At 32.9% G+C, this 57,671-nt stretch carries 43 protein-coding genes and 1 riboswitch (2 of these 44 cut by a window edge); of the genes, 16 read left to right on the forward strand and 27 right to left on the reverse strand.

Annotated elements, in window-relative coordinates; translation table 11 throughout:
* Nucleotides 1-252, forward strand: the 3' portion of a protein-coding gene (locus tag Q0739_RS07150; RefSeq protein ID WP_298238028.1) for a DUF3291 domain-containing protein. 81 nt of this gene lie to the left of the window's left edge; only the last 252 of its 333 coding nucleotides appear in the window; its start codon lies off the left edge, out of view; its stop codon occupies nt 250-252.
* On the opposite strand, the gene Q0739_RS07155 is transcribed toward Q0739_RS07150, so the two are convergent.
* The gene (locus tag Q0739_RS07155) at nt 249-3,164 is read right to left on the reverse strand and encodes an FAD-binding and (Fe-S)-binding domain-containing protein (RefSeq protein WP_298238029.1); all 2,916 of its coding nucleotides are present in this window, start codon (nt 3,162-3,164) and stop codon (nt 249-251) included. The genes Q0739_RS07150 and Q0739_RS07155 overlap by 4 nt on opposite strands.
* A 147-nt stretch (nt 3,165-3,311) precedes the next feature.
* Here Q0739_RS07155 and Q0739_RS07160 point away from each other — a divergent pair, with 147 nt between their 5' ends.
* Nucleotides 3,312-3,794, forward strand: coding sequence for a hypothetical protein (locus tag Q0739_RS07160; protein WP_298238030.1), 483 nt, complete (start codon nt 3,312-3,314; stop codon nt 3,792-3,794).
* Between the two features lie 66 nt (nt 3,795-3,860).
* Here Q0739_RS07160 and bshA read toward each other — a convergent pair whose 3' ends face one another.
* The 8 genes from bshA to Q0739_RS07200 all read right to left on the reverse strand — a co-directional run bounded on the left by bshA (nt 3,861) and on the right by Q0739_RS07200 (nt 14,236).
* A complete protein-coding gene (gene bshA, locus Q0739_RS07165) occupies nt 3,861-4,997 on the reverse strand; it encodes an N-acetyl-alpha-D-glucosaminyl L-malate synthase BshA (RefSeq protein WP_298238031.1) in 1,137 nt (378 codons plus the stop codon).
* A gap of 84 nt (nt 4,998-5,081) precedes the next feature.
* The gene (locus Q0739_RS07170; protein WP_298238032.1) at nt 5,082-8,000 is read right to left on the reverse strand and encodes a glycoside hydrolase family 3 N-terminal domain-containing protein; all 2,919 of its coding nucleotides are present in this window, start codon (nt 7,998-8,000) and stop codon (nt 5,082-5,084) included.
* A gap of 139 nt (nt 8,001-8,139) precedes the next feature.
* On the reverse strand, nt 8,140-9,363 hold the full coding sequence (gene serB / locus Q0739_RS07175; RefSeq protein WP_298238033.1) for a phosphoserine phosphatase SerB: 1,224 nt from the start codon (nt 9,361-9,363) through the stop codon (nt 8,140-8,142).
* Between the two features lie 94 nt (nt 9,364-9,457).
* Nucleotides 9,458-9,943: an ABC transporter ATPase gene (locus tag Q0739_RS07180; RefSeq protein WP_298238034.1), complete on the reverse strand. Its 486-nt coding sequence runs from the start codon at nt 9,941-9,943 to the stop codon at nt 9,458-9,460.
* 46 nt (nt 9,944-9,989) lie between these two features.
* Entirely contained in the window at nt 9,990-10,781 is a 792-nt protein-coding gene (locus tag Q0739_RS07185) for a (Fe-S)-binding protein (protein WP_298238035.1), read from the reverse strand.
* Nucleotides 10,782-10,791: 10 nt separating this feature from the next.
* On the reverse strand, nt 10,792-12,105 hold the full coding sequence (locus tag Q0739_RS07190; protein WP_298238036.1) for a (Fe-S)-binding protein: 1,314 nt from the start codon (nt 12,103-12,105) through the stop codon (nt 10,792-10,794).
* A gap of 5 nt (nt 12,106-12,110) precedes the next feature.
* Nucleotides 12,111-13,052 (reverse strand): MlaD family protein, encoded by a 942-nt coding sequence (locus Q0739_RS07195; protein WP_298238037.1) that lies wholly within the window; start codon nt 13,050-13,052, stop codon nt 12,111-12,113.
* 53 nt (nt 13,053-13,105) lie between these two features.
* Nucleotides 13,106-14,236, reverse strand: a complete 1,131-nt coding sequence (locus Q0739_RS07200; RefSeq protein WP_298238038.1) for an N-acetylmuramoyl-L-alanine amidase — start codon at nt 14,234-14,236, stop codon at nt 13,106-13,108.
* A gap of 277 nt (nt 14,237-14,513) precedes the next feature.
* Here Q0739_RS07200 and Q0739_RS07205 point away from each other — a divergent pair, with 277 nt between their 5' ends.
* From Q0739_RS07205 to Q0739_RS07215, 3 genes are all read left to right on the forward strand, one after another.
* On the forward strand, nt 14,514-17,144 hold the full coding sequence (locus Q0739_RS07205; protein ID WP_298238039.1) for a putative LPS assembly protein LptD: 2,631 nt from the start codon (nt 14,514-14,516) through the stop codon (nt 17,142-17,144).
* A gap of 10 nt (nt 17,145-17,154) precedes the next feature.
* Nucleotides 17,155-17,535: a RidA family protein gene (locus tag Q0739_RS07210; RefSeq protein ID WP_298238040.1), complete on the forward strand. Its 381-nt coding sequence runs from the start codon at nt 17,155-17,157 to the stop codon at nt 17,533-17,535.
* Between the two features lie 247 nt (nt 17,536-17,782).
* The gene (locus Q0739_RS07215; protein ID WP_298238041.1) at nt 17,783-18,823 is read left to right on the forward strand and encodes a GMP reductase; all 1,041 of its coding nucleotides are present in this window, start codon (nt 17,783-17,785) and stop codon (nt 18,821-18,823) included.
* A gap of 203 nt (nt 18,824-19,026) precedes the next feature.
* Here Q0739_RS07215 and Q0739_RS07220 read toward each other — a convergent pair whose 3' ends face one another.
* From Q0739_RS07220 to dnaK, 7 genes are all read right to left on the reverse strand, one after another.
* Entirely contained in the window at nt 19,027-20,469 is a 1,443-nt protein-coding gene (locus Q0739_RS07220) for a fasciclin domain-containing protein (protein WP_298238042.1), read from the reverse strand.
* Nucleotides 20,470-20,788: 319 nt separating this feature from the next.
* The gene (locus Q0739_RS07225; RefSeq protein WP_298238043.1) at nt 20,789-21,733 is read right to left on the reverse strand and encodes a hypothetical protein; all 945 of its coding nucleotides are present in this window, start codon (nt 21,731-21,733) and stop codon (nt 20,789-20,791) included.
* A 190-nt stretch (nt 21,734-21,923) separates the two neighbouring features.
* On the reverse strand, nt 21,924-23,687 hold the full coding sequence (locus Q0739_RS07230) for a serine hydrolase (protein ID WP_298238044.1): 1,764 nt from the start codon (nt 23,685-23,687) through the stop codon (nt 21,924-21,926).
* Nucleotides 23,688-23,950: 263 nt separating this feature from the next.
* Nucleotides 23,951-24,442 (reverse strand): PAS domain-containing protein, encoded by a 492-nt coding sequence (locus tag Q0739_RS07235; RefSeq protein ID WP_298238045.1) that lies wholly within the window; start codon nt 24,440-24,442, stop codon nt 23,951-23,953.
* Between the two features lie 104 nt (nt 24,443-24,546).
* Nucleotides 24,547-24,676, reverse strand: a riboswitch (cobalamin riboswitch).
* Nucleotides 24,677-24,944: 268 nt separating this feature from the next.
* Nucleotides 24,945-25,892, reverse strand: a complete 948-nt coding sequence (locus tag Q0739_RS07240; RefSeq protein WP_298238046.1) for a nitronate monooxygenase — start codon at nt 25,890-25,892, stop codon at nt 24,945-24,947.
* Between the two features lie 65 nt (nt 25,893-25,957).
* Nucleotides 25,958-27,187 carry a class I SAM-dependent rRNA methyltransferase gene (locus tag Q0739_RS07245; protein WP_298238047.1) on the reverse strand — a complete coding sequence of 410 codons (1,230 nt, stop codon included), beginning with the start codon at nt 27,185-27,187 and terminating at the stop codon, nt 25,958-25,960.
* A gap of 412 nt (nt 27,188-27,599) precedes the next feature.
* Nucleotides 27,600-29,507, reverse strand: a complete 1,908-nt coding sequence (dnaK, locus tag Q0739_RS07250) for a molecular chaperone DnaK (RefSeq protein WP_298238048.1) — start codon at nt 29,505-29,507, stop codon at nt 27,600-27,602.
* 245 nt (nt 29,508-29,752) lie between these two features.
* On the opposite strand from dnaK, the gene Q0739_RS07255 reads away from it, so the two are divergent.
* Nucleotides 29,753-31,174 (forward strand): L-serine ammonia-lyase, encoded by a 1,422-nt coding sequence (locus tag Q0739_RS07255; protein WP_298238049.1) that lies wholly within the window; start codon nt 29,753-29,755, stop codon nt 31,172-31,174.
* Here Q0739_RS07255 and Q0739_RS07260 read toward each other — a convergent pair whose 3' ends face one another.
* Nucleotides 31,175-31,636: a nuclear transport factor 2 family protein gene (locus Q0739_RS07260; RefSeq protein WP_298238050.1), complete on the reverse strand. Its 462-nt coding sequence runs from the start codon at nt 31,634-31,636 to the stop codon at nt 31,175-31,177.
* Between the two features lie 122 nt (nt 31,637-31,758).
* On the opposite strand from Q0739_RS07260, the gene panB reads away from it, so the two are divergent.
* Complete coding sequence (panB, locus tag Q0739_RS07265; protein ID WP_298238051.1) at nt 31,759-32,577, forward strand: 3-methyl-2-oxobutanoate hydroxymethyltransferase; 819 nt, start codon at nt 31,759-31,761, stop codon at nt 32,575-32,577.
* Between the two features lie 101 nt (nt 32,578-32,678).
* The gene (locus Q0739_RS07270; RefSeq protein WP_298238052.1) at nt 32,679-33,368 is read left to right on the forward strand and encodes an RluA family pseudouridine synthase; all 690 of its coding nucleotides are present in this window, start codon (nt 32,679-32,681) and stop codon (nt 33,366-33,368) included.
* A 31-nt stretch (nt 33,369-33,399) separates the two neighbouring features.
* Here Q0739_RS07270 and Q0739_RS07275 read toward each other — a convergent pair whose 3' ends face one another.
* From Q0739_RS07275 to Q0739_RS07295, 5 genes are all read right to left on the reverse strand, one after another.
* Nucleotides 33,400-34,212 (reverse strand): histidine kinase, encoded by an 813-nt coding sequence (locus Q0739_RS07275; protein ID WP_298238053.1) that lies wholly within the window; start codon nt 34,210-34,212, stop codon nt 33,400-33,402.
* Nucleotides 34,188-34,982: a hypothetical protein gene (locus Q0739_RS07280; protein ID WP_298238054.1), complete on the reverse strand. Its 795-nt coding sequence runs from the start codon at nt 34,980-34,982 to the stop codon at nt 34,188-34,190. Before Q0739_RS07280 ends, Q0739_RS07275 begins: the two co-directional genes overlap by 25 nt.
* Nucleotides 34,915-35,427 carry a hypothetical protein gene (locus tag Q0739_RS07285; RefSeq protein ID WP_298238055.1) on the reverse strand — a complete coding sequence of 171 codons (513 nt, stop codon included), beginning with the start codon at nt 35,425-35,427 and terminating at the stop codon, nt 34,915-34,917. Before Q0739_RS07285 ends, Q0739_RS07280 begins: the two co-directional genes overlap by 68 nt.
* A 93-nt stretch (nt 35,428-35,520) precedes the next feature.
* Complete coding sequence (locus tag Q0739_RS07290) at nt 35,521-36,147, reverse strand: type II CAAX endopeptidase family protein (RefSeq protein ID WP_298238056.1); 627 nt, start codon at nt 36,145-36,147, stop codon at nt 35,521-35,523.
* A 2-nt stretch (nt 36,148-36,149) separates the two neighbouring features.
* A complete protein-coding gene (locus Q0739_RS07295; RefSeq protein WP_298238057.1) occupies nt 36,150-36,608 on the reverse strand; it encodes an Lrp/AsnC family transcriptional regulator in 459 nt (152 codons plus the stop codon).
* Nucleotides 36,609-36,766: 158 nt separating this feature from the next.
* Between Q0739_RS07295 and Q0739_RS07300 the strand changes: the two genes are divergently transcribed.
* Nucleotides 36,767-37,993: an aminotransferase class I/II-fold pyridoxal phosphate-dependent enzyme gene (locus tag Q0739_RS07300; RefSeq protein WP_298238058.1), complete on the forward strand. Its 1,227-nt coding sequence runs from the start codon at nt 36,767-36,769 to the stop codon at nt 37,991-37,993.
* A gap of 7 nt (nt 37,994-38,000) precedes the next feature.
* On the opposite strand, the gene Q0739_RS07305 is transcribed toward Q0739_RS07300, so the two are convergent.
* Complete coding sequence (locus Q0739_RS07305) at nt 38,001-39,023, reverse strand: metal-dependent hydrolase (RefSeq protein WP_298238059.1); 1,023 nt, start codon at nt 39,021-39,023, stop codon at nt 38,001-38,003.
* 92 nt (nt 39,024-39,115) lie between these two features.
* Here Q0739_RS07305 and nhaC point away from each other — a divergent pair, with 92 nt between their 5' ends.
* Nucleotides 39,116-40,588 (forward strand): Na+/H+ antiporter NhaC, encoded by a 1,473-nt coding sequence (gene nhaC / locus Q0739_RS07310; RefSeq protein WP_298238060.1) that lies wholly within the window; start codon nt 39,116-39,118, stop codon nt 40,586-40,588.
* Nucleotides 40,589-40,692: 104 nt separating this feature from the next.
* On the forward strand, nt 40,693-41,331 hold the full coding sequence (locus Q0739_RS07315) for a peroxiredoxin (RefSeq protein ID WP_298238061.1): 639 nt from the start codon (nt 40,693-40,695) through the stop codon (nt 41,329-41,331).
* A gap of 164 nt (nt 41,332-41,495) precedes the next feature.
* Here Q0739_RS07315 and Q0739_RS07320 read toward each other — a convergent pair whose 3' ends face one another.
* Both Q0739_RS07320 and Q0739_RS07325 read right to left on the reverse strand, forming a co-directional pair.
* Nucleotides 41,496-42,116, reverse strand: a complete 621-nt coding sequence (locus tag Q0739_RS07320) for an L-threonylcarbamoyladenylate synthase (RefSeq protein ID WP_298238062.1) — start codon at nt 42,114-42,116, stop codon at nt 41,496-41,498.
* Nucleotides 42,116-44,449 carry a UvrD-helicase domain-containing protein gene (locus Q0739_RS07325; RefSeq protein WP_298238063.1) on the reverse strand — a complete coding sequence of 778 codons (2,334 nt, stop codon included), beginning with the start codon at nt 44,447-44,449 and terminating at the stop codon, nt 42,116-42,118. The genes Q0739_RS07320 and Q0739_RS07325 overlap by 1 nt, the downstream gene beginning before the upstream one ends.
* 151 nt (nt 44,450-44,600) lie before the next feature.
* Between Q0739_RS07325 and Q0739_RS07330 the strand changes: the two genes are divergently transcribed.
* From Q0739_RS07330 to Q0739_RS07340, 3 genes are read left to right on the forward strand one after another with little or no spacing between them, the layout of a single operon-like run.
* A complete protein-coding gene (locus tag Q0739_RS07330) occupies nt 44,601-45,872 on the forward strand; it encodes an amidohydrolase (RefSeq protein WP_298238064.1) in 1,272 nt (423 codons plus the stop codon).
* Nucleotide 45,873: 1 nt separating this feature from the next.
* Nucleotides 45,874-47,430, forward strand: coding sequence for an FMN-binding glutamate synthase family protein (locus Q0739_RS07335; RefSeq protein WP_298238065.1), 1,557 nt, complete (start codon nt 45,874-45,876; stop codon nt 47,428-47,430).
* Nucleotides 47,431-47,447: 17 nt separating this feature from the next.
* Nucleotides 47,448-47,969, forward strand: coding sequence for a hypothetical protein (locus Q0739_RS07340; protein WP_298238066.1), 522 nt, complete (start codon nt 47,448-47,450; stop codon nt 47,967-47,969).
* Here Q0739_RS07340 and Q0739_RS07345 read toward each other — a convergent pair.
* A complete protein-coding gene (locus Q0739_RS07345) occupies nt 47,966-48,877 on the reverse strand; it encodes a patatin-like phospholipase family protein (RefSeq protein WP_298238067.1) in 912 nt (303 codons plus the stop codon). The two genes, Q0739_RS07340 and Q0739_RS07345, sit on opposite strands and share 4 nt — an antisense overlap.
* A 241-nt stretch (nt 48,878-49,118) precedes the next feature.
* Between Q0739_RS07345 and Q0739_RS07350 the strand changes: the two genes are divergently transcribed.
* Both Q0739_RS07350 and Q0739_RS07355 read left to right on the forward strand, forming a co-directional pair.
* The gene (locus tag Q0739_RS07350) at nt 49,119-55,151 is read left to right on the forward strand and encodes a PKD domain-containing protein (protein ID WP_298238068.1); all 6,033 of its coding nucleotides are present in this window, start codon (nt 49,119-49,121) and stop codon (nt 55,149-55,151) included.
* A 4-nt stretch (nt 55,152-55,155) separates the two neighbouring features.
* Nucleotides 55,156-56,160, forward strand: coding sequence for a PorP/SprF family type IX secretion system membrane protein (locus tag Q0739_RS07355; protein ID WP_298238069.1), 1,005 nt, complete (start codon nt 55,156-55,158; stop codon nt 56,158-56,160).
* Between the two features lies 1 nt (nt 56,161).
* Here the strand turns inward: Q0739_RS07355 and Q0739_RS07360 are convergent, their stop codons facing one another.
* Nucleotides 56,162-57,671, reverse strand: the 3' portion of a protein-coding gene (locus Q0739_RS07360; RefSeq protein ID WP_298238070.1) for a M1 family metallopeptidase. It continues 527 nt past the right edge of the window; the window shows 1,510 of its 2,037 coding nt (coding positions 528-2,037); the start codon falls outside the window, past its right edge; its stop codon occupies nt 56,162-56,164.

Below are 57,671 nucleotides of genomic sequence, written 5' to 3' on the forward strand. Positions count from 1 at the left end.
AAACAATTGAAATTGACGAACTGCAGAAAACTAAAAAATACAGGTTTTTGGACAAAACATTATACCATGACACTTTGGAATAACTTAGAAGACATGAAAGCTTTTGCTAATAGTGGAGCACATTTAAACGCTATGAAAAGAAGTAAAGAAATTTCGAAAGAAATTAGAACAATTACTATTGATGCTACCGAGTTACCCAAATGGAATGAAGCTAAACAATTACTTAATAATGGTAAGGTTATAAGATTTTAAATTAAGGCCTCCTTTAAAATACTAATTGGGTGTTTTGCTATTCTCTGTGTGCCATCTTTTATTTGATGTCTACAACTAGTCCCGTTGGCGGAGATAATAAAATCATTTGAAGCTTTTCTAACAGCTGGAAATAAAGTCTGCTCTCCTATTTGCATACTTACTTCATAATGTTCCTTTTCGTAACCAAAACTTCCTGCCATACCACAACAACCACTTGGGATAATTGTTACTTTATAATTTTTAGGAAGATTTAAAACCGAAAAGCTTGATAGTTGATTACTCATTGCTTTTTGATGACAATGTCCATGGAATTTAATAATTTTTTCTTGTAGGGTAAACTGTTCTGAATTTATATTACCTAACTTAATTTCTTGTTGTATAAACTCTTCAATTAAAAATGTATGATTCGCTATACTTTCTGCAGAAGCTTTGTCGTCTGCTAATTTCAAATATTCATCTTTAAACGTTAATATAGCAGAAGGCTCAATACCAATTAATGGTGTTTCATTCGAGATCAAACTCTTTAACTCAGTTATATTAGTATTAGCCAATCTTTTTGCTTGCTCCAATAACCCTTTAGAAATATAAGAGCGTCCACTCTCTAACTGATGCATTGGAATTACTTTATAATTTAAAGCTTCTAACAAAACTATTGCATCAATGGCTATGTCTGATTCTAAATAATTTATGAATTCATCAACATATAGATATACTGTTTTAATTGGGGCTAAAAGGGTTTCTTTTCGTTTTCCTACATATTTAAATTTAAAAGATTTTGCAACCTTGGGCATACTTCTTTTCTGATGAATATTCAGAGCTTTTTTTACTAAAAAAGAAGTCACCGTATTTTGAAGCAAAAAATTATGGATTTTTGGTGTTTTAGAAAACAACTTGTTAAATTGAGTTAATTTGGCAAATATTTTGTCTTTAAACTCAACCCCATTTTCTTTTTGATATTGATACTGAAATTCAGCCTTTAAACTTGCAATATCTACACTACTTGGGCACTCACTAGCGCATGCTTTACAGCTTAAACATAAATCGAAAACATCCTTTAATTCATCATGATTAAACTTATTTACTTTATCTGAATTGGTTAAAAATTCTCGCAAAGCATTAGCGCGAGCACGTGTACTATCTTTTTCATTTCTTGTAGCTCGATAACTTGGACACATGGTTCCTCCAAATTCAGGTAATTTTCTACAGTCACCAGAACCATTGCATTTTTCAGCTTCTCTTAAAATTCCTTGTGATTTGGAAAAATCTAGAATCGTTTCAATTTTCGGTTCTACCCTATCGACTTGATAACGTAAAGATTCATCCATGGATAGGGCATCAACAATTTTTCCAGGGTTGAAAATATTATCAGCATCAAATGTGTTTTTTATACGTTTTAATATTTGATAATTTTCTTCACCAATCATAATTGTTATGAACTCCGAACGCACAATACCATCTCCATGTTCGCCACTCATAGAACCTTTATATTTTTTTACTAAATGCGCTATGTCTGTTGTTATTCTTCTAAACAAATCAACATCTTCAGCTTTTTTTAAATTTAAAATGGGTCTTAAATGAATTTCACCAGCACCAGCATGAGCATAATAAATAGCATCTTGCTTATACGACTTCATTAATGCTGTAAACTCAGAAATATAATTAGATAAATCTGGCAAAGCAACTGCTGTATCTTCTATACATGCAACACCTTTTTTATCGCCAATAATATTACCTAATAACCCTAAACCAGCACTACGTAAATCCATGGCTTTATTAATATCAGCTCCCATTAACTTTGGGTAGGCATAACTTAATGCAGATTTTTTTATGTCTTGCAAAAGATTTTCGGCAAGGGTTTCAACCGCTTCTAGCGTATCCGCTTTTACCTCGCACATCAAGATTGCCTTAGGATCTCCAACTATAAACTGGCGGTTTTCCTCTTGAGTTTTATTGTGTTTTGTACAGTCTAAAATGGTTTTATCCATCATCTCACAGGTGTACAAATTATGTTTCATCACTATTTCAACAGAACTCATGCAGCTTTCAATACTTTCAAAATGAACCGCTACCATAATAGATTTTGGTGGAGGTAACCTATCTAGCTTTAAAGTGATTTGGGTTGTAAAAGCCAGTGTTCCTTCGCTACCTGAAAGAAGTTTGCACATATTGAAAGGCTCTTGCGAATGGGATAATATATCAGAATTAATTAATTCATCAATTGCGTAACCAGTATTTCTTCTATGTATACTTGGTTTTGGAAAGTTTTCTATTATTTGCTTCTGATTTTTTTCAGAATTCAATTCATTATAAATAGTTTTATAAATAGTGCCCTCTAAAGAATTTTGATTCATTTTGTCTTTATAGGCTACAGAAGTTAATTCACCAAAAACAACTTCACTACCATCACTTAAAATGGTATGCATTTCTAACACTTTATCCCTTGTAACACCATATTGAATGGATGTTGTCCCAGAGGAATTATTACCAACCATACCCCCTATCATACATCTATTAGACGTAGATGTGTTTGGGCCAAAAAATAAACCATAGGGTTTTAGATAGTTATTCAATGCATCTCGTACAACACCTGGCTGTATTGTAACTGTTTGTTCGACCTCGTTTATTTCTATAATTTTTGTAAAATACTTTGATACATCAACTATAATACCTTTACCAACACATTGCCCCGCTAAAGAAGTGCCTGCAGTCCTTGGAATTAGTGATGTTTTATGGGTTTTGGCAAATTGAATAAGATGCTTTAAATCATCACTGTTTTTTGGATATGCCACAGCTAAAGGTAATATTCTATAAACTGACGCATCTGTAGCATATAACGATTTTATTAGATTATCATAAAATAACTCACCTGAAAGTATTTTACTTAATCCCTGTAAATGTGATGATAAGCTCATTTAAAAATTAAAATGTTGATAAATGTAAAAAGAAGTTAAATATAAATACATTTTTGGCGTTATTTTTGTAAATGTAATCTGAATTATAAAAAGTGACGTATTTATAGACTAAGTGTCTAAATTTAAAACAAACAAAAATTTAACTTTATGAAAAAATTATTTTTATTATCAATTGCATTAATTGGATTTTCATTTACTTCAAATGCTCAGGCTATAGCCGACAATGCATTAGGTTTACGTTTAGGAGATAGTGATGGTTTTGGAGCCGAAATCTCTTACCAACGTGCTTTAGGTGACAATAATCGATTAGAAATTGATTTAGGTTGGCGCGATGGCAAAAATTATGATGGTTTTAAAATTGCTGGTTTATACCAATGGGTATTTCCTTTAGATCAAGGTTTTAACTGGTATGTAGGAGCTGGTGGTGGATTAGGGTCTTATGACGTTAATGTTCCGAATGTAGGAAGTAATAGTGAAACCTTTTTCTTTGCCGCAGGTGATATTGGTATTGAGTACGATTTTGATATTCCGTTACTTATATCTTTAGATTTTAGACCTGAGATTGGTTTTGGAGATTTTAATGATGATTTAGATTTCGATATTGCTCTAGGGCTTAGATATCAATTCTAATTATAAAATGTATATTAAATAAAAAAAGCACCCAATGGGTGCTTTTTTTATTTAATATACTGCTTCTTATAGCACCAAACACTTTGTTAAGGTGTCTTCATAAATAGCTTCATATTGTGGTACAATAGCATGTAAGTCAAATTTTAGAGACTCACTTCTAGCGTTCTCTTTAAATGTTTTTAAGCGTGTATCATCGCTCAAAATGTGCAAAGCATTTGTAGTCATATCGTCAATATCTCCAACATCGCTTAAGTATCCAGAAACGCCTTGTTTATTTACTTCTGGAATACCCCCTGTATTACTTGAAATAACTGGAACTCCAGATGCCATGGCCTCTAAAGCGGCTAATCCAAAACTTTCAGTTTGAGATGGCAATAAAAACAAATCGCTAAAACAAAGAATTTTATCAATTTCATTGCTTCTTCCAAAAAAGATAACCTTATCTAAAATACCTAATTCTTGACATTGCAACTCTATGTTTTCCTTCTCTGGGCCTTCTCCAATAAACATGAGTTTAGCGGGGATTTCTTTTTGAATATTATAAAAGACACTTATAACATCTTGCACGCGTTTTACTGGCCGCAAATTACTAATATGCGTAATAATTTTTTCGCTATCATTCGCCATCATTCCACGCTGGCAGTCTGTAAAATTGTGATTATATTTTTCTAAATCGATAAAATTTGGAACAACATGGATCTCATTCTTTATATCGAATAAACGCAAGGTGTCTTCTTTTAAACTACTGGATACAGCGGTTACAGCATCGGATTTATTAATACTAAATGTTACCGCTGGTTTATAAAAAGGATGGCTCCCTACTAATGTAATATCTGTTCCGTGCAACGTGGTAACTATTGGCACATAAATACCTTCTTCCTGGAGCATTTTTTTTGCCATATATGCTGCATAGGCATGTGGAATAGCGTAGTGTACATGAAGAATTTCTATTTTATGTAATTTAACCATATCTACCAATTTACTTGATAGCGCTAATTCGTATGGTTGGTAATGAAATAGTGGGTACTCTGGCACATTAACTTCGTGATAATGCACATTATTACTTAGCAACTCTAGTCTTACTGGTTGATTATATGTGATAAAATGTATTTCATGACCACGTTTTGACAACTCTATTCCTAGTTCTGTAGCAACAACACCGCTTCCACCAAAAGTGGGATAACAAACAATTCCTATTTTCATTTAATACGTTTTAAGTGTCTTAAGTTAAAAATGTATAAAGTTTTTTTTTAACTTTTAATACTCTTAACTTAAAATTTAAGTACTTTATTCTTCTATCGCTTCGTAAATTAAGCGTTGTATTTCGGTTCTAATATTTTCTCTTAAAAGCAAGTTCTTTCCAGCCTTTGGATATGTTCTATTGGCTAGAAATACATAAACAATTTCTTCTTCGGGGTCTGCCCAAGCATAGGTTCCAGTAAATCCAGAATGTCCAAAACTTGTCATAGAAATACAACCACAAGTGGGACCAGTATCACCTAGCTGGGGTTTATCGAAACCAACACCTCTCCTATTGTCTTTTTCACAATAATAACAGGTATTAAATTTATTCATGGTTTCCGTTTTAAAATAACGTTTCCCTCCATAAAACCCTTTTTGCAAAAACATCTGCATAATTTTTGCTACATCATTTGCATTACTAAATACTCCAGCATGTCCACCTATTCCATCTTGCATAGCTGCCCCCATATCATGCACATAACCATGTACCTCTTGGTGTCTATAATAATCGTCAACTTCAGTTGGTATTATTTTTTTACTACTTATTTTATGGTATGGATTGTACATGGTATTATTTGCGCCTAACGACTCATAAAAATGGTTCTGTACTAATTCTTCTAACGTTCTGTCGTAATGATGCTCTATAAATTTCTTTAATATGTAATATGGGAAATCACTATATCTATATCTAAGTCTATCAAGAAGCTCGGACTCTTTAATGATTTCTTGAATAGAATCTTGATAATCTGACCTTAAGAATAAGTTTTTAGTAACTTCAATATTGAATCTATTACTTCGCTCATTTCTATAATAATCACTACTAGGTTTCTTTGTAATTGAATCTAACGTTCTATAATAAAAAGGCTCCCATGGTCGCAATCTCGCATAATGCGAAAGCATTTGTTTTACAGTAATATTCTCTTTATTTGAGCCTTTGTATTCAGGCAATAATTCGGATAATTTACTGTTTAATGACACAATTCCTTGTTCTTCTAATTCCATTAAAAGCGGCAATGTTGCTAATATTTTTGTTAAAGATGCCACATCATAAATGTCGTCGCTCGCAACTTTCTCTTTTCCTTTGTAGGTGTGTTTGCCAAAATTTTTATTATAAATAACTTTTCCCTTTCTAGCCACCAATAACTGGATTCCAGGTGTCATTTTTCTTTTTACAGCAACATTTGCAATAGAGTCTATTCGCTTTAATTTTTTCGAACTCATACCAACTTGTTCTGGTAACCCATAACTTAAACGGTTTATGGCATTGTTTTCAATACCATCGCCAATATTGAAAAATTGCCCTGCGGAAACAGGTAATTTACCTTTAGATGGAATAGCTCCAAATATAAGTTGCGCAGATTTTTTCTGAGCAATCTCACTATTTTGATAACTAACAATTACACTTTCAATATTTACTAAATTTTCTAAATCTATTAAGGCATAAGGCTTAACGAAAATATCCAAAACAACTTTGTGTGTTTCGGCTATTTTATCAATCCAAGTCAATTCTTCTTTAGTGAATTTATAACCTTCCCAAGGGCTTTCATTTGAACGATGCAAACCAATTACAACTGTATTATACGGTTGCAGTTTCTTAGTCAATTCAATGAAGTTGCTAGAATTTATTTGATGTACTTTGGCATACTTTTTTAGCTCATTAAAAAATACCGAACCACTATCGTTACCAAGTTTTACATAGGCTATAGATTTTGTTTCTAATTGACGGAATGGTACTAGTTCATTTTTGTTTTTTACAATGGTAATGGCATTTTCAATGAGATTTTCATAAAGTAAATCATCTTGATGTCTGTTTAAATCTTCTACTAAATTATAAAGTCCTATAGGTGCGTAATTGTTTAGCCCCACCTTGTACTTTGCTTGAAGAATTTTTTTAACTGAATGCTCTAAGCGAGAGGCCTTTATATCTCCTTTTTCAATAGCATTCATTATTTTTGAAACGCCAACACCTACATCTACAGACATTAGCATAACATCATTTCCTGCCTTAAAAGCAGCCAAATCTATTTCTCCAGTTTCACTAAAATCTGCAGCACCTTTCATTGTCAAGGCATCAGTAAATATAAGCCCTTGAAACCCAAGTTTTTCTTTTAAAATATCTGTAACTATATGCTTTGATAAAGATGAAGGATAGCCATCTCTTGACTCTAAACTAGGAACATTTAAATGCGCCACCATAACACTAGAAAGTCCTTCTTTAATCAATTGTTTATAAGGATAAAGCTCTATAGAATCGATACGCTTTTTATTAAAATTTATTGTTGGTAATGTATGATGCGAGTCTTGTTCGGTATCTCCATGTCCAGGGAAATGTTTAGCGTTAGCTAATACGCCAGCGCTTTGCATACCTTTCATGAATGCCGAAGCTTTTTCAGTAACATTATCTCTATCTTCTCCAAAGGATCGATTACCTATAATTGGATTCTTCGGATTTGTATTAATATCTACTACAGGAGCAAAATTGAAATGAACTCCTAATCTTTTACAATGTTCACCAATATGTTTTCCAGTTCTCTCAACAAGTTTATTGTCTTTTATAGCTCCTAAGGTCATATTCCAAGGGAAGGCATAGGTTGAGTCTAAACGCATGTTTAAACCCCATTCGGCATCCATTCCAATAAGCAATGGTATTTTGGAGAGATGCTGTACTTCATTATTTAATGTCGCTTGACGCACAGGGCCACCGTTTGAATAAATAATCCCTCCTATATGGTGTTCTCGAATTAATTTAATTAATGCGTTTTTAGATTTCACATCTTGATTAGACATAACTTGAACCATATAGAGCTGTCCTACTCTTTCTTTCATTGTCATTGATGCATAGACACTATCGACCCATTTATGCTGCGATTCTTTATCGCTTGTTAAAAGCGGATTAGAATTACTTTGACTAAAAACAGAAAGGAATGTCGTAAAAACGAAACTTAATAAAAAAAATGGGCGCATAAAATAAATTCATTATGTATTAGTATACTCCTGTAACACTAATAATCATGCCAAAATAATACTTTTCAAAAGAAGATAGAAAGACTTTAAGATAGTTTTATAAAGAAGCTTATAAACAATATTTTGATACTAATAAAGACTATTCAAGTAAATCGATATGTCTGTCATGATAACCTAATAAATATAATACCCCATCAAGCCCGATACTTGATATAGAACTTTGTGCATTATCTTTTACTGTTGGTTTTGCATGAAAAGCAATGCCTAAACCTGCTAAATTAAGCATTGGAAGATCATTAGCTCCATCGCCAACTGCTATAGTTTGGCTTATATCTATACCTTCCTTTTTTGCAATTTCTTGAAGATACTCTGCTTTTTTATTACCATCAACAATCTCACCAATGTAACCTCCTGTTAATACACCGTCTTTAATTTCTAATTGATTGGCGTACACATAATCCATACCTAGCTCTTTTTGTAAATAGTGTCCAAAATAAGTAAAACCACCAGATAGTATGGCTGTTTTAAATCCGTAACTTTTTAAAGTATCAATAAGTCGTCTAGCTCCTTTTGTTATAGGTAGATTAATTGCTACATTATGCAATACATCTTCACTAAGCCCTTTAAGGAGTTTCATTCGTCTTTTAAAACTTTCATTAAAATCTATTTCTCCTTGCATTGCCGACTCAGTAATTGCTTTTACCTCGTCACCAACACCAGCTAATTCAGCCAATTCATCAATAACCTCTGTTTGTATGAGTGTCGAGTCCATATCAAAACAAACTAAGCGTCTGTTTCTTCTAAAAATATTATCTTCTTGAAATGCAATATCAACATCTAAATCATGTGAAATTTGCATAAATTTTTCAGTAAACTCAGCTTTATTTTTAATTTTACCTCTTATAGATAATTGTATAGAAGCTCTAGGATATTCCTCCTCTTTAACAAGCGACAAACGTCCTGTAAGTCTTTTAATAGAATCAATATTCATATTTCTATCTGAAATTACTTTAGTAACCTCAGATATCTGCTCAGCAGCTAGCTTCTCTCCTAAAATAGTTATTATATAGCGATCTTTCCCTTGAAGTCCAACCCAATCTTCATAGTCTTCAAGCGAAATAGGTGTAAACTTAGCTTTGATACCTAATTCATAAGATTTAAAAAGCAAATCTTTTAATACGGCTGCAGATTTCTTACCCTTAGGGATTTCAAACAATATACCCAAAGATAAAGTGTCATGTATATTCGCTTGTCCAATATCCAAAACTTTTGCTCCATATTCGGCTAAAACACCTGTTAAATTTGAAGTTAATCCTGGTTTATCCTGTCCAGATATATTTAATAGGAAAATATCGTTCGCCATAATTGCACTTTTACTTTTTGCAAGGTGTAAAAATCATTATTCTATTTGAGATATGAAAATTTTTTTTGAGGATACTTTTAAAATTACAAGTTCCCTATTTAACGAATCTACTGTGCCAACTTTCGCTTGCTGGTACTTCCCAGTTTTCTTTAAATTCAGCAATATTATTCACTAAATTGTTAAAGACAATGGTTTTTTTAGAAATGGCTTTATCTTTTGCCATTTTTCTGAAATCTGTAAGCGATTTATACGCAATATAGTCTCCTTGTTTATAAGACACATTCATTTTATCCATTAAATCTACATTGTATTCTTTTTCTAATTGCTGAATAAAATGAACGGATGCATCAATAGAACAACCTGTTGCATTGTTCAGATTTTGATTCAACCCAATAATTATAAATCGCTTATATTCAATTGAATATCCTGATTGCAAATCGCTTCCATGAGCGGTCCAATTTTCAATAAATATATTTAGTTTCGATTTAATTTCTTCAAGTTCTTGTTCAGAAAATGAGCGATTGGCTTGATATATCCAAACGCGGGATTCATCGGGTAATGTATTGAAATCTACTAACATGATTTTGATTTACGAATTACGAGTAACGATTTTTAATTGCTGAATTTTATAAATCTTGAGCATTAGCAATAAGCTCTGCAATGTCCATAACAGCAACATCACTTTCTTTTTCTTTAGCTTTAACACCATCTGTCATCATGGTATTACAAAATGGGCAACCAGCAGCGATTATTTCAGGCTTTACATTTAAAGCTTGTTCTGTACGTTCTACATTAACGTCCTTATCTCCCTTTTCAGGCTCTTTAAACATTTGAGCACCACCAGCACCACAGCATAAGCCATTACGTCGGCAATTTTTCATTTCAACTAATTCAGCTTCTAATTTCTGAATTAACTCTCTTGGAGCTTCATAAACGTTATTTGCGCGTCCTAAATAACAAGGGTCGTGAAAAGTAATGCGTTTGCCTTTAAATTGACCTCCTTCAATTGATAAACGCCCTTCATCAAGTAGCGTTTTTAAAAATTGGGTGTGATGCATCACTTCATAATTACCTCCAAGTCCTGGATATTCGTTTTTTATAGTGTTAAAACAATGCGGACAAGCAGTAACTATTTTTTTTACTTCATAAGCATTAAGTACTTCAATATTAGTAACTGCCTGCATTTGGAATAAAAATTCATTACCCGATCGTTTTGCAGGATCACCTGTACAGCTTTCTTCTGTACCCAAAACAGCAAATTCTACCTGTGCTTTGTTTAATAATTTAACAAAAGCCTTGGTTATCTTTTTTGCTCTATCATCAAAACTACCTGCACATCCAACCCAAAATAAAACTTCTGGTTGTTTGCCTTGAGCCATAAATTCTGCCATGGTTGGCACTTTCAGTAATTCGCTCATTATATCGAGTTTATTCGTTTTTCCAATTTAATCTGTCCATTTGGTTATAAGGCCATGGTGCACCATTATTTTCAATATTGGTCATCATGTTATTTAATTCTGATGGAGCAGCGGATTGTTCCATAACTAAATAACGACGCATTTCTAAAATGATTGATAATGGGTCAATACTTACTGGGCATGCCTCAACACATGCATTACAAGATGTACAAGCCCACAGTTCTTCTCTTGAAATATAATTGTCTAATAATTGTTTTCCGTCTTCTTTAAATACACCTTTATTCGCATCAATATTCTTTCCTACTTCTTCCAAACGGTCTCTGGTGTCCATCATTATTTTTCGTGGCGATAATTTTTTCCCTGTTTGATTAGCTGGACACTCACTGGTACAACGTCCGCATTCTGTGCAGGTATAGGAATTAAGTAATTGTACCCAATTTAAATCTTGCACATCACTTGCTCCAAATTTAGCTGGAACCTCTTCTTCTACACCTTCTGCTGGTGCAGCGAATGGATCAACGTTTGGATCCATCATCATTTTAACCTCGTTGGTTACAGCTTCAAGATTATTAAATTGCCCCTTAGGTTTTAAACTTCCATAATAGGTGTTTGGAAACGCCAGCAGTATGTGCAAATGCTTAGAGAAATATAAATAATTTAAAAATATTAAAATACCTATAATGTGCAACCACCATGCACTTCTTTCAATTACATACAGACTTGTTTCCGAAACCCCATTAAAAAGCGCTACTAAATATTGACTGACAATATTTCCAGAATTCATGGCTTGAAAATGAACATCTGTAGCATTCATAACCAGAAATAGTGTCATTAGCACCATTTCAAAATATAAAATGAAGTTACCATCATTCTTTGGCCAACTGGTCATTTCGCTTTTCCAGAAACGTGCCAGTTTTATAATATTTCTTCTAATCCAAAAAATAGTTACCGATATGAATACTAAACATGCAAGAATTTCAAAGGCACCAATTAAAAAACCATATAAGGATACTGGTAATACTTTTAAACCGATTCTGTGTGTTCCAAAAAGGCCATCAATAATAATTTCTAAAACTTCAATATTAATTATTATAAAGCCCACATAAACAATAACGTGTAAAACCCCTGCAACAGGACGACGCACCATTTTACTTTGACCCAGCGCAATCATTGCCATGTTTTTCCAACGCTGCGGTTTGTTATCGCTAACATCGACATCTTGTCCTAACTTAATGTTTCGAATAAGTTTTTTTACGTTCCTTGCAAAATATCCAACTCCAAAAATTAGAACTATTGCAAAAAGTATATTAGGTAAATATCCCATAAACACTAGTTAGATTCTTCTTCGCTATATGGAATCTCTTTTTTAGAAAGAATTCTAAAATAGCGTTTTGGATGTAATTTAATATCGCGTAGCAGTTCTTCCATTTCTTTAGATACACCTTTTAAATTAGTGTACAAGGCATCATCTTTAAGTAACTTACCCATTGAGCCCTCACCTTTCTCTAAGTTTTTCAGAATTTTATCGAAATTTTGAAGTGATGATTCTAGGTTATTAATTGTTTTATCTAGGTTACTTTTAGAAATTGAATTTGTGATTTTAGACAAATTTGAAGTAAGCGCATTGGCATTGGTTAATACACTATCAATATTCGCTTGATTTCCTTTAATTACTTGATTTAAGGAAGTTGAAGTGCTTTTAAAAGATTGTATTGTTTCATTTAAACCTGAAATACTTGATTTTAGATTCGACTTTGTTTGTTCATCAAAAACATCATTTAAATTAACAAGAAGAGAATCTGCACCCACCATCATCTTTTCAATTTTTTCTTGCAATGGTGTTAGCCTCTGGTTTACAAGCTCGGTTAATCCTGCTTTTACAGAACCTTCTAGAGTTGAACCGCTAGTTGCATTTTCTGCTTTATCTAATGCTGGAATAATTGCAATAGCTTTTCCTCCAATAAGTCCAGCTTCGTATAATTCGGCTTTACTATTCTTTGAAAACTGAAAATCATTATCGACAAGAAGTTTAACTGATAATTTTCCTGAACCATCATTCTTAAAACTAATATCGATTACTTTACCAACTTTGTTTCCACTAATAGTAACAGGTGACGAAATTGTCAACCCTTCTACATTATCATAGCTAGTGTAGAAAGTACGAGATGAATCTAATAAATTTTGTCCTTTTAAATAATTGAATCCGAAAATGAAAAGGATAATTCCTGTAATTACAAGAATGGAGGTTTTAACTTCTTTTGATAACTTCAAAATAAAATATCTTTTAGATAGACAAATTTAAGATAAATTTAAAAAGAATGAATTTAATTCGCAGTTGTTTTTAAAGCCTCTGTTAAAGGTATTTTCTTTCCATTCTTAAATGCCACAATAAAACTGCTTGAATATCCTTTCTTTTTAGCCTTTTCTTCTAAAACTTTCGTTTCATCATAGCTAGAAGTTTCTCCGTAAAAATATTTATACAAACTACCTTCTTTAAGCCTCGATATCTCACCTAAGCCTTTGAAATTATACGGTTTTAAATCTAAGGCTTTAGAACTTGCTGCAATTTGAATTTTGAATTTTACTGAATCTTCTTTTTTTGCAATAACTTGAGTGCTTTCTCTTGGAGTATTATCAATATCTAAATGACTAAAACCTAAATTTAAGCTTTCTAAATATTTTACAGTCGCCTTAAATAAAGATTTGGTCATCACATCCTTACCCTTCTTAGAATTTAAAAAATCTTCTTCTTTCTTGTGCGTAAGAAAACCAAGTTCAACTAAAACACTCGGCATATAGGTATAGGCTAAAACATAAAATATATTTTGTTTAACCCCTCTGCTTCGTCTCTTTGCTGTTACTTGAAACTCTTTTTCTATATAACTGGCAAACCGAATACTCTGATCCAAATAATCTTCCTGTGCTAACGTAAGCCCTATAAGAGATTCTGGTGAATTAGGATTAAAATTTTTATATGTTGATTTATAATCATCCTCTAAAAAAATTACAGAGTTCTCTCGTTTAGCAACTTCAAGATTCTGTTTGTTCTTAGTTGTTCCAAGAACATACGTCTCAGATCCATAAGCTGTTCCTTTCTTACCTGGCTGTGCATTACAATGGATTGATATAAATAAATCTACATCTTTATCGTTTGCAACTTTCGCTCTTCCATTTAATGTTGGAAAAACATCTTTACTTCGAGTATAAACAATTTCTATATTAGACAAGTTCTGTTTTAGCATTTTTCCCAATGCCAATGAAACATCCAAGGCAATATCCTTCTCGGTAGTCTTGTATCTACCTGTCCCTGGTGTTCCTGAATCCCTACCACCATGACCAGGGTCTATCATGATAACAAAACTATCAGAATTAGTTTGCGCATTTCCATTTTGCGCTGTACAAAACGTTAATACTATTATAAAGAATACGAAAAGTAAACTAGTACTCGTTTTCATATGGTAAATGTTATTTTAATTCGTTTAATCTTTTTGTTATCTGTCAAATAATTTTTATTCTGGCATAATAACGACTAAAAAACTTAGTTTATTACCCAATCAAGTTGTCTATAGGTTTAATTTTAAATTTTTAATTAAAATAAATTAATCCTAGGAAAATATATGTAATTTTGGCTTTTCAAAAACCGAGCCATACTTTTACAAAAATACATTAAAAGCGTTGCACACAAACAAGTTTAAAATACTTTTTGCCTTAAGTTTTACCGTGTTTATTAACATGTTTGGCTTCACCCAAGATATCCCAAAAAGGCCAGATGCTATAAAACCTAATGTGGTTAAAGAGGATAGTTTAATAATATCTACAGATAGTATTCTTGATATAAAAGAAGTTACCGAAAGAAAACAAGATTCAACTATAAGTGATTCTATTAAACCAAAGAAAAGCCTTTTAGAATATATTGTTAAGTATAAAGCCAAAGATTATACATCCTTCAACAAAAAACAACAAAAATTATACTTATACAATGAAGCCGAAATAAATTATGGCGACATGAATATAAAAGCAGGTAGCATAACAATTGATTATAGTAAGAATGAAGTGTATGCAAAAGGTATTAAAGATTCTACTGGCTATACACAACCGCCTGTATTTAATCAAGCAGGTAATATTGTTGAACCCGATTCTATATTATTTAATACCGAAACCGAAAAGGCACTTATTTATAATTCTATTAGCGAACAAGGAGAAGGTACTGTAATTGCTAGTATTACTAAGCGTGAAAATGACTCGGTTTATTTCATTAAAAATGCCAAATATACCACTGCAAAAGATTTGGAAGATCCTGAGTATTATATAAAACTTAGAAAGGCAAAAATTGTACCTGGAAAAAAAATAGTAACAGGTTTGGCTAACTTATTTATTTATGATGTACCAACACCAATAGGATTGCCTTTTGGCTTTTTTCCGCAGAGTGAAAAGAAAACATCAGGGATTATTATCCCAAGTTTTGGAGAGCAAAATGATCGTGGTTATTTTCTGCAAAATGGTGGTTACTATTTCGCCATAAGTGATTACTTTGATTTAGCCGTATTTGGCGATTATTATACGAATGGAAGTTATGGGGTTAGAACAGAAAACACCTATGCTGTACGTTATAAATTTAAGGGGAATCTGTCGTTTAGATACGAAAACTTAATTACCAGCGAACGTGGTTTTCCAGATTATGCAAAAAATACCATTTATAATTTACGTTGGTCCCATAGTCAAGATAGTAAGGCGAGTCCAAATTCGCGTTTTTCTGCATCGGTTAATTTGGGTAGTAGTACGTATTATAGATCGTCATTAAATCAAATTAATACTGGTAATTTCTTGAATAATACTTTGGCTTCTTCAGTATCTTATTCGAAGACTTTTCAAGGAGAGCCTCAAGTAAACTTTAGTGTAACTGCAACTCATTCTCAGAATACACAATCTGAGCAAATAAATATGACCTTACCAACCTTTCAAGGAAGTGTGGGTAGAATTTTTCCTTTTGCCTCTAAATCTGGTAGTAATAAAGGAATCATTCAAAATATTAATTTGCAATACAATTTAAGAGGAGAAAATAGAATACAAACTTCAGATTCTCTCTTTTTCAAGAAAGAAATGTTTGATGACGCTAAAGCAGGTTTTCAACATACTATTCCTATTAGCACCAACTTCAAAATATTTAAACATTTTAGCTTGAGTGCAAGTACCAATTACAACGAAGTATGGACTTTTAAAACCATAGATAAAACTTACGACCAAGAAAAACAAGAAATTGTTACCGATACCATTAACGGTTTTGATGCATATAGAACTTATAATTTTAGCACCAGTTTAGGTACTACTGTTTATGGTATGTACACTTTTGAAAAAGAAGGTCAAGATAAAAAAATAAAGGCCATAAGGCATATTATGCGGCCTTCTATTAGTTATAATATAAATCCGGCTTTCGATAAATACTACGATACGGTTGAAGTTGTAAATGCCGATGGTGAAACAGAAAGTGAAGTTGAATTTACACGATTTGAACAAAGTATTTTTGGGAGACCTGGTAATAATTTCTCGAGTTCTATGGGTATTGCCCTTTCAAATAACCTAGAAGCCAAAGTACGAGACAAAGACAGTACAGCAACAGAACCAAAAAAAATTACGTTACTTAATAACTTAAACTTTTCTACGTCTTATAATTTTGCGGGTGATTCATTACAATGGAGCCCAGTTAGAATGACTGGAGGCACACAATTTTTTGATAACAAAATGAGTGTGAATTTTGGTGCAACTCTTGACCCATATGCCTTAGATAACAATAATAATCGCATAGATAAATTCAACATAGATAATGGCGGAAGTCTTTTTAGGCTAACAAGCGCTAATTTAACTATGAGTTATTCCTTGTCAAGCAAGGGCAGTAAAGATAAAGAGGGTGGTTCACAAAGAAATAATCGTCCTGAAGATGTACTTCCTAAAAATTTGGATTTTGCTAATGAGCAAATTAATGGTGAGGATGAAGATAAAGAAGATGAAACGCCTAGTGAATTATATAATTATAAGGTTCCTTGGAGCTTAAGACTAGCCTATGCTGTTAATTACAATAATTCTCGACGACAAAGCGAAATTTCATCCCATTCGCTTATGTTTTCTGGAGATGTAGAATTATCTCCAAAATGGTCTGTAGGTGCATCATCTGGTTATGATTTAAAAGATAATGGCTTTACCTATACACAACTTAGGTTTGAACGCGATTTATTGAGTTGGCGTATGAGTTTTAGTTGGGTTCCATTTAGCACAAGAAGTTCTTGGAATTTCTTTATAGGAATAAAATCAAGTATTTTAAAGGATTTGAAATACGAAAAACGAAGACAACCAGACCAACGACTTTAATATTTCTATCATGAAAAAAATTATCCATACTACAAAAGCTCCTGCACCTATTGGTCCTTATAACCAAGCAATTTTAGTTAATAATACCCTTTATACTTCTGGTCAAATAGCTATTAATCCTGAAACTGGAAATTTAATTCTAGATGATATTAAAACTGAAACAAAACAAGTCATGCTCAACTTAAAAGCAGTTTTAGAAGCTGCTAACATGACATTTAAGCATGTTATTAAATCCTCTATTTTTATAAGTGATATGGATAATTTCACCCTAATTAATGAGGTTTACGGAAGTTATTTTGATGATGCAAATGCACCCGCAAGAGAAACAGTTCAAGTAGCACGTTTACCAAAAGATGTAAATGTTGAAATTAGTGTGATTGCAATAGCTTAATTAATTGTCATTTCGACAGTGTGAGGAACGAGCGACGAGAAATCTCAAAAGAGATGAGATTCCTACTCATACTTCATATGGAATAGCATACTAGTTTTTGTTTAAAACTATTCTCGATACATCACGCTTAAGCGTGACACTCGAACTGACAAACACACCACTATTTTTATTATTTTCAACCACTTATTTTCTTTTTTTATAACTAAAAAGGCTAATTTTATAGGACAATAATTTAAGTACTTGAAAGATGCGCATAGAATATGATATTAAATTAGGTTTTAAAGATGTAATGATACGCCCTAAACGTTCCACATTAAAAAGTAGATCGCAGGTAAATTTGGTTCGAGAATTCAAATTTTTACATAGCTCAATCACTTGGAAAGGCATTCCAATTATGGCAGCAAACATGGATACCGTTGGTACTTTCAATATGGCTAAAGCACTATCTAAAAAAGGCTTGTTTACAGCTATTCATAAGCATTATTCCCTAGAAGATTGGAGTACATTTTTATCTACACAATCAAATGATATTTTAGATTATATAGCTGTTAGCACAGGAATTGGTAAAGACGATTCAAAAAAGCTAAAAGATATTTTTCAACTAAATCCAGATTTAAAATTTATATGTATAGATGTGGCTAATGGCTATTCTGAATATTTTGCTGAGTTTGTTAAACGTACACGCGACACCTATCCAGACAAAGTTATTATAGCTGGTAATGTGGTTACAGGAGAAATGGTTGAAGAACTTTTATTATCTGGAGCAGATATTGTAAAAGTAGGTATTGGTCCTGGGTCTGTTTGTACTACAAGAGTTAAAACAGGGGTTGGTTATCCGCAACTTTCTGCTATTATAGAATGTTCTGATGCTGCTCATGGTCTTGGCGGACAAATTATAAGCGATGGTGGCTGTTCTTCACCAGGAGATATCGCTAAAGCTTTTGGTGCCGGAGCCGATTTTGTGATGCTTGGAGGCATGCTTTCTGGACACGACGAAAGTGGTGGCGAGATAATTGAACATAACGGATTACCATACCGGAAATTTTACGGAATGAGTTCTGCTACCGCCATGGAAAAACATGTTGGTGGTGTTGCCGAATATAGAGCAAGCGAAGGGAAAACGGTTGAAGTCCCTTATAAAGGTGAAGTGGAATCTACCATCCAAGATATTTTAGGTGGATTAAGAAGTACGTGCACCTACGTTGGTGCTGCGAGATTAAAAGAACTTACTAAACGAACTACATTTATTCGCGTTGCCGAACAAGAGAACACAATTTACTCGAAATAATTGCTTGTTATTCCTACCTTTGAAAGAATAACATAATATTAATAGAATTGGTAGATTCTTGATTAACCATTTACCACAGATGTTCTAAAAACGAAAAAAGGGATATGACTTTTTGTAGAATGTCATACCCCTTTTAACTAACCAAATTAAACTAACTAATTCAAATATTTTTCTTTTTCATTTTACTATTAATCATGTATAATTTATGGTACTAAAACGGCATCTACGACGTGTATTACACCGTTTGTTGCTTGTATGTCTAATAGACTAGGAACTAAATTAGCTGTTCCCATACTTGATGTTGTAATTGATAATCCAGATAAGTCGAATGAACCACCAAGTGTTCCAACTGGTTCATTTGATAAATCACTAGAATATATGCGTCCTTCAGCAACATGGTATAATAAAATACTAGTTAAAAGTGCAATGTCTTCTTCTGTATCAAAATCATCTAAAGAACTATATCCATCTAAAGAATCTAACAGATTTAAGAATGCTTGATTTGTAGGAGCAAATACAGTTAACTGCTCGTAAGTGCCATCTCCCATTAACACCCCAGCTAATCCTGCTTTAGTTGCAGCCGCTAGCAATACTGAAAATTCTGGAGCAAAGCTACTAGCTAAATCTACCAAGTTCATTGTTGGTGGCGACAATACTTTATCTATAACATGTATTACACCATTGGTTGCTTGAACATTTGCAACAACTACATTAGCATCGTTAATCATTGGTCCCATATCAAGGCTTACATTTACGGCCGCACCATTTAAAGTTGGTACATAACCATTACTTAATTGATTACTAAAAACATAGCCATCTATTAAGTGATAGGTTAAAATACTTGCTACTGCTTCTGGAGCTAGACTATTAATAGTGTTTATTGCTTCCTCATCGCTTCCTGCAGCTAAAAATGTTTTAAACGCCATATTTGTTGGAGCGAAAACCGTTTCAGGAGAAACATCTAATAGAGCACCTGCTAAATTTGCTCTAATAGCTGCTGCTATTAAGATTGAAAAATTTGGACTATCTGTAAAACTAGATGCTAACTCTACTAAGTTAAGCGAGGGAATAGATAACACACTGTCTATGGCATGAATAACACCGTTTCTTGCTCTCAAATCGGCAATAACAACATTTGAGTTATTTACAAGAACACTACCATCTTCACCAGCAGTTACAATAACATCGGTACCTTGAATAGTGCCTACTGCTTGAGTACCTAGTGCTAAATCGCTACTGTAAACTTGCGCTCCAATAACATGATATGTTAGAATTTCTATAATACCTGGAAAGTTGGCTACATTTTTTTTGTTTAAACCTATCGCTTCAAAAGCTTTATCTGTTGGAGCAAAAACGGTCCATCTATTTCTAGACACCGTACTTGTTAATTTATTTTTGGCAAGTGCCACACTTAAAATTTCAAATGTTGGCTCATAGTCTGATGATTTGCTATTAGAACCCTTAGACACCGCACCAGCTTGATTATAAGAAGCTAATACTTCTATAATCGATGGTCCTTCTGCCTCAATTTGAATTACTTCTGCGTCTTCATTGCTACAAGAAAATGTAAATAATGCAAGTGCGAAAACTAGAATAGGTAACTTAAAAAGATTTGGGCGTCTGGTTTTAAATAACTGTGTTTTCATCTTATTTTGTTTAACGTTTATTAATTTTTATCAAACATAACCATTTTGTTTAATCTTTTTCTATTTTATTTAAACAAAAAGATGAAGTGTGTAAAAAAATCGTTCAATGGGAGTTTTGAACGATAAATTTTATATTAAATAAAACTTAAGTGTTGAGTGGAAAGCTTTATTTCGTTTAAAATAATTCCGCCAATTAGTGTTGTTTGTGGTTAACTGAGTCAATTAAATAAATCTAACACATACAAAACCGAGAAGAAAATCCTAGCGGATTTTCCTAAATAACCTATATCTAGCAATTAATAGGAATTGTAGTATATTTTTATTTACAGTTCCAATCCATTGTATATTCTTTATAAGGTTCATTTTCATATCGTCTTATTCCTCCGTGATGAGAGCAAGCTCCCTTTCCTAATGAATATGTCATTGTTCCATCCCAACATCTGGCTATTTTTCTATATCGTGTCTTCGCTGTTATATTTCTTAAATTATTACAGGCGTCTCGGTTTTCGTATTGTACTCCAAACCTGTAATATTTAATTGCTTGTTTTTTATTTTTAAGATTCTCGTATGAAACTCCTAAATTATTATAGTAAATACCATTTATAGTGTCTAATTCAATTGCCTTTTTGTAATATTCAATTGCTTTTCTTGTGTTTTGCTTATTTGAATAATAAATTCCAATTTCATTAAATATCAAAGGATTTGGAATGCTATCACAAAGTCTTTTATAACTTTCAATACTAGCGATTGTATCTCTTAATTTGAGATAATTATTGTGTGCATTTAAATGTGAATTTGTAAAGTTAGTACTGTCTATAGTCGTAAATAAACTTAAACTTTCTTTTAGTAATTCTTTAGAGTAAACCGTGTCTTTTCGTGAAAGATTCCATTCGTAAAGTTTAATAATTTTATTATACTTAATTGTATCATTTTTAATCAAATTTAGAGCTATTTTAAAATCATTTTTAAACTGAATTGTGTCTCCTTTACTTTTTTCAATTTTACCTTTTAAAATGAAATAGTCAGGGTTTTTCTTTAAGCTATCAATTTTAATGCTTTCAGTAACTAGACTAAGAGCCTTGTCGTAATTCTGTAATTCAAATTCAGTTTTAGCTTTAGTGAAATTCTCATTCGCCTCGTCTTGGAAAAATATTACCGAAATTAGTGCTATTAGAAACATTAAAGCAATGAAACCCAAAAATGAAAATAAACACCCTTTTAAAATAAGTTTTCCTGTTGATCTATTTTTAGTTTTCTTTTCCATCTAGGTTTCTATCAAATACGAACAACTTTAATAATATACGCCCATTTTAGTGGCTTTTATCAGCAGACAAACAAAGCTAGAATTTTCTTACCAAAAAGTCATTTATTTAGCTACAAAGTTATAAACAATTATAAACAAAAAACACCTCCATTAATTATGAAGGTGTTGTGTTATTATGCTTACTAATTGCCTATTCTATTAAACGTTTGCCTTTTATTTCGCGGCCTCCTTGAAAAAGAGTAACACTGTCAACTACTCCAGAATCATTTTTATTAAAGGTTAGTTGGGCTTGCACTACTTTTAAAAAAAACTCATTTTCGCTTTTAGGGAAAATATCAAAAACTGGTTGTCCTGTTGCTTGGGTTTTTAACTGGTTACCTTCTTTGGTAACTGTGAGTATAAAACCTGGCATAAGTTGATATTTACCTGTATAGGTTTCTAAAATGTTGTCTGCTACAACAACCTCCTTTACTAAGTCGCTAACATCGTCCCCTAATTTTTTTAAATAATCGATTCCGTTTTGGTTGTTTGGGTTTAACTCTACCGATTTTCTGTAATTGGTAATGGCTTCATCGTTTTTGCCTAAATTCATTAAAGCTTCGCCATAACTATCGTAGGCATTCGATGATTTTGGGAAGGCATCAATAATAAGTTTAAAAACCTGAGAAGCTTCAAATGTTTTATCCATTCCCATGAGTTCGTAACCCATAGCATTCATTTCGCCTTCATTCAAATCGTAGCCATCAGAGTTTTTAATAGTATTATAATATGCAATTCCAGCATTGATGCCTTTATCTTTTATAACATCTAAAAATTCATTAGCTACAGATTTTTTAGGAAAATCGTACGCCTTGTTATGTAATATGCCTCTTATAGATTGCGTTATTTGATTTAGCGGTGCTCCACCTGTATTATTTAGCAGTACCACCAACGATTTATCTTTTGGCGTACGTGATATATTGGTATTGAATCCGTTTATACCACCACCATGACCAATGGTGTATATACTATCGTTAGATTTTCCTAGTTTTGAATATCCAACGCCCCAACCATAAGCATAATAACTATTTCCAAAAGCTGGAACATAGGGTTTAAAATACATTTCCATGTATTCTTGTGAAAGTAATTTATTGGTATATAATGCTTGATCCCATAAATATAAATCTTCGGTAGTGGAATACATCGAGCCTGCCGCGTAAGGAATAGACATATCTAAATATTTTGAATTTCTATAATTCTTTCCGTTTTTTTCGTAGCCTGTTGCTCTGTTTTTTAAAATATCGCCATGGTTATCGTAACCTGTATTGTCCATGTTTATAGGTTTGAATATTTTCTCATGAAGTAATTCTTGGTAAGTTTTTCCAGAAAGTTTTTCAGCAATAACCCCTAAAAGAAAATAACCTGAATTACTATAACTGAATCTTTCGCCTGGAGCAAAATCTAAATCTTTGTCTTGGAATTTTTTTATAAATTCATCTGGAGTGTATGGCTTGATGCTTTCATCTTGCATAAACTTTGGGAACGATGTGTAATTAGGGATTCCAGATGTATGTGTTAATAAATGGTGTGTTGTTATTTTATCGCCACTTTCTTTTGGATAATTTGGAAGGTATTTGGTAATTGGTGCTTGTAAATCTATTTTACCTGCTTCTGCTAACTGTAAAATAAGCATTGCTGTAAATTGTTTTGTTATAGAGCCTAAGCGGTGTTTGGTATTTGGTGCGTTAGGAATGTCCCATTCCATATTCGCCATTCCGAAGCCTTTTTTGTAAATAACTTCTCCTTGATTTGCTACAAGAACAGAACCATTAAACTTACCATACTCGGTATATTTACTAATAAGTTCGTCTATTTTGTCTGCTTTGGTTTGCGAAAAAGCGACGCTGCATACTAATAACAACGATAGCATAATCATACCTTTTATTGAAGGAATAAAACTTGAAATTGATTTCATAAGATAATTTTTGATTGATTAATAGTTTAGATATCTAATGTATGACGATAAACTAGCACATTAAGTTACATAAAAAAATAACTTTATTAGCTTGAGCATTGATGAAATGACCTTATCTTATAATTGAAAGCACAATGTACAGCAAAACCAAAAAGTCTTTTATCTATGTTTTTTGGTTTCAATTAGCTCAACCTAATATTTAAATGAAATAGCAGATGAATATAGATTAAATAGTTGGCAAGCTATTATATATATTTTATAACTTATAACCCGTTGTGCATTCTAATTTTTCTTTCTAATGCCAATAAATGAAGAAGCTTATTGTTTCTATCTTTTAATGGATAAATATCTAAATTACAATTATAGGCATCACCATTCTTTTTATAATTGATAATTGATGCATTGAAAGGAACTCCTTTTTTTAGATTTTCTCTTATGGTTTCTACAGAGGATTGTGATGTATTCATTCCTTGTAAAAAGCTGGGATGTTTCCCTTTAGCATAATTAGCTGGATACCCTGTCATTTTACTAAAGCCCTTATTAACCCATTCTATTTGTTTTTGGTTATTAGTTAATATGGCAGCTTCAAAATCGGAATCGGTTATTAGTTCTTCAATATTAAAAACCCATCCATATTTCTTTTTGTAAGTATTTAAAATGTTAATTTCTATTTGCTTATTGAAATGCTTTGCTTGGTTTACTAAATACATTCCGTAGATGTCCCAACATTTTAAAGGCGCGTGCTTAATTTTCATAACTTCATTTTAAAGTGCAGTGTAAATGAAGCCAATTTGGTGTTTATAGTATACACCAATATATTATGAAAATATATCTTGACCTAGCTTCAAATCGCGAAAGCACATGGTTAATATGTAAAGGCAAGTATCTGGCTTGTAATTTGCATTACTTACAGTTGCGCGACAGCTTGTGATTTTAACACAATTCCTTTTTAGTTAGCGAAAAGCTAAACCTTTATAATAAGTTCAAAGATATAACTTAATAACTTTTATAGCAATACTATAAATCTTTTACATAGCGTTTCTCCATGGCTTATCCTAATATCTGGAGTTTCAAAAGTACTTAATTGCTCTTTTAGCATCTATCCTATGGTTGGAAACATATCTTTGTCTATTTGAGCAGAAGTTTCCCATAATTTAGAACGCATAAAGACCTTGGCATAATGTATAAATGATTCTTAAACCGTAACATGAATACAAGTTATAGGTTGGATTTTCATCCTTCAAAGTTGCGAGAAAATCACTGAACTAATTTTCTAATAATTTCTTTTACGGGGAGTATCTCATTGGTATGCTCTATACTTGGGCCTGCAACCCAAACCGTTTTATAGGTTACTTTGGTTGCTGCATTTTTTGTAGCGTTCATGCCTATTGAAAATCGAATCATTTTCACCCATTTTTTGAGCTTTTTATTTTTGTTTAAAATAGATTCTAGCCAAGTTTGTTTCGTTCCAATTTTTTGAACGTATGGTGTATTTATAACGGTACATGGCGTACCAGAGATACGTTCTGTCATTACTATATCTTTTGCGCCATAATCCACACAGGCTTGTTTATACTCTTGGGTTACATTAGCTTCTAAAGAGGCTATAAAAGGGCTTCCTACTGAAACACCTTCTGCTCCATAACTAAGCATTTCATCAATATCGGCTTTACAACCAACACCTCCTGCAGAAATTACTGGAATGTTGCAATTGGAACTCAACAGTTTAGTTAGCTCCTCTGGAGAGAGGTTACCTCTATGCCCACCAGCTTCATTGTTTACTGCTATTATGGCATCGGCATTTAAACCTTCTACTTTTTTGGCGAATTTTAAATCGGTAACATCACAGAATACTTTAATGCCAACCTTATGTGCTTGCCTTATGGTTTCTTCTGGACTTCCTAATGAAGTAATAATAAAATCACAACCTTCCTCACAGATTATCTCTAATTGACCTTTATATTTTACGTTCGATTTATTCACAATTAGATTAAACCCAAAAGACCCGCCTTTTGGTTTTGCCGCATTTAATTCTCGCAATGCTACACGAAGTTCATCTAAAGTTCTGTAATTCAAGGCTGGAATACAACCTGCGATACCCCCATGCATAGCTTCTTTAACCATAGAAACATTTGAAACTAAAAACATAGGAGCTTGAATTATTGGGTACTTAATTCCTAATAGTTTTGTTAGTGCAGTTTCCATAATTATAATTGATTTAAACAAATATAATAAATATTATGCATGCATAATAAATTACATGTTATTGATTAATCTAAAAATCGGTAATAACCACATTTAAGATATGCTCCCTCTGGAAAAGAAATAGGATGATCTGTATCATGCTGTGTTTTTAAGACAACTTTAAAGTGTCTATTTGACGAAGCCAATGTCTGATTATTAATCTCTAAAAATTCTTCAGACAAAACTCTTGACGAGCAGGACGCTAAAACTAACAAACCGTTTTTAGCAGTAAGTTGTTCCCCTAAATCAGCCAATTGAGCATATTTCTTTTTGGCTAAATCAATTTCTGAAGCTTGTTTTGCAAAACTTGGAGGATCTATCACAACCACATCAAACGTCATTTTGCTTTTAATAAGGTTTTTTAATTCAACGAAAGCATCACCCGAAATGGTTTTGTGCCTTCCAGAGTATCTATTCAACTTCCCGTTTTCTAAGGCTATTTCTAGAGCTTGTTTACTAATATCTAAACTCGTCACTTCTTTTGCGCCATTTGCTAATGCATGAACTGAAAATCCACCAGCATAAGAGAACACATCCAATACTGTTTTCCCTTTACTCCACTCGCCTACTTGTTTTCTGTTGGCACGATGATCTAAAAAATAACCTGTTTTATGACCTTTAATAACATTTGCTGAAAAGTTAACCCCATGTTCAACAAATTGTACAACTTCATTTTCAAGCGTTCCAAAAACCACTTCGCCATTTTTTAGTTGATGTGCTTTTGAAGTTTCTAAACTTCTACTTAATCGAATAACTACAGTTTCAACCCCTGAAGTTTGTTGCAAACTTGGAATAATAGATTCTAAATAAGGTAACCATATTTCAGAATAAATCTTTACGACTAAAACAGATGCATACACATCAGCTATCAATCCAGGGAATCCATCGTTCTCGCCAAATAATAATCGGTAACTATTTGTATTTGTTTTTAATAAAGGTTGTCTTTTATTAAATGCTACTTCTATTTTATTTTGAAAAAACGCTGCATTAATTTCTGCTTTATCATGACTACTATGAAGCATTTTAATTCGAATTGGGGATTTAGCATCGTACAAGCCCAAACCAATCACTCTATTTTTATTTTTACTAAAAATGATGGCTAAATCACCAGATTTAGCGTCGTTATTAATCTTAGTGATATTATTTGAAAACACCCATGGATGACCTTTTAAAACAAATTGCTCCCCTTTAGCATTGAGTTTTATGGCTAAACGCTTTGGTTTGTAGTTTGATTTGATTTTTGGAGAAAAGGACATTAAGTTAGATGTTATTTTTTTTACAAAGAAACGGTTTTATCTGTTCATTTTGTCTTGAAACAAAACGAACCAAAAATTCAAAACGATTTAATAGGAAATTGCTAAAGCACCATTCGCTAATACATTTATAGTATTAATTCTTTTCAGAGAATCAAATTCAATACTCAATTATAATATTCGACAAAATATATAGCTCATTATTTCTAAAAATCGTTGATTCCGACGCTGTCGGAACTTCAAGTAAATATTAAACATTTTCGGTTTTAAATAACAAAAAACGCAACCATTTCTGATTGCGTTTTTTTAAACTTCTAACTCCAGTCTTACAACTTCAAGCTTTTATTAAAGATCCTTCGACTACGCTCAGGATAAGTGACTCACAAAATTTTGTTCTACAAAATTGGTTCGCTACTTATTTTACTTCCTCAAAGTCAACATCTTCAACATCACTACCTTCAGCTTGTGCTTGCTCACCTGCACCAGCATCTGGTCCTGGTTGCGCACCACCTTGAGCTTCAGCCTGTGCTTTGTACATTTCTTCACTTGCTACTTTCCAAGCTTCGTTTATTTTATCTAAAGCTGGTGTAATAACTGCTAAGTCTTTAGACTCATAAGCTTTCTTCAACTCTTCTAAAGCTTCCTCGATTGGTTTTTTCTTATCATCAGATAATTTATCACCAAACTCTTCTAATTGTTTTTCCGTTTGGAAAATCATAGAATCTGCTTCATTTAATTTCTGAGCCTGTTCAGCTGCAGCTTTATCTGCTTCTGCATTTGCTTCAGCATCAGCTTTCATCTTTTGAATTTCTTCTTCAGTCAATCCAGAAGACGCCTCTATTCTAATATCTTGTTTCTTACCTGTTGCTTTATCTTCTGCCGATACTTTAATAATACCGTTGGCATCAATATCAAATGTTACTTCAATTTGCGGTGTACCACGTCTTGCTGGTGGAATACCATCTAAATGAAAACGTCCAATTGTTTTATTATCAGCAGCCATAGCACGCTCACCTTGTAAAACATGAATCTCAACTGAAGGTTGATTATCTGCCGCTGTAGAGAATACTTGCGATTTCTTAGTAGGAATCGTAGTATTCGCATCAATAAGCTTTGTAAATACATTACCCATAGTTTCAATACCAAGAGATAATGGTGTTACATCTAAAAGTAGTACATCTTTAACATCACCTGTTAATACACCACCTTGAATACCAGCACCTAGAGATACCACTTCATCAGGATTAACGCCTTTACTTGGTGTTTTTCCAAAGAATTTCTCAACCGCTGCCTGTACCGCAGGAATACGTGTAGAACCACCTACTAAAATCACTTCATCAATATCACTCTTACTTAAACCAGCTGCTTTTAATGCAGACTCACATGGCTCGATAGTACGTTTTACTAAATCGTCAATTAATTGCTCAAATTTAGAACGTGTTAAAGTACGTACCAAGTGTTTTGGTCCGCTAGCAGTAGCCGTAATATAAGGTAAGTTAATTTCTGTTTGTGCAGAAGATGATAACTCAATCTTAGCCTTTTCAGCAGCTTCTTTTAAACGTTGTAAAGACATAGGATCTTCTCTTAAATCCATAGACTCTTCAGCCTTAAACTCATCTGCTAACCAGTTAATGATTTTTTCATCAACATCATCACCACCTAAGTGTGTATCACCATCAGTAGAAAGCACTTCAAATACACCATCACCCAATTCAAGAATAGAAACATCATGTGTTCCACCACCAAAGTCAAAAACCACTATTTTCTGGTCTGTCCCTTTTTTGTCCATACCGTAAGCTAAGGCAGCAGCAGTTGGCTCATTAATAATACGCTCTACTTTTAAACCAGCAATCTCACCAGCTTCTTTAGTTGCTTGACGTTGGCTATCATTAAAATAAGCAGGCACAGTAATTACCGCTCTACTTACATCCGTACCTAAATAATCCTCAGCAGTTTTCTTCATTTTTTGAAGAATCATAGCCGATAATTCTTGAGGCGTATATAAACGTCCTTCAATATCAACTCTAGGTGTGTCATTATCACCTTTTACCACTTTATATGGTACACGTTCTGCCTCTTTTTTAGACTCAGAATATTTATTACCCATAAAACGTTTAATAGAATAAACCGTTTTAGTAGGGTTTGTTACCGCTTGTCTTTTAGCCGGATCACCAACTTTAATCTCTCCTCCTTCTACAAATGCAATCACCGATGGCGTAGTACGTTTACCTTCCGCGTTCGGGATTACAACAGGCTCGTTACCTTCCATCACAGAAACGCAAGAGTTGGTTGTTCCTAAATCGATTCCAATAATTTTACTCATAATATTTTTTTTATTGTGTTATAAATTTCCGCCTTCACGGAAACGTTGTGTTCATTTTTAATTTCGGAAAGTATAAGTCAATCTTTATGCCAACTCAAAATATATGACACAGTGTCAGATTTCATTCAATTTACAGTCTCAATCTCAATTTTTAATAAAAAAACAAGTCATAATCTTTTAATATAAGTAGCATTAGAAGAACAAAAAACAATTTATATTTGCCAAGCTATAACGTTTGCGTAATTATGGAATGTATCTCGGTTTTCGACATGCTAAAAATTGGTATTGGGCCTTCAAGTTCTCATACATTAGGTCCTTGGCGAGCAGCCGAACGGTGGATAGCTGAACTTAAAAACACTAACAAGTTTGACGCTGTAGAAAAAATAATAGTTAATCTTTATGGGTCTTTATCGTTAACAGGAAAAGGGCATGCAACCGATTTTGCTGTAATGCTTGGTTTAAGTGGTTTCAATCCTGAAACTATTCGAACTGACAATATAGTAGAAATTATTGAACAGATAAAAAACACCAAAATTTTAACCTTCAATAATGAAAAAGTATTAGAATTTAATCCTGACACAGATATCATTTTTAATAAAAAGTTTTTACCATTTCATTCGAACGGAATAACTTTTACTGCCGTTATTAAGGGAAAGAATTCAAAATCGACCTTCTATTCTATTGGCGGTGGTTTTGTTGTAAAAGAAGAACGAACAAACCATAAACGAAATTTTGAAATAAAATGCTCATTCCCATATCCTATTAACAAAGGCACTGAGCTTTTACAGTTTTGTAAAAACTTAAACCTTCCTATCTCTCAAGTTGTTTTAGAAAATGAAAAGTCTATTAGAGATGAACAAGAAATTGATTCGGAGCTAAAACGCATTTGGGATACTATGTTAGAATGTATGTACGTTGGAAGCCATACAGAAGGGAATCTTCCTGGAGGGTTAAATGTAAGGCGTCGCGCTTTTGATATACATAAAAGCCTGCAAGGTACATCTCCCTACTCCACTCCCGTAGAATGGATTTATGCTATTAGAAATACCGAAGTAAAGTTTAGACAAATACTTAAATGGGTAAGTTGTTTTGCTTTGGCAGTAAATGAGGTTAACGCATCGCTTGGTCGAGTAGTAACTGCTCCTACTAATGGAAGTGCAGGCGTTATTCCTTCGGTTCTTATGTATTATTTGGTGATTGAGAATCATGATGGTGATTTTGAAGACATCAAACGTTTTTTATTAGTGGCAGGAGAAATTGGTAGTATTTTTAAAAAAGGAGCTACTATTAGTGCTGCAATGGGTGGCTGTCAAGCTGAAATTGGTGTATCTTCTGCTATGGCTGCTGGAGCTTTAACCGAGCTATTGGGTGGCACGCCAGAGCAGGTTTTAATTGCTGCTGAAATTGCCATGGAACATCATTTAGGGTTGACTTGCGATCCTATAGGTGGCTTGGTACAAATACCATGTATAGAACGAAATGCCATGGGTGCTATTAAAGCCATTAATGCGGCAGAATTAGCTTTAGATACTAATCCTGAAAATGTAAAAGTACCATTAGATAAAGTTGTAAATACTATGTGGGAAACAGCCAAAGATATGCATTCTAAATATAAAGAAACCTCTAAAGGTGGTTTGGCAGTTGGTGTTAACTTAACAGATTGTTAATCAGTTTTTATTGCAAGTAGATTTTCTTCTAGTATCAATTAAATAGATGATTTTCCATTGATCTCCATCTTTAAATAATTGAAATGAGTTAACTCCACAATGGCTAAATTCATCATTAAACCAAAACTCATAAGGTGTCCAAGCATTTGCCATATTGCCATCTACTTGAATACTATAATCTAAAAGGCGTTCATCCCATTTCTGGTCATCGGGTCTATTAGCTATGTCGTTTATTAATTTTCCTAGTTCATTATTAACCAAAATATCTTTGCCTTCTTTGTTTCTATAAGCTGTTTGTATAATAACTTTATTCATCATAACAGATTTCATAAGAGTTGTATCTCCTTTATGAAATCCTTCAAAAAAAGTATCAACAGCTGCTTTTACTTTAATTTTTTCTTCCATTTGTGCTTCAATTGTAGACGTTATTATTAAAACTAAGAATACTATTACTCGTGTCATTACCAATGAATTTTGAACTAATTTAAATTATAGATTTCAATTCGGATAACACATAAAGAAAAGTTTAACACTATACTTTTTAATTTATTACTTTTACATGCTATCATTTTAAACAAATTTATATGTCTGTAGCTAAGAAAGAATATAAACGTATTACTGTAAAAACATTAGTTGATATGAAAGCTAATGGTGAAAAAATATCTATGCTTACAGCCTATGATTATACTATGGCCAAAATTGTAGATGGTGCTGGTATAGATGTTATTCTTGTTGGAGATTCTGCAAGTAATGTTATGGCAGGACATGAAACAACGTTGCCAATTACTTTAGACCAAATGATTTATCATGCCTCTTCAGTAATAAGAGCTATTGATAGATGTTTAGTTGTTGTAGATTTACCCTTTGGAAGCTACCAAAGCGATCCTAAAGAAGCACTTCGCTCTGCCATTAGAATTATGAAAGAAAGTGGTGCACACTCTGTAAAAGTTGAAGGAGGGCGAGAAATTAAAGAATCTATAAAGCGTATTTTAAACGCAGGTATTCCAGTTATGGGACATTTAGGTTTAACACCACAATCCATTTATAAATTTGGTACATATACCGTTCGAGCTAAAGAAGAGCAAGAAGCCAAAGACTTAATTGAAGATGCGAAAATGTTAGAGCGTATTGGGTGTTTCGCTATTGTTTTAGAAAAAATTCCTGCAGCATTAGCAAAACAAGTAGCAGAAAGTGTTAGTATTCCAATAATAGGTATAGGTGCTGGCCCTTATGTAGATGGTCAAGTTCTTGTTTTGCACGATATGCTAGGAATGACACACGAATTTAACCCACGATTTTTACGCAGATATCTTCATTTATATGAAGACATGACAAAAGCAATTTCTCAATACGTTGATGATGTAAAAACTCAAGATTTCCCGAATGAGAGTGAGCAATATTAAGTTTACAGTCGCAGTCACTATAGGCAGTCTACATCACTTTTAAAACTTTGCGCCTTAGCGCCCTTGCGCGATAAAAAAATTTACAAATAGTGGCACAAAAAATGCTTTCAAATAAAAATAACCTTCAGGTACTTTTTGAAGACAACCACATCATCATCATAAATAAACGTGCTGGGGATATTGTACAAGGTGATAAAACTGGCGACAAACCACTTAGCGATGTTGTAAAAGAATACATAAAAGAGAAATACAACAAACCAAGAAACGTTTATTTAGGAACCGTACATAGGCTAGACAGGCCTACCACAGGTCTTGTTATCTTTGCAAAAACAAGTAAAGCACTCCCGCGTTTAAACAAGTTATTTCTTTCTAAAGACATAAAAAAAACCTATTGGGCTATTGTAAAAAACGAGCCTCCAAAAACAGCAGGCACGCTTATTCATTGGCTAAAAAAGAATTCTAAAAACAACAAATCTAAAGCACATACAAAAGAGGTTTCTGAAAGCAAAAAAGCCATTCTTCATTATAAAACCATAAAAAAACTAGATAACTATTTTTTACTGGAAGTTAACTTAGAAACGGGAAGGCATCACCAAATACGAGTACAATTATCATCCATTGGTTGCCCAATTAAAGGCGATTTAAAGTACGGTTTTGATAGAAGCAACAAAGATGCTAGCATCAGTTTACATGCTAAGCATATTGAGTTTATACATCCTGTTAAAAAAGAAGCTATATCAATTAATGCACCTTTACCTAATGATGTTATTTGGAATGCTTGCTTGACTTAAATTAAATGTTAATTGAGTTAGTTTTAGTATTTTAATTTGAAAACTGATAGTCTAGTATCAATTGCACACCTTCATTTGGTTTTGACCTTAATTTAAAATCGGCATTTATTAATACTGCTCTACTTTTCATATTAATTAAACCTGAACCTTGTTCGATGTCTTTATCTGCCAAATTAAAACCTTTACCATCATCTGTAGCAGAAATTTTTAAATGATTTGTTTGATTATAATCCAAGACAATCGAAATGTTTTTTGCATCGGAGTATTTGACAGAATTAGATAAAAATTCTTGTAGAATTCTGAAAATAATAATTTCATGCTTTTTATTGATAAAATCTACCCTATCTCCATTAATTTGAAGCTTAGCAGAATCAAACTTCATTTTTTTAAGTCTTTCCAACTCATTAGTTATAGATTTAACTAAGCCAATATTTAATACAACATCATTATTTAGTGTTTTTGAAAGCGATCTAACTTCTTTTAAACTATTGCTTAAAGCTTCAGAAGTATCTTTAAATTTTTCTTTAATATCATCAGAAACTTGCATTTTTAAGATGCTTAATTGCATATTTGCAAAAGAGAGTAATTGCCCAATATTATCATGTAGTTCCCAACCTATATTCTTTAATGTTTGCTCTTGAGTTTCTGTTTGAGCCTTTATAATTTCTTCTTCAAAAGCCTGTTGCTGTTCAATTTTGTCTAGCATTAACTTGTTTTTTCGTTTTAAGAAAACTACAAAAAACACAATAAACAAAGTTGTTACAATTACCAAAACAGCAATCATATAAACTAATAAATACCTTTCTGAAGCTGTACTAGTTAATCGTTCTGAGGTTTGCACCATATTAAAGCAAATGTAAAAGTTGAATACATAAGAATATTGGCAAATAAATAAATTTGCCTTCTTAAAAACATAAAATTCCAGTCTCTATTATTACTGCCAATTTCATATTCAAAATACACATCGTAAAATACGATGGGAGTAATAATAAGCCACCAAATAAAGATAGCAGTACTAATATAGAAATTTAATGATTTATAAAAAGTTAAAATCTTATCACTTCGTAATGTTTCTAAAAAATAAAGTATTGAGCATAAAAAAATTATAACTGCTCCTAAAACACAAATTATTGGAAAAAAAGTATTAAAAAATTTATCCCAGTTAAAGAATATATAAACGGTAGAAATTCCTAAAAAAATGAAACTCCCAAATTTGATAATATCTTTAAATATCTTAGTTTTTAAAATTTTTTGAAAGTAAAAAGCTAAAAACATTATAGCTCCAATATTCCAAAACAATGTAGCCCACCAGTGATTTTTTTCAAGTTTAGTTCCAATTAAAAAATTTAAAAACCTATCTGGTAAAACATATCTAGTATACCCACCCAAAAAATCGCAAATGGTTAAGCAGAGTAAAAAATATACAAAAAATCTATGATAAGTTTTTTTGTACTTATTCAACAAAAATAAGCCAGTTAAAGCTGCCATAACTTCCACAGAGTGTGTTATTAGCAAATAATTTTTTAGCATGAATTCTTCCATAAACTTATTGAGGATACCCTCCAGACCCACCTGTTCCATTGTTAAATGGTAAGCCTCCTGGAATATCTTCATTTGCTAGAAAATTCAAATAAAAGCTACTAGCTTCAGATATAGATTTTTTACCAGTAGGCACAGCAAATAAAGTAGTTAAATTCTTTTTATTTTGCCCTTTGTTATTTCCATAAACTCCTAGATAAAACCTAAGTCCTGTCATTTCATAACCTAAACTATCGGTTTGGTTTTTTGAGTATGCTATATAATTTTCTACTTCATCCAGAGACCACCAAACCCAACGATTATCTTTATTTCTACCTTGCTTTTTTGCAGCAGAATCAACAGCAGCTTGTCTAAAATCAGTCCAATTCTTATTTAATTCTTTAGCATTTGTAATAGAAATAACACCTTTTGGCTTTACTATGGCTATTTCTTCTTCCGTATCAAGCGATCTTGGACAAAAATAATACGTTAACAAAGCGCCTAGAATAAAACCAATTATAATACTCCCCAATTTTTTCATTTTTATAAATATGTTTAGTTAATAGTTTTCTAAAAATAGAAAAAAGAAGTAACAAACTATAGCCAAATTGTAAATATTATTTTACAATAACTTCTATGTTGGAAAACCAAGCATTTCTCCCATTCCTACTGTAAACAGCCAACAACCATAAATAGCATGCTCAATAGACACTAAAATAGTAGATTTTGTTTTTTTATAAGTAATCGCAAATAATAACCCACCTAAAAAGGTAAGTATTAAAACTAATACATTTCTAAAGAATAAATGTGCCAAAGAAAACAGAATAGCGTTTAAAAAGATGAATAAAATTTTGTTTGTAAAAAAAGAATTATATCGATGGAAATAAAATGTTCGATAAACTAATTCTTGTGGGTATACAGAAAAAAAAGTATAAATAAAAAGGATGAACACCCATAACTTTGGTTTATTAAATACAACAGAAAAGAGTGTCTGAGCATCAGTTTTCCAAACAAAAAATGTTGTTAGTAATACTATAATAGCTAATTTAAGAAAGGTTTCTTTCCAAAATAATTTCCATTGTAACTGTTTGGCTAATTTGAATTTTTGATTTTCTACTTTTAGCAAGACTAGAATAATGTATACAAATCCTATTAAGCCAATGCTTAATTTAATCCAAATAGAATAATTTAATGCAAAACTTATTGGGATTAGTATATAGATTGCTAAAAATTCTATTGCCCTATAGCGGCTTGTTTTCATTTTTAAAAATTAATTATAGTAGAATGTTTTACTTCATTAATAACAAACATGCTTTGGGTACTACCAATATGATTAATTGTGGTTAACTTTTTAACCATAAATTCTCTAAATGCTGCCATATCTTCAACTAAAACCTTCAGAAGGTAGTCATAATCGCCACTAATATGATAACACTCTAATACTTCGCTTAATTTTTTTACTTCATTTTCAAAGCTAACAACATATTCTTGACTATGTTTTACCAGTTTTATATGGCAAAATACAACGAAATTTTTTGCCACTTTTTCTTTATTCACCAAGGCAATGTACCTATCTATAAAGCCTGCCTTTTCAAGTTTTTTTATACGCTCATAAACTGCGGTAACAGATAAATTTAGTTTATTGGATAGCTCTTTATTAGTCTGCTTACTATCTGTTTGCAAGTACTCAAGTAATTTCTTGTCTATTATATCAAATACCATAAGTGAAGATTTTTAACTTAAAACTATGTTTTGAATGAAAATACAAATAATAAATCTAAAATAAATCTAAATATTAATTTTATTTTCTAATTAAATCAATAATCATTGTTTTTTAATCTATAATTATTCAATTTTGAAACTATAAAACAAATAAGATTATGGCATTTAAACCAGCAAATAACATTCAAGATTTACAATACTTTGGTGAGTTTGGAGGTGTTAATCCTTCTATTTCAGATTCATCAACTTACACATTTTTATCTGCTAAAACTATGTTCGATACATTTGAAGGTAATGCCGATGGATGCTATTTATATTCACGTCACTCATCACCTTCTAATTTATATTTAGGTGAAGCATTAGCTGCAATGGAAGGCACAGAAACTGCTAATGTTTCTGCTTCTGGCATGGGAGCTATAACTCCCGTTTTATTACAATTATGTAATGCTGGTGACCACATAATTTCTAGTAGGACTATTTACGGAGGCACATATGCCTTCTTAAAAAACTTTACACCAAAATTTAGTATTAAAACCTTCTTTGTAGATATTACCAAGTTAGATATTGTAGAAGCTGCAATAACAAAGAATACTAAACTAATTTATTGTGAATCGGTGAGTAATCCACTTTTAGAATTAGCAGATATTGCTGGTTTATCAGAAATTGCAAAAAAATACAATTTAAAATTAGTTGTTGATAATACCTTTTCACCTCTGTCAATTTCGCCTGCAATTTTGGGTGCTGACATTGTTGTACATAGTTTAACAAAATTTATAAATGGATCTAGCGATACGGTTGGTGGCGTAATATGCGCTAGTCAAGAATTTATAAATGATCTAAGAAACGTGAACAATGGTGCTTCTATGCTTCTAGGTTCAACAATGGATAGTTTGAGAGCTGCATCTATTCTAAAAAACTTGCGCACTCTGCATATACGTATGCAGCAACATAGTAAAAATGCCCTGTTTTTAGCTGAAAAATTTGAGGAAGACGGATTGAAAACCGTCTATCCTGGATTAAAATCACACCCATCTCATAATTTATTCAAAAGCATGATGAATGAACAATATGGCTTTGGTGGTATGCTTACCATAGATGTAGGTTCTCTAGATAAAGCCAATGAATTAATGGAAATGATGCAAAATAAAAACTTAGGATATCTGGCAGTTAGCCTTGGGTTCTATAAAACGCTATTTAGCGCTCCTGGAAGCTCTACGTCTTCAGAAATTCCAGAGGATGAACAAAAAGAAATGGGGTTAAGTGATGGACTAATTCGCTTTTCAATTGGCTTAGATGCAGATATAGATCGCACTTACCAAATGATGCGAACATGCATGGAAGAATTAAACATTTTGAAAGGCAACAATAAATTTCAATATGTTTAACTAAAATTTATTTGCCTTTTAGTCTTTCCCATAAAGCATTAAGAGCATCTGAGACATTATCTTCATTACGCTCAAAAGGCTTCATATTTAATTCACCTTTGTCTTCGAACAGTCGAAACTTAAAAACCGATGAGTTTGATGCTTCATCACTTGTGAGCGGGTAACGCAAATCATTATATTGATATTCATTATCGCTCAACTTGTAGATACTGTAATAATTATTACTAAACCAAGCTAAATCTTTTATACGCTTATAATCTTTGGTATTCAATGCACGTTCCTTATGTAACTCCTTAAAATCCGAGAATCTATTTTCTTTATCAAATAAAGAATAATAACCGACATAATAAATCGAGTCTGTTTCGGCTACTCCATACCATAAAATATTGTTGAAAATCGTGGGTTGAGAGAAATAACGCTTATAAGCTATCTTATTAGTATGCAGCGATTTTTTAAAAAGAGCATCCATATATAACTTATTCCCTAAAGTAAACAACAAGTATAACGAACTTATTCCAATACCAAATTTTAAACAAAACCTTCTTTTATCTGAAGTTCTCTTAAAAAACATCAAAAAAATTATACAAAGTAGAAAGGGAATAGTATATAATGGATCTACCACCGCAATATTATTAAAAGCAACTCTATAATTGGTAAAAGGCGTAAATAATTGTGTGCCATAAGGCGTAAAGCAATCAAGAATCGGATGCGTAAAAAGAGACCAAAAGAACAAACTTATCCAATTATGTTGCGTTGTTGCATTAAAGCGCTTTCCAGAGTTATAAAATTTGTATGCCAGCCATCCTAAAAGAAAAGCAGCTAGTACAGCAAACAAAATAGAATGCATAAACCCTCTATGAAATAACATGGCATCAATTTCATTCCCATATAGTAAATTACCAACGTAAACATCTAAGTCTGGAATAGTACCACCAATTGCTCCAAATAACAATGCTTTATTTCCAATTTTTTTACCGAGAACAGCTTCTCCACAAGCAGCACCTAAAACAATTTGGGTTAATGAATCCATAAAATTTCATATTGAAGTGCAAAAATACTGAACTAATTCCATTTGCATACATGAAGCTAAAATCGTAACATTACGAGACTAAAAATTCTCCTATGCAAGACGATAATAACATTTCCGAATTTAAGGCAGACAAGCAAAACATTATTGAAAATACAGAATTAAACATTTGGGAAGCACTAATTCCAGTAATTGCTTTAATGGGGTTATTGGCTTGCAATATTTTCTTTGCTGATGGTGTAATGTTTGGAGATTACTCAAATCAGATAATATTATTAATAGGAGGCGCTGTTGCAACTCTAATTGGCTTTTTTAATAAAGTTTCTTTATCTATAATGCTTGCTGAAGTATTAGAAAACTTGAAAAGTATTATTACTCCTGTAATGATTTTATTTCTAGTAGGTGCATTAGCTGGTACTTGGCTTGTAAGTGGTGTAATTCCAGCAATGGTATACTATGGGTTACAAGTTTTAAACCCGAGTATATTTCTACCAGCTTGTGTCATAATTTGTGCAATTATATCCATAGCAACAGGTAGTTCTTGGACAACTTCGGCAACCGTAGGTATTGCTTTAATAGGAATTGGGAGCGCTTTAGAAATTAATACAGGTATGATTGCTGGTGCTGTTATTTCGGGAGCATACTTTGGCGATAAAATGTCTCCTTTAAGTGACACCACCAATCTAGCTCCAGCAATAGCTGGGACAGATTTATTTGCACATATTAGATACATGACACTAACTACTGTACCAACAATTTTAATAACCTTAATAGTATTTTCAATTATTAGTGCTACTATTGAAACATCTGGGAACGCAGATATAAGTAATTTACTAGGATCAATTAATGGAACTTTTATCATTACGCCTTGGCTGTTTCTTGTACCTCTAGCAGTAATAATTTTGATATTAATAAAGGCTAAGCCAATAATAGCCTTAAGTGCTGGCGTATTAATAGCTGCTATTTTTGCTTTTATTTTTCAACCTGAGGTTTTAAATAATATAAGCAGTTCTAAAATGAGCTCAGTTATTAGTTCAATTTTTACAGACACACAAATAGCAACTGATAATGAGAAATTAAATGAATTATTTTCAGCTGGAGGCATGAAAGGAATGCTTTGGACAATTTTTCTTATAATATGTGCGATGGTTTTTGGTGGCGTTATGGATGGCATTGGGGCCTTAGCAAGAATAACTAGAGTACTATTATCTTTTGCATCTTCAGTTTTTGGTTTATTCGCAAGTACTGTAATTAGCTGTTTAGGTCTAAACACAATTGCTTCAGATCAATATCTAGCCATTGTAATACCGGGTAAGATGTTTAAAAAAGCCTTTGACGATAAAGGTTTAGCTCCTGAAAATTTAAGTAGAACTCTTGAAGACTCTGGAACTGTTACTTCTGTTCTTATTCCTTGGAACACCTGTGGAGCCTATCAATCTGGAGTACTAGGGGTTGGTGTAGGAGAATATTTCTTTTATGCCATATTTAATTGGTTAAGCCCATTTACAACACTTTTATTTGCAGCACTTAGAATTAAAATAAAAATTTTAAGCACAAAATTGACATAAACTATAGCTTTATAAATTTTAAAAATAATTATACATTGCCATTCTTTTTGCATTCAATATATTTGCAGCCAAATATAAAATTTAACAAAAATTAATATAAAAAAATGGCTGTATTAGTAGGAAAAAAAGCACCTCAATTTAATGCGCAAGCAGTGATAAATGGAGGCGAATTCGTTGAAAATTTTTCTTTAAATCAATTTATAGGAGAAAAGCATGTGATATTATTCTTTTACCCAAAAGATTTTACATTTGTTTGTCCAACAGAACTTCATGCTTTTCAAGAAAAATTAGAAGCATTTGAATCTAGAAATACTGCGGTTATTGGTGTATCAACAGATACTGAACAATCACACTGGGGTTGGTTGCAATTAGATAAAAATAATGGTGGCATTAAAGGTGTTACTTATCCATTAGTAGCAGATACCAACAAAACAATCTCAAAGAATTATGATGTTTTAGCTGGTGACTATTTTTACGATGATAATGATATGCTACAGGCTAGCAGCGAGTTAGTTGCTTATCGCGGTTTATTTTTGATTGATAAAGAAGGTATTGTGCGTCATCAAATAGTAAATGACTTACCGCTTGGTAGAAATGTAGATGAAGCTCTACGTATGGTAGATGCATTGCAATTTAACGAAGAAAATGGTGAGGTGTGCCCAGCTAATTGGAATAAAGGAAAAACAGGTATGAAAGCAACCCATGAAGGTGTAGCAGAGTTCCTAGAAAAGCACGTAAACTAGAAGTAGTATATAAAATATTTTTTTAGAGGCTGTCTAAAAAGTTTTCATAATTTGATTTGTCAGGTTGAGCCTGTCGAAACCGATATTAATTATTAGTAAGTTAAAAATATTTCGACAAGCTCAATATGACATCGAACTTACTTTTCAGACAGCCTCTTTTATTTCTAATAAATATCTAAACTTCCCTTGCCCTCTCTAACAACAATTGGTTCGTCCTCGGACAAATCAATGACAGTTGATGCTTCATTATCTCCATAACCACCATCAATAACTAAATCAACAAGACTATCCCATTTTTCTAATATAAGCTCAGGATCTGTGGTGTATTCTAGTACTTCATCTTCATCATGAATTGATGTAGAAATAATGGGATTTCCTAACTGCTTCACAATTTCTAAAGCTATATTATTGTTAGGAACTCGAATACCAACAGTTTTCTTTTTCTTAAATGGATTTGGCAAAGATTTAGCCCCAGGAAGAATAAACGTATAAGGTCCAGGAAGTGCGCGTTTTAATATCTTAAAAGTAGAAGTGTCTATTTGCTTAACATAATCGCTTAGGTTACTTAAATCATGACATACAAATGAGAAATTTGCTTTATCAAGTTTTACACCTTTTATTCGGGCTACACGTTCTAATGCTTTTAAATTTGAAATATCACAACCCAAACCATAAACAGTATCTGTTGGATAAATTATTAAACCGCCTCGTTTAAGAATGTTTACAACCTTTTCAATCTCTCTTGGATTCGGGTTTTCCTCGTATATTCTATAAAACTCTGCCATTACCCTATTATCTCCAATTTAGCGAATCGTAACAATAATTTTTTTACACCCCCATGCTGAAAATTTATTTCCGCTTTTATATCGGCTCCTGCTCCTTCTATTTTCATGACTTCGCCAGTCCCAAATCTAATATGCTTTACAATATTTCCAACAGCTAACTTACTATCAAACAGATTTGTGTTTCCGCTTGTTTTAGCTACAGGTTTCAAATTTTTAGGCGTTGTAACTTGAAACTTAGTTGGCTCTTTTTTAGCTGATTTACCTTTATTAAATGTAGGTTGCTTTGCTGGTTTATATCTAATCTTATTAGGTTCAACATCGCCAAAAATATCGGCACTCAGCATTGGGTTAAATCGGCGTTCTTCAATTGGTGTTACAATATCCAGATATTGTTCATCAATTTCTTCTATAAACCTACTTGGTTCAGAATCTATAAGTTTTCCCCAACGATATCTCGATAATGCATAGGTTAAATAGGCTTGCTTTTCGGCTCTTGTTAAGGCAACATAAAATAGCCGTCGTTCCTCCTCTAGCTCACTACGCGTGTTCATACTCATGGCACTCGGAAACAAATCTTCCTCAAGACCTACAATATATACATACGGAAATTCCAGACCTTTTGCCAAATGAATAGTCATTAGTGCTACATGATTAGAATCACCTTTATCTGCATCTAAATCTGTTGCTAATGCAACATCCTCTAAAAATTCAGCTAACGATCCTGTACTATCTACTAATTCTTTTTGACCTTCTACAAAATCTTTCATCCCATTTAAGAGCTCTTCAATATTCTCCATTCTGGTAACACCTTCTGGAGTCCCATCTTTATTAAGCTCTCGTATTAAACCACTTGTTCTAGTAACATGTTCTGCTAATTCAAAAGCATCAGCAGTTTGGTTAATAACTTGGTAACTTTCAATAAGTGTCACAAAATTTTGAAGCTTGGTTCGTGTTCCTGAATTAATTTTAACATCCGTTTTATCAATATGCTTCATCACTTCAAAAATGGTTTTGTTATAACCATTTGCTGATACAATGAGTTTATCGACAGTCGTTTGACCAATCCCACGCGGTGGATAATTTATAATTCTTTTTAAGGCTTCTTCATCTGCTGGATTAATTATTAAGCGCAGATAAGATAACACATCTTTAATTTCTTTTCGTTGATAAAACGATAGGCCTCCATAGATTCTATACTTTATATCGCGTTTACGCAACGCATCTTCTATAGCTCTTGACTGGGCATTGGTTCTATAAAGTACCGCAAAATCACTATTCTTTAACTGATGATTCATTTTGTTTTCAAAAATGGTACTAGCAACGTATCGACCTTCATCTCCATCTGTTAAAGAACGGTTTACTTTAATCTTAGTTCCTTCATCGTTAGCAGTCCAAACAATCTTATCGAGTTTGGTTTGATTTTTATCTATAATAGAATTAGCTGCATTTACAATGTTTTTAGTGGAACGGTAATTTTGCTCTAATCTAAAAACTTTTACATCGTCGTAATCCTTCTGAAAATTCAAAATATTATTAATATTCGCACCTCTAAAAGCATAGATACTTTGTGCATCATCACCTACCACACAGATATTTTGAAACTTATCGGACAACGCCCTAACAATTAAGTATTGTGAATGGTTGGTATCTTGATACTCATCTACTAAAATATATTTAAAACGATTTTGGTATTTCGCTAAAACCTCTGGAAACCTAGTTAATAACTCGTTAGTTTTTAGTAATAAATCATCAAAATCCATGGCACCTGCCTTAAAACAGCGTTCCACATATTCTTTATAAATATCTCCCATTCTTGGTCGGCGAGCCATAGCATCAGCCTCTAAAAGTTCTGGGTTGTTAAAATAAGCCTTAACTGTAATAAGGCTGTTTTTATAAGATGAGATTCTTGAACGTACTTGCTTATATTTATAAATATCCTTGTCCAGATTCATTTCTTTAATAATAGATGCAATCAATCTATCTGAATCCTGAGTATCATAAATAGTAAAATTACTAGGGTAACCCAATTTATCTGCTTCAATACGTAAAATTTTAGCAAATACAGAGTGAAACGTTCCCATCCACAAATTTTTAGCTTCGCTAGCGCCTACAATTGTAGCGATACGCTCTTTCATTTCACGTGCCGCTTTATTAGTAAATGTAAGCGACAAAATATTAAATGGGTCTACCCCTTTACTCATCATGTAAGCAATACGATACGTTAGCACACGTGTCTTTCCAGAACCAGCACCAGCAATTACTATCATAGGTCCGTCCATTTGTAATGTAGGAGCCAACTGCGCTTCATTTAACTGTTCTAAATATGCTTCCAAAATCATTGTAATTTAAGACGTGAAAATAACCAATGTTATGCGTTTAATTAAGTCTTCTTATTAATAATTATAAACAATTATTGGATATACAATCCTTTATCAAATTTTGAATATCTTTAAGCTTCAAAATTTACTAATCTTTTCTATTTATATGAAATACCTCTTATTAGTTTTTAGCAGTATATTAACATTTATTACCCACGCACAATCCAATCTCGACAAACAATTTGAAGAAATAGAATCAAAAGTCATTGAGTGGCGACGACATTTTCATGAATATCCAGAATTATCAAACAGAGAATTTAAAACAGCCGAAAAGATCGCAGAACATTTAAAATCATTAGGTTTAGAAGTTCAAACAGGGGTAGCCCATACTGGTGTCGTGGCGATTTTAAAAGGGAGGCTACCAGGAAAGGTTATTGCTTTAAGAGCAGATATTGATGGTTTACCAGTAACGGAACGAAACAACCTTCCTTTTAAATCTGAGGTAAAAACAACTTTTTTAAATACAGAAACTGGCGTAATGCATGCCTGTGGACACGATACACACACAGCTATTTTAATGGGTGTAGCAGAAATCCTGACAAAGAATAAGGATAAAATTAAAGGAACAGTAAAGTTCATTTTTCAACCAGCTGAAGAAGGGCCGCTTCCAGGAGAAGAAGGTGGTGCTAAACTGATGATAAAAGAAGGTGTTTTAGATAATCCAAAAGTGGATGCTATTTTTGGGTTACACATTCGTTCAAATTATGAAGTTGGCACTATTCATTATAAAAAAGGCGGTGTAATGGCATCTGTAGAGCGATTTGTAATAAATGTAACAGGAAAGCAAACGCATGGTGGAAGACCATGGCAAGGTGTTGACCCCATATTAATTTCTGCAAAAATTATTGATGGTTTACAGACTATTATAAGTAGGGAATCAAAACTAGTAAATGAAGCAGCAGTTATTACGGTTGGGAAAATAACATCTGGAACACGTTTTAATATCATACCAGAAACTGCCGAACTTATTGGCACTGTAAGAACACTAGATCCAGAAATGAAAGCGCATATTCAAAAACGAATGACTGAAATGGTAACAACTTTGGCAAAAGCTTACGGTGGCGAAGCAACCATAAGTTTTCAAAATAATACTGCCATTACTTATAACGATTTTGACTTAGTTGATAAAATACTACCATCACTTCAAAAAGTAGTAGGAACAGAAAATGTTCGCTTACGAAAAGCAACCACTGGTGGTGAAGATTTCTCATATTATCAAGAACTTGTTCCAGGTTTTTTCTTTTTCTTAGGTGGTATGACACCAGGCAATACGGATGCATTTCCACATCATACGCCCGATTTTTTTATTGATGAAAGTGGCTTAATCTTTGGTGTAAAAGCATTAACACAAATAACGTTTGATTATTTAAATAATTAATATGGATGCAATTTTAAATTTTTTATCTAATATTCCCTGGTGGGCTTGGGTTTTAATTTTCTTGGCTCTTGTAGCTATACGAGATGTATTTTTTCAAAAATCACATACAATAAGCCACAACTATCCAATTGTTGGGCATTTACGTTATTGGCTTGAGAGTATTGGTCCAGAAATGCGTCAATATTTTGTTGCAAATAATAGAGAAGAATTGCCTTTTAACAGAATTGAGCGAGGTTGGATTTATGCTTCGGCAAAAAAAGAAAACAACTACGAAGGGTTTGGCACCGATAGAGATATTTATGCGCATCAGCATATTTTTATTAATAATGCAATGATGCCTTTTCAAATTGATAAAAATCATCCAAACACCATTGATAAAACCTTTCTCCCTTGCGCTAAGGTAATAGGTGCTTTCAATAAAAGAAAAAAACCATACAGACCTGCTTCAGTTATAAACGTATCAGCGATGAGTTTTGGTTCACTCTCAGCAAAAGCAGTAGAATCCTTAAATAAGGGAATTAAAATGGCTGGGGCATACCATAATACTGGAGAAGGTGGTTTATCTCCTTATCATAGTCATGGAGGTGATGTTGTGTTTCATTTTGGTACAGGCTATTTTGGTGTTCGTACAAAAGATGGAGGTTTTTCTATGGACAAAATGAAAAAGCTTGTTGAGGACAATCCTTTTATAAGAGCTATCGAAGTCAAGTTATCTCAAGGCGCTAAACCAGGAAAAGGAGGCGTTTTACCAGGAGCAAAAATAACTAAAGAAATTGCTAATATTCGAGGTGTTGAAGCAGGTAAAGATGTGTTATCTCCACCAAACCACAAAGCTTTTTCTAACGTTAAAGAAATGGTTGATTTTATAGAAGATATTGCTGAAGCTACTGGTTTACCCGTTGGGATAAAAGCCGCTATTGGAAAATTAGAGCAATGGGAAGAGTTGGCAGATATTATGATAAAAACAGGAAAAGGGCCTGATTTTATTACTGTAGATGGTGGCGAAGGTGGTACTGGGGCTGCACCACCAAGTTTTGCAGACCATGTCTCATTACCTTGGGTTTATGGTTTTAGTGATTTATACAAACTCTTTAAGAGTAAAGGACTAACAGAGCGAATTGTTTTTATTGGAAGTGGAAAATTAGGTTTTCCTGCCAAAGCTGCTATGGCATTTGCAATGGGTGTAGACTGTATAAATGTTGCTAGAGAAGCTATGATGAGTATTGGGTGTATACAAGCACAAGTGTGCCATACAAATAGATGCCCCAGTGGTGTAGCCACGCAAAGCAAGTGGTTACAAAATGGTATTGATCCTACGCTAAAATCTGCTCGTTTAGCACAATATTTTATGACTTTTAGAAAAGAACTTGTAGAAATCACGCATGCTGCAGGATATGAGCATCCATGCGAGTTTAAAATGAGTGATATTGAAATAAATGTTGACGATCATAATCTTTCTAAAGAATTGAACAGAACCTATATGTATGTTAAAACCCCAGTTCCTTTTTCTGGTATGCAAAGCTTAAAAGATTGTGTATATTTGGGAGGTAATAAATAACTTCAAATCTAATTACAATGGACGCAGAACGTATTATTGACCTATTTATGTTTGCTATTCCTTCCTTAATCACAGGAGTTTTAGCCTATTATTTTTTTAAGGAACACACTAAAAATGAAGATGGAAGAAGACGTTATTTATTAAAAAAGGACATGCAAGTAACCGCACTCCCAATTCGTTTACAAGCATATGAGCGTTTGGCACTTTATTTAGAGCGTATTTCACCTAATAAACTGTTGGTTAGAGTAAAGCCTACTTCTTCAAATAAAGAGGATTACGAATCGTTACTTATTTCTAGTATTGAACAAGAATTAGAACATAATTTATCGCAACAAATATACGTTAGCGATAAGTGCTGGAGTATCATCTCAGCAGCTAAAAATGCTACCATTCAATTAATTAGAAAGGCAAGTTTGTTACCCAAAACTAATACATCTGAAAAATTGCGAGAAGTCATTTTAACAGAAATGATGGAACGTCGTGCGCCAAGTGATGCTGCGCTTTCTTTTATTAAAGATGAAGTAAGCGAACTTTATTAATCGATACGTAATTCGTTAGAACGTGCTCTGTTTAATTTTTCTTTTGCATAATCATAGCCTTGTTGCCACCAAGAAGTCATCAGCTTTTTATTGAATATTAAAGAATTCTCTGTTAATTTTGATGGTGTATAATATAAATTAAGCTGTACACCCTTGTTTTTAGCCGCGAGCTTTCCTATGGTAATATCATTTCTTTCCAATTGATCTGATAAATGTCCAAATAAATTAATCATCAATGAAAATGGGTTTTTACCAAGTACTTTATTATACTCCATTGACTCCTTTTCTAAAACAACTGCATCAATTTCGGTAGCTCCTCTAAGAATTGCTTCGCGTATTGGTACAACACAGCCTAATCCGCCATCAGCATATTCAAAACCATTCTTTTTTACTAAAGACATAAAAGGTATGTAGTTACAGGAAATCCATATCCAATCACAAAACTCATCATATGAAAAATCTTTTATAGACTTATACTCTACTCTATTCTTGGATAAATTAGAGACAGTAACAACAACATCGTCCTTAGTTTCTTTAACCAAATTATATTCTTCTAGAGTAAAATTCTTTCTTATATAACGTCGTAATGCTTTACTTTCACCAAAAGTACGTTTCATTTTAATAAACTGCCAAAGTGTATTTATAAAATCAATCGACACAAATTCTCGTCTGCCTTTCTTTCTAATAACAAATGGATTTACACTAAATATATTGTGCTGATTTACATTTGTGTAAATACCATAAAGTTTATCAATTTTTCCTGCTGCTAAATGCGGCACCAAAAGACTACCTGTAGAGGTTCCTAAAAACATATCATAATTATTTCCGGCTTCTTGAATCAAATATTGTGCTACGCCTCCGGCATATGCGCCTTTACTGCCACCTCCTGAAATTACTAATGCTTTCATTAAATATTTTTAATAAATATACTAAATATGATTATGCTGCCAAGATTAAGTATAAATAGATTTTATCAATTTTACTAAAACAACTTAATAAATAATATTTTAAAAATTGAAAGATAATTTGTACATCTATTGAAATGATTATTTATATTAGTAGCAGCTATTAACCAATTATTTAGATATGAGGAAGAAAATATTCCTTACACTCTTAGTATGCTTCATTTTTATTTCATCCAATTTAAGTTTGAGCTTAAAAGATAATGAAGGCTTATTAAATGTGAGATTCAATAATTATACTGAAACAACTTTTTTACCACCATCTGCGAGTATTTCTGGATCAACTGAAGTTTGTAAAGACGATTCACCACTTCCCGAAATAACATTTACAGGCTCTGGGGGAACTGGACCATATACATTTACTTATACTGTGAATAATGGAATGAATGAAACTATTTCTACAACAAGTAATAACACTAGTGTTTCACTACCTGTAAGCACCAGTACAATTGGAACATTTGAGTATAATTTAGTATCTGTAGAAAGTAATTCTGAAACTGCAACTGTAAATGGTTCAGCAACTATAGTTATTTCTGAACCAAGTGTTGATTTTTCGTTTAATAATGATGGAGCATGTTCTGGCACTAGTGTGAGTTTTACTTCATCTGTAACTGGTAATAGTCCATTTTCATATAGCTGGACCTTTGGAGATGGCAATACATCATCCAACACAAACCCTTCTCATGTCTTTAATGTCGTAGGTTGTGCTACACAGAATTACAATGTAACACTAACAATAACAGATGATAATGGGTGCAGTGCATCTATTACTAAACAAGTTTCGGTTAAACAAAAACCGAATATTTCTTTCTACGATATTACAGCAAGGCAAAATTTTACGACCCCATTTGATAATTGCGGAAATAACACTTCAGATCCTTCTTATACAGTCAATGTAGGTAATGAATCTACTTCTACTTGCATCTCATCCTTTAATGTAGATTGGGGAGATGGCAGTCAAATTGAAACGAACGTAACTTTTCCTGCTTCACATACCTACGTGCAATTAGGCTCATTCAACATGGAAATTACTGGAATAGGTACAGATTGTGATAATACTGTTACGTATTTAATTAAAAATTCAAGCAATCCAACTGGAGCAATTGTAAATCCTGGTAATACTGTTAACTTGTGTATCCCAGTAGCTCCTATAGAATTCTCGATTGGCTCTTGGGGTAGTAATCCACCAGATACTAATTATTATGTTAATTATGGCGATGGTGCTTTTGAGAGCTATACACAAGGAGAATTGGAAGCTTCGATTTATTACAATGCCTCAGACCCAAGTAGTTCTCAAAATTTCCCAATTCCTCATACATATACAGAATCCAATTGCCCGAACAGTAGTTATACAGTTAACTTAGATATTGAAACCTCATGTGGCGCTTCAAATCTTACTGCAGGTCCCATAATTATTTTAAAACAACCTGAAGTTTCTTTTGAAGCACCACCTAGGGGTTGTTTAAATATTCCTGTTCAATTTGACAATACCTCTGAACAAGGCTACAACCAAAATTGTAACACAGACGAAGGCTATTTTTGGGATTTTGGAGATGGTAATACTTCTACTTTAAGAGATCCAGCACATATATACACAACTGCAGGAAACTATACGGTATCTCTATACGCACAAAATTTCTGTGGTATCACCGAAACTATTACCAACGATATTTGTATTGAACCAGAGCTTGTTTCAAGTTTTACTGTTGACACCAATAATGGATGTTCCACATTAAGTGTTCAAACTACAAATACAACAGATCTTAGTGAAAGCTGTGGAGGGGAAACATACCTTTGGGAAGTAACCTATACACCAGATTTCTGTGGAACTTTTCCAGGTAATTGGAATTTTACAAATGGTACAGATGAAACCTCTTCTGCTCCATCAATAGATTTTATAACTGCTGGAATATATTCGCTTACATTAACCACAACTAACTCATGCGGCACAAACTCAATTTCTGAAATTATAGAAGTAAAAAGCCCTCCTACTGTTATAGTTGATACTATTTTAGATTTTTGTGGTACAGCATCAATAAACCCAAGTGCTACTATTGACACTTGTGCTCCAACTTCTGAAGCTATTACTTACAACTGGAGCTTTCCAGGAGGCACACCCGCTTCGGCTACAACATTAAATCCTGGTAATATAGTTTATAATATGCCAGGTAATTATCAAATAAGTTTAAGTGTAACGTCCAGTTGTGGTACGACCACAGATATGCAAGAATTTGTTATTAACGAAATTCCAACTATAACAAACACAGATCTAGCACAAACTATTTGCTCTGGAACAGAAACTACAGAAGTCAACCTTACATCAGATATTGGCGGTACTACTTTTACTTGGGCAGCTTCAGCTCCTTCAGGGGTTACTGGATTTATTCCTAATGGCAATTCTAATACTATACCTGTTCAAACGATTTTCAATACTAACACTACTTCAGAAAATGTGACTTATACCATTATACCATCTTATAATAATTGTGATGGTATACCTGTAAACTTGGTTATAACAGTTGATCCCGCTCCTGAATTCACTAGTCAACCACAATCTGAAACTATATGTTTAAATGGATCTATTAATCAATTATCCGTTTCGGTTAATGGTCCTGGAACACCAAGTTATCAATGGTATGCTAACACGGTAAATAATACTTCTTCTGGGACACCTATTACAGGGGAAACCACAGCTACATATACACCTCCTAATAATCCTGTTGGTATTATGTATTATTATGTAGTTGCATCATTTACACCTGGAGCTGGTTGTAATGAAATTACTTCTAATTTAGCTAGAATTGAGGTTGTTGAAGGTATTCAAATAGACACTAATCCTGTCCCTTCCCAAAGCATATGTGTAGGCGGAGGTTTTGCAACAGATTTAGCAGTAACCCACTCTGGAGGAACTGGAACATTTACCTATCAGTGGTATTCTAATAGTTCTAATTCCAATTCTGGTGGCACTATAATTCCAGGAGAAACAGGCATAAACTATACTTCTCCAGTTTTTAATTCTGCTGGGGCTTTTTATTATTATGTAACTATTACTGCAGACGGAAGCGGTTGTTCTCCAGTTACAAGTGAAGTTGCTGAAATCATTGTAGTTAATGATCCAACAATCACATCTCAACCTATTATAAGCCAAGAATTATGTCAAGGGACTACACCTCAAAATTTAGAAGTTCAAGTTACAGGTGGATTAGGGACTAATTATACGTATCAATGGTTTAGTAATACGGTTAACAATACCACAGGAGGTTCAACAATTGTTGGAGCTATAAATAATATATTTACGCCACCAACTGATACAGTTGGTACACTTTTTTATTATGTTGAAATCATGCAACCAGATCCTGGATGTAGTGTTATTAGTGATACTTCTGAAGTTATTATCAATCAAGCACCAACAATTACAAGTCAGCCAATTTCTGAAACTATTTGTTTTGGTGAATCATTCAATACATTATCTGTGGCATTTGCTAACGGTGTAGGCACGCCAACAATTCAATGGTATTCTAATTCAGTAAACGATAGTTCAACTGGAACTGAGATAACAGGAGAAACAGAATCAACTTATGCACCTCCATCTAACAGTATTGGAAGTGTGTACTACTATGCTGTGATTACGTTTTCATCTGGAGGTTGTACTGAAATAACATCAATGGTTTCTGAGCAAACTGTAAATGAAACACCAAATATTAGTGATACAACAGATATCATTTGTAGCGGAAATGCATTCATGATTCTTCCAGATAATACTGGAGGTGATATTGCGCCTCCTGGTACTACTTATACTTGGACTAACCCAGTAATAAATCCTGCTGGCACCATTACTGGAGCAACATTAGAAGCGACTCCGCAATCATCAATAAATCAAACCTTAACCAACACAACCACAAACCCTTCTACTGTAACTTATACAGTTACGCCAACTTTGGGCACTTGCGTTGGATTGGATTTTGAAGTTGTGGTTACCGTAAATCCGTCTATTAGCATTACCACAGTTCAGACCAATAGTAATTGTTATTTAGATAATGGAGGTGCTTTAGAGATAACTATTTCAGGTGGTGTACCATTTTCAACTGGAAACCCATATCAAATCAATTGGACAGGCCCTAACGGGTATACGAGTGCGAATGAAGACATTTCAAATTTGACTCCTGGCAATTATAGCGTGTCTATTTTGGATGATGGAGGATGCCCCTTTTCTGAAACGTTCACCATTACGGAGCCAGATGAACTCATATTCAACAATAATAATTTTAATCCCGAAACTATTTCGTGTTTTCAGCAAGACGATGGGATTATTAGTGTTGATGTTTCTGGAGGCACCAGTCCTTATACCTATAGCTGGACAAGAAACGGAGTGTTGTTTAGTTCGGATGAAGATTTAACAAATTTAGGCCCAGGCATCTATGAAATTACCCTTACCGATGCCAATAACTGTAATCCAATTATTCAAAGTTTTACAGTAATTGAACCGCCCGAATTACAGGCATTTTTAGACTCCAAAGTGGATGTTATTTGTTTTGGTGAAGCCACTGGAGAAATTAATATAAATATTACAGGAGGCAGGACAATTGAAGTCGCTTCGGGAGTTTTCGACTATACTTATAGTTGGACAGGCCCTAATGGGTTTAATAGTACGAATCAAAATTTAGTTGGTTTAATTGCTGGAACTTATAACTTGACTGTTACGGACAAATCAAATTGTACAGATACGCTTGAAGTCATTATAAATCAGACAGATGAAATAATTATAGACTATAGTGTAACCGACATAGAATGTTATGGAAATAATGATGCTTCCATTGTTATTAATAGTATTACAGGTGGAAATGCACCTTACACCATTGCTTGGAGTAATTTGGGTTCCGGATTATCACAAACCAACTTATCTGCTGGAACTTATGTTATTACTATTACCGATAATACTAATTGTATCAAACAAGCAACTATTATTATTGATGAAGCATCAATATTTAGAATTACACCACAATTAACCAATGTTTCATGTTTTGGTGCGAATGACGGGCGAATTGTTTTAAACCTTGAAGGAGGAACAACCCCAGTTAATTTAGTTTGGGATGACGATCCTTCAGCTGGAGTAGAACGTAACAATATTGGACCAGGAATATACACGGTTACCATTACAGATGGAAAACCATGTATTATAACTGAAACATTCACTGTAATTGAACCTGCAGCTTTAGATATCTCTGGAACAAAAACGGATGCTTTAGATTGTGATGATGCTAATACAGGAGCTATTAATGCTATTGTAACAGGCGGAACATTACCGCTTAGTTATAATTGGTCAAATGGCGCTACCACAGAAGATTTAAGCAGTATTCCTCCAGGAGATTATACTTTAACGGTTACAGATGCAAACAACTGTTCTATATCTGACACTTTTGTTATTAACAGGTTCGAACCTTTAGAAGTTGCTGTTGAAGTAGAAACAAATTTTGATTGTGTAACTAAAATGGTAGAGCAATTCTTTATTGCAAGACCTGAAGGTGGCATCCCTCCTTATCAAATTTCATGGTCCAGTGGTACTGTTAGTGGAACTAATAATGAAATTATGCAAACTACTCAAAACGGAATAGTTGTTATTGATGTTGTTGACAGTGGTGGATGTTCAACTACATTCTCATATAATGTTGATATTCCAGAATTGGGAGACCCAAATTTTGCATTCAATTCTGAAGGCTTTAATAACTTTGGTTTTTATTCCATTGAAGACCCTATTGAATTTACCAATACATCAACTGGTGATTATGTTGGAATATCATGGGATTTTGGAGATGGTAGTTTTTCAAGTGAAGAAAATCCTGTACACATTTATAAAACTGTTGGCACATATACAGTAACACAAACAGTAGTTTACCCTTTCGACTGTGTTTATATCAAAACAATAACTTTAACTATTGAACAGGGCTATAGTCTAATTGTTCCAAATGCATTTACCCCAAATAATGATGCGTTTAACAACTTCTTTTTACCCTCGCAAATAGCATTATCAAACATGAAACTGAGTGTTTATGATACTTGGGGAAGTATGATTTATTCAGAGGAAGGTGATAGTTTAAGAGGCTGGGATGGAAAAATAAAAGATTCAAACGCTGAAAATGGCAATTATTACTATACATTTTCGGGTGATACTTTTTATGGTAAAACTATTACAAGTAAAGGCGTTGTTGTTCTAATTAAATAAAGAAATGAAAGTAAGATTATATATTATTCTAATTGTAGGTTGTTTTTGTTTTAAAGCAAATGCACAAGACCCTATTTTTAGCCAGTATTTTATGGTACCCGAAACAATGAATCCAGCATTTTCTGGTTTCGAGCAAGCTACTTACTTTGGTATAATGCACAGAACACAATGGCCACATTTAGACTTACAAGTAGATACAAACTATGCTTTTATAAATACTTGGTTGGAAAATTCTAATGATGGTATTGGACTTGGTTTTAGTTTTTTAAATCAACGAGAGAACAGTACCAGTTATAATCATTTTCAATTTAATGGAAACTTTGCTTATATCGTTGGATTAAATAATGATTGGTATTTCAGATCAGCAATTGAAGTAGGTTATGGTATAAAATCTTTTAATTTTAGAAACTTAATCTTATCCGATCAAATAAACATTAATACAGGTACAGTAAATGCAACTTCTGTTGATCCTTTCGCTTCCAATGCTAATGATAATATCGGGTTTATAGATTTTACAATAGGCTTTGTTTTTGATAAACAAAATAGATCCAACGATACCGATTTATGGTTAGGTGCCGCAATTAAACATTTAAATAGACCAAATATTTCTTTCGTAGATAATAATAACGTACCCTTAGATATTCTATACACGCTACATGCAAATTATAAATTTCCATATTACGATCATAATGATTTTATACTTTCGGCAAACTACATGCAACAAGGCGAATATAATCGATTTGATTTAGGGGCAACTGCTAAATTGAATAAATTATATCTTGGACTAATGGCGGTTACTAATCCTGCTAAAAATAGTAACAATAGCCACTTGTTAACCTCTATAAATGCGCTGGTTGGAATTGAATTAGAACGACTTCGATTTGGATTTTCATATGATTTTAACACCTCGAAAATTGGACGAACAGATGGGGTTTATGAACTTTCAATAACATATTTAGCAGATTGCTTAATTTGTAGAAGTCCAACCAATAATGAACGTAGAAAATAATTTATTGAGATTCAAGTAATGCTTTAGCAAACTTAGAAAATCGCCAATTATGATGTGTGGTAGCTTGCTTTAAATTCGTTTTACAATCATCATTACAAGCTTTTATTTGATTAAGATACTGAATGGCATTCTGACGCACTTCAAAACCATATTTAGAACTTGTATAATTGGTTAATTCATCAAAATAAACTTTCTTCATTTCAGGTTCATAATCCTCAGTAATTAAAGCGAGTGTTAACCATAGTGTTCTAACATTTTTATCATTAAAACCTTGTATGTTTTTGGTTTTATCCAGATAACGTCTTCTCTCGCCTGGAAAGTTTCGCCATAAATTAAATAAAGCTATTTCAATGGTTATATATGACTTGTCACTTAAAAGCGATTCATAATCTTCTTTTAATTCTGACGGAATCTCAGTCAAGCTTTGTGCTATAGCTTGCCTAACTTTTAAAGGATTTTTGAATGACTTGCTCGTTATGAGTTCACTATTTTGAAGTACCACTTTTGATTTTGCTTCATCTGAAATCCAAGACGCTAAATACGTTTCACATTTGGAAGTTTTTACTTCACAATCTACCATCAAGTATTCTTGAATAAAGGTCGATTTCTTAAGACTTTCAATAGTTTCATCATACATAAACTCTTTTTTAATAAGCCATCTTTCAACAAACGCACTCAAATCCTTATCACTAGTTTTTTCTACTTCACTTATAAAATCATTCGTTTCTACATTTTTAAATTGGTGTTTCAATAAATAATTTTTAACTGCTGTTTTAAAAGCCTCATCCCCTACTTTTTCTCGAAGTAAATGTAAAAACCAAGCCCCTTTTTTATAAAATGTTGTGCTACTAGACTTTGGATCCAACAACGACGTACTTTGCCCTACTCTGTCTTGCTCTAATAATTCTTGAGTATATTCATATAATCGCCAGTAATAATAATCTTCACCAAAAATGTCTCGTTCAGCTAATAGCGCATAATATGTGGCAAAACCTTCTTGTAACCAATGATGCGTTCCAGAAGTTTCGGTAACCAAATCTCCAAACCATTGGTGTGCCAATTCGTGTGCATTAATATTGACAAAATTCTTATCAACAAACGCAATAGAATCTACCACAAACGCATCAGAGTAAATATTAAGACTCGTGTTTTCCATTCCAGCATATAAAAAGTCTTTAACTGGAACCATTTTATAATTCTGCCATGGATAAGGTACACCTATCTCTTCCTCGAGAAAATCAAATACTTGTTTGGTATAGCGGTAGGTTGGCTCAAATTTTAAAGAGTCTTCAGGGTAATAATACATCTCTAAAGGAACACCTCTCTTTGAATATGTTACTTTCTTGTCGTATTTACCAATAGCCAATGCTACCAAATAGCTGGACATGGGCTTTTGCATATCGTAATGCCAGGTAACTGTTGAGTCGTTTATTTGTTTATTTGTTAAGTTGCCGTTTGCGACGACTTCATAGTTTTTATCGAAAGTGATACTTAAATCAAATTCAATTTTG

Origin of the sequence: uncultured Algibacter sp., assembly GCF_947487605.1 — a bacterium.
Classification (GTDB): domain Bacteria; phylum Bacteroidota; class Bacteroidia; order Flavobacteriales; family Flavobacteriaceae; genus Algibacter_D.

What these genes read in the sequence shown, in the direction of transcription:
- Q0739_RS07155 (WP_298238029.1), bottom strand. Translation starts at nt 3,164, where the DNA reads ATGAGCTTATCATCACATTTACAGGGATTAAGTAAAATACTTTCAGGT.
- Q0739_RS07160 (WP_298238030.1), top strand. Translation starts at nt 3,312, where the DNA reads ATGAAAAAATTATTTTTATTATCAATTGCATTAATTGGATTTTCATTT.
- bshA (WP_298238031.1), bottom strand. Translation starts at nt 4,997, where the DNA reads ATGAAAATAGGAATTGTTTGTTATCCCACTTTTGGTGGAAGCGGTGTT.
- Q0739_RS07170 (WP_298238032.1), bottom strand. Translation starts at nt 8,000, where the DNA reads ATGCGCCCATTTTTTTTATTAAGTTTCGTTTTTACGACATTCCTTTCT.
- serB (WP_298238033.1), bottom strand. Translation starts at nt 9,363, where the DNA reads ATGGCGAACGATATTTTCCTATTAAATATATCTGGACAGGATAAACCA.
- Q0739_RS07180 (WP_298238034.1), bottom strand. Translation starts at nt 9,943, where the DNA reads ATGTTAGTAGATTTCAATACATTACCCGATGAATCCCGCGTTTGGATA.
- Q0739_RS07185 (WP_298238035.1), bottom strand. Translation starts at nt 10,781, where the DNA reads ATGAGCGAATTACTGAAAGTGCCAACCATGGCAGAATTTATGGCTCAA.
- Q0739_RS07190 (WP_298238036.1), bottom strand. Translation starts at nt 12,105, where the DNA reads ATGGGATATTTACCTAATATACTTTTTGCAATAGTTCTAATTTTTGGA.
- Q0739_RS07200 (WP_298238038.1), bottom strand. Translation starts at nt 14,236, where the DNA reads ATGAAAACGAGTACTAGTTTACTTTTCGTATTCTTTATAATAGTATTA.
- Q0739_RS07205 (WP_298238039.1), top strand. Translation starts at nt 14,514, where the DNA reads ATGTTTGGCTTCACCCAAGATATCCCAAAAAGGCCAGATGCTATAAAA.
- Q0739_RS07210 (WP_298238040.1), top strand. Translation starts at nt 17,155, where the DNA reads ATGAAAAAAATTATCCATACTACAAAAGCTCCTGCACCTATTGGTCCT.
- Q0739_RS07215 (WP_298238041.1), top strand. Translation starts at nt 17,783, where the DNA reads ATGCGCATAGAATATGATATTAAATTAGGTTTTAAAGATGTAATGATA.
- Q0739_RS07220 (WP_298238042.1), bottom strand. Translation starts at nt 20,469, where the DNA reads ATGAAAACACAGTTATTTAAAACCAGACGCCCAAATCTTTTTAAGTTA.
- Q0739_RS07225 (WP_298238043.1), bottom strand. Translation starts at nt 21,733, where the DNA reads ATGGAAAAGAAAACTAAAAATAGATCAACAGGAAAACTTATTTTAAAA.
- Q0739_RS07230 (WP_298238044.1), bottom strand. Translation starts at nt 23,687, where the DNA reads ATGAAATCAATTTCAAGTTTTATTCCTTCAATAAAAGGTATGATTATG.
- Q0739_RS07235 (WP_298238045.1), bottom strand. Translation starts at nt 24,442, where the DNA reads ATGAAAATTAAGCACGCGCCTTTAAAATGTTGGGACATCTACGGAATG.
- Q0739_RS07240 (WP_298238046.1), bottom strand. Translation starts at nt 25,892, where the DNA reads ATGGAAACTGCACTAACAAAACTATTAGGAATTAAGTACCCAATAATT.
- Q0739_RS07245 (WP_298238047.1), bottom strand. Translation starts at nt 27,187, where the DNA reads ATGTCCTTTTCTCCAAAAATCAAATCAAACTACAAACCAAAGCGTTTA.
- dnaK (WP_298238048.1), bottom strand. Translation starts at nt 29,507, where the DNA reads ATGAGTAAAATTATTGGAATCGATTTAGGAACAACCAACTCTTGCGTT.
- Q0739_RS07255 (WP_298238049.1), top strand. Translation starts at nt 29,753, where the DNA reads ATGGAATGTATCTCGGTTTTCGACATGCTAAAAATTGGTATTGGGCCT.
- Q0739_RS07260 (WP_298238050.1), bottom strand. Translation starts at nt 31,636, where the DNA reads ATGACACGAGTAATAGTATTCTTAGTTTTAATAATAACGTCTACAATT.
- panB (WP_298238051.1), top strand. Translation starts at nt 31,759, where the DNA reads ATGTCTGTAGCTAAGAAAGAATATAAACGTATTACTGTAAAAACATTA.
- Q0739_RS07270 (WP_298238052.1), top strand. Translation starts at nt 32,679, where the DNA reads ATGCTTTCAAATAAAAATAACCTTCAGGTACTTTTTGAAGACAACCAC.
- Q0739_RS07275 (WP_298238053.1), bottom strand. Translation starts at nt 34,212, where the DNA reads ATGGTGCAAACCTCAGAACGATTAACTAGTACAGCTTCAGAAAGGTAT.
- Q0739_RS07280 (WP_298238054.1), bottom strand. Translation starts at nt 34,982, where the DNA reads ATGAAGATATTCCAGGAGGCTTACCATTTAACAATGGAACAGGTGGGT.
- Q0739_RS07285 (WP_298238055.1), bottom strand. Translation starts at nt 35,427, where the DNA reads ATGAAAAAATTGGGGAGTATTATAATTGGTTTTATTCTAGGCGCTTTG.
- Q0739_RS07290 (WP_298238056.1), bottom strand. Translation starts at nt 36,147, where the DNA reads ATGAAAACAAGCCGCTATAGGGCAATAGAATTTTTAGCAATCTATATA.
- Q0739_RS07295 (WP_298238057.1), bottom strand. Translation starts at nt 36,608, where the DNA reads ATGGTATTTGATATAATAGACAAGAAATTACTTGAGTACTTGCAAACA.
- Q0739_RS07300 (WP_298238058.1), top strand. Translation starts at nt 36,767, where the DNA reads ATGGCATTTAAACCAGCAAATAACATTCAAGATTTACAATACTTTGGT.
- Q0739_RS07305 (WP_298238059.1), bottom strand. Translation starts at nt 39,023, where the DNA reads ATGGATTCATTAACCCAAATTGTTTTAGGTGCTGCTTGTGGAGAAGCT.
- nhaC (WP_298238060.1), top strand. Translation starts at nt 39,116, where the DNA reads ATGCAAGACGATAATAACATTTCCGAATTTAAGGCAGACAAGCAAAAC.
- Q0739_RS07315 (WP_298238061.1), top strand. Translation starts at nt 40,693, where the DNA reads ATGGCTGTATTAGTAGGAAAAAAAGCACCTCAATTTAATGCGCAAGCA.
- Q0739_RS07320 (WP_298238062.1), bottom strand. Translation starts at nt 42,116, where the DNA reads ATGGCAGAGTTTTATAGAATATACGAGGAAAACCCGAATCCAAGAGAG.
- Q0739_RS07330 (WP_298238064.1), top strand. Translation starts at nt 44,601, where the DNA reads ATGAAATACCTCTTATTAGTTTTTAGCAGTATATTAACATTTATTACC.
- Q0739_RS07335 (WP_298238065.1), top strand. Translation starts at nt 45,874, where the DNA reads ATGGATGCAATTTTAAATTTTTTATCTAATATTCCCTGGTGGGCTTGG.
- Q0739_RS07340 (WP_298238066.1), top strand. Translation starts at nt 47,448, where the DNA reads ATGGACGCAGAACGTATTATTGACCTATTTATGTTTGCTATTCCTTCC.
- Q0739_RS07345 (WP_298238067.1), bottom strand. Translation starts at nt 48,877, where the DNA reads ATGAAAGCATTAGTAATTTCAGGAGGTGGCAGTAAAGGCGCATATGCC.
- Q0739_RS07355 (WP_298238069.1), top strand. Translation starts at nt 55,156, where the DNA reads ATGAAAGTAAGATTATATATTATTCTAATTGTAGGTTGTTTTTGTTTT.